This is a genomic window from Cupriavidus lacunae, from assembly GCF_003353055.1.
GTDB classification, from domain to species: Bacteria; Pseudomonadota; Gammaproteobacteria; order Burkholderiales; family Burkholderiaceae; genus Cupriavidus; species Cupriavidus lacunae.
In genome coordinates this window covers 230687-288357 of record NZ_QKWJ01000002.1, presented here as the reverse complement: position 1 = coordinate 288357, position 57671 = coordinate 230687, and the positions used below count along the sequence as shown (strand labels likewise).

The 57671-nt window shown below is 58.7% G+C and carries 56 protein-coding genes and 2 pseudogenes (2 of these 58 running past the window's edge); 28 read left to right on the top strand and 30 right to left on the bottom strand.

Annotated features, from left to right (window positions below; genetic code table 11):
* From DN412_RS03295 to DN412_RS03280, 4 genes are all read right to left on the bottom strand, one after another.
* Positions 1-410, bottom strand: partial view of an enoyl-CoA hydratase/isomerase family protein gene (locus DN412_RS03295; protein WP_279635116.1) — the 5' portion only. Its footprint begins 88 nt before the window's first position; the window shows 410 of its 498 coding nt (coding positions 1-410); the start codon lies at positions 408-410; the stop codon falls past the left edge of the window.
* Positions 411-522: 112 nt separating this feature from the next.
* Entirely contained in the window at positions 523-1764 is a 1242-nt protein-coding gene (locus tag DN412_RS03290; RefSeq protein WP_115013201.1) for an MFS transporter, read from the bottom strand.
* A gap of 98 nt (positions 1765-1862) precedes the next feature.
* Positions 1863-3005 (bottom strand): iron-containing alcohol dehydrogenase, encoded by a 1143-nt coding sequence (locus DN412_RS03285; RefSeq protein ID WP_161563964.1) that lies wholly within the window; start codon positions 3003-3005, stop codon positions 1863-1865.
* Between the two features lie 115 nt (positions 3006-3120).
* The gene (locus DN412_RS03280; protein ID WP_161563963.1) at positions 3121-3573 is read right to left on the bottom strand and encodes a MaoC/PaaZ C-terminal domain-containing protein; all 453 of its coding nucleotides are present in this window, start codon (positions 3571-3573) and stop codon (positions 3121-3123) included.
* A 209-nt stretch (positions 3574-3782) separates the two neighbouring features.
* On the opposite strand from DN412_RS03280, the gene gcvA reads away from it, so the two are divergent.
* Entirely contained in the window at positions 3783-4664 is an 882-nt protein-coding gene (gene gcvA / locus DN412_RS03275) for a transcriptional regulator GcvA (protein ID WP_115013198.1), read from the top strand.
* Position 4665: 1 nt separating this feature from the next.
* On the opposite strand, the gene DN412_RS03270 is transcribed toward gcvA, so the two are convergent.
* Both DN412_RS03270 and DN412_RS03265 read right to left on the bottom strand, forming a co-directional pair.
* Positions 4666-6198, bottom strand: a complete 1533-nt coding sequence (locus DN412_RS03270; protein ID WP_115013197.1) for a class I adenylate-forming enzyme family protein — start codon at positions 6196-6198, stop codon at positions 4666-4668.
* Positions 6199-6251: 53 nt separating this feature from the next.
* Entirely contained in the window at positions 6252-7046 is a 795-nt protein-coding gene (locus tag DN412_RS03265) for an IclR family transcriptional regulator (RefSeq protein WP_115013196.1), read from the bottom strand.
* A gap of 185 nt (positions 7047-7231) precedes the next feature.
* Here DN412_RS03265 and DN412_RS03260 point away from each other — a divergent pair, with 185 nt between their 5' ends.
* Complete coding sequence (locus tag DN412_RS03260; protein ID WP_115013195.1) at positions 7232-8215, top strand: NAD(P)H-dependent flavin oxidoreductase; 984 nt, start codon at positions 7232-7234, stop codon at positions 8213-8215.
* A gap of 64 nt (positions 8216-8279) precedes the next feature.
* Positions 8280-8720: a winged helix-turn-helix transcriptional regulator gene (locus tag DN412_RS03255; protein WP_341868061.1), complete on the top strand. Its 441-nt coding sequence runs from the start codon at positions 8280-8282 to the stop codon at positions 8718-8720.
* Between the two features lie 17 nt (positions 8721-8737).
* On the opposite strand, the gene DN412_RS03250 is transcribed toward DN412_RS03255, so the two are convergent.
* Positions 8738-9694 (bottom strand): LysR family transcriptional regulator, encoded by a 957-nt coding sequence (locus DN412_RS03250; RefSeq protein WP_115013193.1) that lies wholly within the window; start codon positions 9692-9694, stop codon positions 8738-8740.
* Between the two features lie 233 nt (positions 9695-9927).
* Between DN412_RS03250 and DN412_RS03245 the strand changes: the two genes are divergently transcribed.
* The 12 genes from DN412_RS03245 (at position 9928) to DN412_RS03190 (ending at position 24979) form a co-directional block, all read left to right on the top strand.
* Positions 9928-11217, top strand: coding sequence for an epoxide hydrolase family protein (locus DN412_RS03245; protein ID WP_115013192.1), 1290 nt, complete (start codon positions 9928-9930; stop codon positions 11215-11217).
* Positions 11214-11753, top strand: a complete 540-nt coding sequence (locus DN412_RS03240) for a cytochrome P460 family protein (RefSeq protein ID WP_115013191.1) — start codon at positions 11214-11216, stop codon at positions 11751-11753. Before DN412_RS03245 ends, DN412_RS03240 begins: the two co-directional genes overlap by 4 nt.
* The gene (locus DN412_RS03235; protein WP_161563962.1) at positions 11750-12568 is read left to right on the top strand and encodes an enoyl-CoA hydratase/isomerase family protein; all 819 of its coding nucleotides are present in this window, start codon (positions 11750-11752) and stop codon (positions 12566-12568) included. Before DN412_RS03240 ends, DN412_RS03235 begins: the two co-directional genes overlap by 4 nt.
* Positions 12569-12584: 16 nt before the next feature.
* The gene (locus DN412_RS03230; protein WP_115013189.1) at positions 12585-13478 is read left to right on the top strand and encodes an alpha/beta hydrolase; all 894 of its coding nucleotides are present in this window, start codon (positions 12585-12587) and stop codon (positions 13476-13478) included.
* 277 nt (positions 13479-13755) lie between these two features.
* Positions 13756-14382, top strand: coding sequence for a cysteine hydrolase family protein (locus DN412_RS03225; RefSeq protein WP_115013188.1), 627 nt, complete (start codon positions 13756-13758; stop codon positions 14380-14382).
* 803 nt (positions 14383-15185) lie between these two features.
* Entirely contained in the window at positions 15186-18683 is a 3498-nt protein-coding gene (locus DN412_RS03220) for an indolepyruvate ferredoxin oxidoreductase family protein (protein ID WP_115013187.1), read from the top strand.
* A 210-nt stretch (positions 18684-18893) separates the two neighbouring features.
* The gene (locus tag DN412_RS03215; RefSeq protein WP_115013186.1) at positions 18894-19835 is read left to right on the top strand and encodes a LysR family transcriptional regulator; all 942 of its coding nucleotides are present in this window, start codon (positions 18894-18896) and stop codon (positions 19833-19835) included.
* A gap of 697 nt (positions 19836-20532) precedes the next feature.
* On the top strand, positions 20533-20883 hold the full coding sequence (locus tag DN412_RS03210; protein ID WP_115013185.1) for a hydroxyquinol 1,2-dioxygenase: 351 nt from the start codon (positions 20533-20535) through the stop codon (positions 20881-20883).
* A gap of 230 nt (positions 20884-21113) precedes the next feature.
* On the top strand, positions 21114-21668 hold the full coding sequence (locus DN412_RS03205) for a thioredoxin family protein (protein ID WP_115013184.1): 555 nt from the start codon (positions 21114-21116) through the stop codon (positions 21666-21668).
* A 476-nt stretch (positions 21669-22144) separates the two neighbouring features.
* A complete protein-coding gene (locus DN412_RS03200) occupies positions 22145-23176 on the top strand; it encodes a dihydrodipicolinate synthase family protein (RefSeq protein WP_161563961.1) in 1032 nt (343 codons plus the stop codon).
* A 152-nt stretch (positions 23177-23328) separates the two neighbouring features.
* Positions 23329-24495 carry an alpha-hydroxy-acid oxidizing protein gene (locus DN412_RS03195; protein WP_115013182.1) on the top strand — a complete coding sequence of 389 codons (1167 nt, stop codon included), beginning with the start codon at positions 23329-23331 and terminating at the stop codon, positions 24493-24495.
* Positions 24496-24631: 136 nt separating this feature from the next.
* Positions 24632-24979, top strand: coding sequence for a hypothetical protein (locus DN412_RS03190; protein ID WP_115013181.1), 348 nt, complete (start codon positions 24632-24634; stop codon positions 24977-24979).
* A 301-nt stretch (positions 24980-25280) separates the two neighbouring features.
* On the opposite strand, the gene DN412_RS03185 is transcribed toward DN412_RS03190, so the two are convergent.
* Positions 25281-25961, bottom strand: a complete 681-nt coding sequence (locus DN412_RS03185) for a TetR/AcrR family transcriptional regulator (RefSeq protein WP_133303021.1) — start codon at positions 25959-25961, stop codon at positions 25281-25283.
* 631 nt (positions 25962-26592) lie between these two features.
* Between DN412_RS03185 and DN412_RS03180 the strand changes: the two genes are divergently transcribed.
* The 4 genes and pseudogenes from DN412_RS03180 to DN412_RS03165 form a co-directional block, all read left to right on the top strand.
* On the top strand, positions 26593-27906 hold the full coding sequence (locus DN412_RS03180) for an MFS transporter (RefSeq protein ID WP_208647555.1): 1314 nt from the start codon (positions 26593-26595) through the stop codon (positions 27904-27906).
* Positions 27907-28553: 647 nt separating this feature from the next.
* Positions 28554-29582, top strand: coding sequence for a porin (locus tag DN412_RS03175; protein WP_115013179.1), 1029 nt, complete (start codon positions 28554-28556; stop codon positions 29580-29582).
* 269 nt (positions 29583-29851) lie between these two features.
* Complete coding sequence (locus DN412_RS03170) at positions 29852-30406, top strand: copper resistance protein CopQ (protein ID WP_425267391.1); 555 nt, start codon at positions 29852-29854, stop codon at positions 30404-30406.
* Between the two features lie 207 nt (positions 30407-30613).
* Positions 30614-30703, top strand: a pseudogene (locus tag DN412_RS03165) (TetR/AcrR family transcriptional regulator); the annotation flags it as partial.
* Between the two features lie 354 nt (positions 30704-31057).
* Here the strand turns inward: DN412_RS03165 and DN412_RS03160 are convergent.
* Entirely contained in the window at positions 31058-31591 is a 534-nt protein-coding gene (locus DN412_RS03160; protein WP_115013177.1) for a winged helix-turn-helix transcriptional regulator, read from the bottom strand.
* A gap of 176 nt (positions 31592-31767) precedes the next feature.
* Here DN412_RS03160 and DN412_RS03155 point away from each other — a divergent pair, with 176 nt between their 5' ends.
* From DN412_RS03155 to DN412_RS03135, 5 genes are all read left to right on the top strand, one after another.
* A complete protein-coding gene (locus DN412_RS03155; protein WP_133303020.1) occupies positions 31768-32058 on the top strand; it encodes a hypothetical protein in 291 nt (96 codons plus the stop codon).
* Between the two features lie 38 nt (positions 32059-32096).
* A complete protein-coding gene (locus DN412_RS03150; protein WP_115013175.1) occupies positions 32097-32498 on the top strand; it encodes a cupin domain-containing protein in 402 nt (133 codons plus the stop codon).
* 144 nt (positions 32499-32642) lie between these two features.
* Positions 32643-33269 (top strand): cysteine hydrolase family protein, encoded by a 627-nt coding sequence (locus DN412_RS03145; protein WP_115013174.1) that lies wholly within the window; start codon positions 32643-32645, stop codon positions 33267-33269.
* Between the two features lie 6 nt (positions 33270-33275).
* Positions 33276-34484: an MFS transporter gene (locus tag DN412_RS03140; RefSeq protein WP_115013173.1), complete on the top strand. Its 1209-nt coding sequence runs from the start codon at positions 33276-33278 to the stop codon at positions 34482-34484.
* A gap of 94 nt (positions 34485-34578) precedes the next feature.
* Entirely contained in the window at positions 34579-35046 is a 468-nt protein-coding gene (locus DN412_RS03135; protein WP_115013172.1) for a MaoC family dehydratase, read from the top strand.
* Positions 35047-35812: 766 nt separating this feature from the next.
* Here the strand turns inward: DN412_RS03135 and DN412_RS44355 are convergent.
* The 5 genes and pseudogenes from DN412_RS44355 to DN412_RS03105 all read right to left on the bottom strand — a co-directional run.
* Positions 35813-35905: pseudogene (locus DN412_RS44355) on the bottom strand (alpha/beta hydrolase); the annotation flags it as partial.
* A gap of 91 nt (positions 35906-35996) precedes the next feature.
* Complete coding sequence (locus DN412_RS03120; protein ID WP_115013245.1) at positions 35997-36911, bottom strand: alpha/beta hydrolase; 915 nt, start codon at positions 36909-36911, stop codon at positions 35997-35999.
* 254 nt (positions 36912-37165) lie between these two features.
* Positions 37166-38155 (bottom strand): MBL fold metallo-hydrolase, encoded by a 990-nt coding sequence (locus DN412_RS03115; RefSeq protein WP_208647554.1) that lies wholly within the window; start codon positions 38153-38155, stop codon positions 37166-37168.
* A gap of 64 nt (positions 38156-38219) precedes the next feature.
* A complete protein-coding gene (locus DN412_RS03110) occupies positions 38220-38696 on the bottom strand; it encodes an Rrf2 family transcriptional regulator (protein WP_115013171.1) in 477 nt (158 codons plus the stop codon).
* Between the two features lie 162 nt (positions 38697-38858).
* Positions 38859-39467: a group II intron maturase-specific domain-containing protein gene (locus DN412_RS03105; RefSeq protein WP_279635118.1), complete on the bottom strand. Its 609-nt coding sequence runs from the start codon at positions 39465-39467 to the stop codon at positions 38859-38861.
* A 626-nt stretch (positions 39468-40093) separates the two neighbouring features.
* Here DN412_RS03105 and DN412_RS03100 point away from each other — a divergent pair.
* Both DN412_RS03100 and DN412_RS03095 read left to right on the top strand, forming a co-directional pair.
* Entirely contained in the window at positions 40094-41344 is a 1251-nt protein-coding gene (locus DN412_RS03100) for an SIR2 family protein (RefSeq protein ID WP_115013169.1), read from the top strand.
* Positions 41341-43101 (top strand): ATP-binding protein, encoded by a 1761-nt coding sequence (locus DN412_RS03095; protein ID WP_115013168.1) that lies wholly within the window; start codon positions 41341-41343, stop codon positions 43099-43101. Before DN412_RS03100 ends, DN412_RS03095 begins: the two co-directional genes overlap by 4 nt.
* 625 nt (positions 43102-43726) lie before the next feature.
* Here DN412_RS03095 and DN412_RS03085 read toward each other — a convergent pair.
* The 10 genes from DN412_RS03085 to DN412_RS03040 all read right to left on the bottom strand — a co-directional run bounded on the left by DN412_RS03085 (position 43727) and on the right by DN412_RS03040 (position 48857).
* Positions 43727-44401 carry a nuclease-related domain-containing protein gene (locus tag DN412_RS03085; RefSeq protein WP_115013243.1) on the bottom strand — a complete coding sequence of 225 codons (675 nt, stop codon included), beginning with the start codon at positions 44399-44401 and terminating at the stop codon, positions 43727-43729.
* A 279-nt stretch (positions 44402-44680) separates the two neighbouring features.
* Positions 44681-45064 (bottom strand): transposase, encoded by a 384-nt coding sequence (locus DN412_RS45785; protein ID WP_208647552.1) that lies wholly within the window; start codon positions 45062-45064, stop codon positions 44681-44683.
* 66 nt (positions 45065-45130) lie between these two features.
* Entirely contained in the window at positions 45131-45568 is a 438-nt protein-coding gene (locus DN412_RS03075; RefSeq protein ID WP_244222547.1) for a hypothetical protein, read from the bottom strand.
* Between the two features lie 448 nt (positions 45569-46016).
* Positions 46017-46262, bottom strand: coding sequence for a hypothetical protein (locus DN412_RS03070; protein ID WP_115013165.1), 246 nt, complete (start codon positions 46260-46262; stop codon positions 46017-46019).
* Positions 46259-46693 carry a hypothetical protein gene (locus DN412_RS03065; protein ID WP_115013242.1) on the bottom strand — a complete coding sequence of 145 codons (435 nt, stop codon included), beginning with the start codon at positions 46691-46693 and terminating at the stop codon, positions 46259-46261. Before DN412_RS03065 ends, DN412_RS03070 begins: the two co-directional genes overlap by 4 nt.
* A 21-nt stretch (positions 46694-46714) precedes the next feature.
* The gene (locus DN412_RS03060) at positions 46715-47062 is read right to left on the bottom strand and encodes a hypothetical protein (RefSeq protein ID WP_115013164.1); all 348 of its coding nucleotides are present in this window, start codon (positions 47060-47062) and stop codon (positions 46715-46717) included.
* Positions 47062-47397 (bottom strand): hypothetical protein, encoded by a 336-nt coding sequence (locus DN412_RS03055; RefSeq protein ID WP_115013163.1) that lies wholly within the window; start codon positions 47395-47397, stop codon positions 47062-47064. Before DN412_RS03055 ends, DN412_RS03060 begins: the two co-directional genes overlap by 1 nt.
* A 12-nt stretch (positions 47398-47409) precedes the next feature.
* Positions 47410-47862, bottom strand: coding sequence for a hypothetical protein (locus DN412_RS03050; RefSeq protein ID WP_115013162.1), 453 nt, complete (start codon positions 47860-47862; stop codon positions 47410-47412).
* A gap of 20 nt (positions 47863-47882) precedes the next feature.
* On the bottom strand, positions 47883-48242 hold the full coding sequence (locus DN412_RS03045) for a hypothetical protein (RefSeq protein ID WP_115013161.1): 360 nt from the start codon (positions 48240-48242) through the stop codon (positions 47883-47885).
* A 57-nt stretch (positions 48243-48299) separates the two neighbouring features.
* Positions 48300-48857 (bottom strand): hypothetical protein, encoded by a 558-nt coding sequence (locus DN412_RS03040; protein WP_133303019.1) that lies wholly within the window; start codon positions 48855-48857, stop codon positions 48300-48302.
* A 447-nt stretch (positions 48858-49304) separates the two neighbouring features.
* On the opposite strand from DN412_RS03040, the gene DN412_RS03035 reads away from it, so the two are divergent.
* Positions 49305-49607: a helix-turn-helix domain-containing protein gene (locus tag DN412_RS03035; protein WP_115013159.1), complete on the top strand. Its 303-nt coding sequence runs from the start codon at positions 49305-49307 to the stop codon at positions 49605-49607.
* A 1038-nt stretch (positions 49608-50645) separates the two neighbouring features.
* On the opposite strand, the gene DN412_RS03030 is transcribed toward DN412_RS03035, so the two are convergent.
* From DN412_RS03030 to DN412_RS03015, 4 genes are all read right to left on the bottom strand, one after another.
* Positions 50646-51881 carry an MFS transporter gene (locus DN412_RS03030; RefSeq protein WP_244222546.1) on the bottom strand — a complete coding sequence of 412 codons (1236 nt, stop codon included), beginning with the start codon at positions 51879-51881 and terminating at the stop codon, positions 50646-50648.
* 159 nt (positions 51882-52040) lie between these two features.
* A complete protein-coding gene (locus DN412_RS03025) occupies positions 52041-53000 on the bottom strand; it encodes a PDR/VanB family oxidoreductase (protein WP_115013157.1) in 960 nt (319 codons plus the stop codon).
* Positions 53001-53009: 9 nt separating this feature from the next.
* The gene (locus DN412_RS03020) at positions 53010-53792 is read right to left on the bottom strand and encodes an SDR family NAD(P)-dependent oxidoreductase (RefSeq protein WP_115013241.1); all 783 of its coding nucleotides are present in this window, start codon (positions 53790-53792) and stop codon (positions 53010-53012) included.
* A 10-nt stretch (positions 53793-53802) separates the two neighbouring features.
* On the bottom strand, positions 53803-55074 hold the full coding sequence (locus DN412_RS03015) for an aromatic ring-hydroxylating dioxygenase subunit alpha (protein WP_115013156.1): 1272 nt from the start codon (positions 55072-55074) through the stop codon (positions 53803-53805).
* Positions 55075-55205: 131 nt separating this feature from the next.
* Between DN412_RS03015 and DN412_RS03010 the strand changes: the two genes are divergently transcribed.
* Positions 55206-55931: an IclR family transcriptional regulator gene (locus tag DN412_RS03010; protein WP_115013155.1), complete on the top strand. Its 726-nt coding sequence runs from the start codon at positions 55206-55208 to the stop codon at positions 55929-55931.
* Positions 55932-56035: 104 nt separating this feature from the next.
* On the opposite strand, the gene DN412_RS03005 is transcribed toward DN412_RS03010, so the two are convergent.
* Together DN412_RS03005 and DN412_RS03000 are read right to left on the bottom strand one after the other, a co-directional pair.
* Positions 56036-57361 carry an MFS transporter gene (locus DN412_RS03005; protein WP_115013154.1) on the bottom strand — a complete coding sequence of 442 codons (1326 nt, stop codon included), beginning with the start codon at positions 57359-57361 and terminating at the stop codon, positions 56036-56038.
* A gap of 52 nt (positions 57362-57413) precedes the next feature.
* Positions 57414-57671: the final stretch of an isochorismatase family protein gene (locus tag DN412_RS03000; protein ID WP_115013153.1), read on the bottom strand. 306 nt of this gene lie beyond the right edge of the window; 258 of the gene's 564 nt are visible here — the last part of the coding sequence; the start codon falls outside the window, past its right edge; it ends in the stop codon at positions 57414-57416.

Sequence of the window (57671 nt, the reverse complement as noted above, 5' to 3'; positions counted from 1 at the left end):
GGGAACGCTCGCTGAAAATCGGCACGCAGTCCCGCAAACAGTTCCTGGACGTGCACGCTGTCAACCTTCACGGGCAGGTCTCTTGTCCGACGTGTCGGAGTCCCCTGTTCAATCAGGCACCGTGCAAACTTTCGCGCGCCATCAACCACATCGCCTTGTACCACTTCATCGACAAGGCCCAACTCACAGGCCTCATGCCCCGTGACAGCGGCTTCGGTAAGCATCATGCGAGCAGCCTTTTCCAATCCAATCAATCGTGGCAGACGCTGTGTACCCTCCGCCCCTGGCATGAAGCCGAAGTTCACGTCGGGAAGTGCCAACCGGGCGCCCGGTGACGCAACCGGTAGTGCATTGCAAGCGCCAACTCCAGCCCTGCACCAAAGGCGAGCGTAGTCGACCTTCAGAGTCATTCCAATCCTCAGACACGTTGATCGAACGACCATCGCGATTGAAGGGCTATCGCCGTCAACCCTTCTTCAAGGTGCTTTCCCAACCTTCCGGCAACGGGGCCGAGGAATGTTGTCAGGAGTACACTTGAAGCTCTTTTCCACGTGTCTCCGGCAAGCCGACTGTGACGATGACTACCATCGCGTAGGCGCCGGCAGCCAAGATCGCAATGGCTTCGCCAAGACCGAGCTGAGTCGACAGGAGACCTGCCAACGCCGGGCACAAGCCGCCGATTCCCCGACCTACGTTGTACTTGAACCCTTGGGCAGTTCCGCGAATGCGCGATGGGGATAGTTCTGTGAAGAATGCACCCATGCCGCCTAAGCACCCTGATTGACTGAACCCGAGAACTGCACCGAGTGCCATCAGGCTGAATGACTCAAGCGGCAGATACATGTAGGCAAGCACAGTGATCGTCGACAGCATCGCGAAAACTACGAATGTCGGTCTTCTACCAAACTTGTCACTTAGATTCGAACTCACCATGTATCCCAGGAATGATCCGCATATATTTATGAACAGATAGATTCCGGTGTTTGAAACGGAAAGCCCACGCGTCAACTTGAGATAGGTCGGCAACCACGTCAAGATCGTATAGTTGCCGCCGAGTACGCCCGTAGCCAACAGTGACGCAAGCACAGTCGTTTTCAGTTGTTGCGTTGAGAACAACTCACGCGCTCGTGCGGGTGCCGCTCCTGCCTCAATGGCCTTGCGGGTTGCAATGTATACATCGGGCTCTTCGACATAACGGCGCACTGCAAAGACCAGGAAGGCCGGAAGCACGCCGATAAAGAACAGCACGCGCCATCCAACGGCGGCAGGAACAAATGAGAAGATGATGCTGTAGAGGAGCACTGCAGCACCATAGCCGACAGACCATCCGCCCTGAACCAAGCCGACAGCCTTGCCTCTGTACTTCGCTTGAATCACCTCACCCATCAGTACCGCGCCGGCTGCCCATTCGCCACCGAACCCGAAGCCTTGCAGGGTACGTACAACCAGGAGTTGCTCGTACGAGTTCGTCAAACCGCTGAGCAATGTGAAGAAGGAGAACCAGAGGATCGTTGCCTGTAGCACCCGTACGCGTCCGTAGCGATCGGATAGCAATCCTGCCAGCCAGCCACCGCATGCTGAGCTAATCAGCGCGACGGTCGAGAGAATTCCAGCCTCACCGGTGGTCAATCCCCAAATGCCAATCAGCGTGGGAATTGCTACGGCGTACAACTGCCCATCCATTGCGTCTAGCGCCCAACCAGCAAAGCACGCCCAGAAGGTACGCTGCTCCCGCTGGCTGACCTTTTGATACCAGCCAAACATTCTGTCTCCTTGCGTGGCAGCCAACGCGACTGGTTAGCTCTGCCTTGGCAATAGTGTCCAGTTGGACCGACTGTGTTCGGTCCGCTCTCCCACCGTTATCAGGCGATTGCGTTCAGGATCTCCAGGACTTCCTCCGACCCCGTCAGCTTGCGCGGATTGCTATGCACCCATCGGTCGAGCATGGCGTTCTTCGCGATTTGCTCGAACTTGTCCGGCGTTACCCCGACCTTGTGCAGACGATCCGGCATCTCAAGGAAACTAATCAGGTCTGCTACCAGATCTGCTGCTTCGCGCGTGGGGTCACCAAGCGCCTCGCTGATGAGCTTCTGCTTCGCTTGCGTCACCGGCTTGTTAAAGCGCAGGATTTCCGGAAGCGTCACGCAAGTGCAATGTCCGTGCGGAACGCCTGCGGTTCCTGCCAGTACATGACCGATGCCGTGGCTGGCACCCATCGGGACGAGCGACCACATGCCCATCTGAGACAACCACATGCCCGCCTGCGCCTGTGCGCGCGCCTCGAGGTCATCCGGGTTCGTCTTGGTCCGTTTCAGGGCTTCCGGCAGGATACGCAGGGCTTGCAGGGCCGTGCCATCAACAAAAGGACTTCCAAATGGGGAGTAGAACGACTCGACGGCATGATCGACGGAACGCATGCCCGTGGACAACCAAAGCCCAAGCGGGGTATGCAATGTCAACGCGGGGTCGAAAATCACTGTGCGCGGAATCATCAGCGGATTGCGGATGCTCTGTTTCAGGTGCTTCACGGGATCGTTTGAACCCCCGCTTTGATGAAACTCACCACCAGACAGCGTTGTGGGCACAGCGATCTGACGCACGGAGGGACCGCGGAAAACCGGCGCCTCGACGATACCAGTCAGCGGGTCGGTTTTGAGCCGGAACGGTTCGAACTGATCAAGCTCGGTGATGTTGTGCTCCAGGCAGAGCGCGATGTTCTTGCCGGCGTCTGTTACAGAGCCGCCCCCAACGGATACAATCAAGTCCGCATCCGCAGCACGCGCAACGGCGGCTCCCCGCAACACCGCATCACGTGGGATATGGGCGGGGATATCGTCATAGATTGCCGCGAACTTCTCTCCCAGAGCATCCCGCAACTTGTTGATCTCGTCAGTCTTGTTGTTCAGCGTGTTGCTGACCAGCAGGAATACTCGCTGGGCGCCCAACCGCTCGACCTCCTCAAGTACGACCTCAACATATGGGCGCCCGAAGTAGACGCGTTCCATGGGAGGAATGGTGAAATGACCTTGTCTCATACTTACTCCGTTTTACGTAAATCGTTTAGGGAATTTGCTTTGCCGCTCGGATGCACATTCGTGTTTAGCAAACGTCAGATAGAGATCAAGCGCGTACTGGCACTCGCGTCAAGACTTTCATTTCCAAGACGATGTCGCCGAATTGGTCCTCCGCCAATAGTTTGGTCGTCACGACCCCACGATCTGGCTTAGACGAAGAGCGTCGTATGTCTATGATTTCCCGTCGAAACGTTAGGCTCGCACCCGGATGCACAGGCTTTAGCCACCGGATCTCGTCAGCACCCATGCCTATGATTGGTGTGCTCCCCATCGTTCGCGCGCATACAAATTCACGCATGGCAATGGCAATCAGATGCCAGCCGCTGGCGACAATCTCTTCCTTGGCTTCTTGACTCGCCTTGGCTACGTTGACGAGCGTTTGTTGCAATGTTCCGCGAGCGAGGTCGAAGGCTAAGATGTCATCCGCGGAAATAACGATAGGTTTCGAGCACCAGACTTCACCAATGGCGAGGTCGTCGAGGTAGCGGTTCGTTGACATCTGGCCTGGACTCATCAGCATGCTCCAATGATTGTTCGCACCTGACGCATTCATTCGACGCGCCTTCAGCGGACCTACTTCGCGAGCCCGCCTTTAAGCACCGAAAACTAAGGACTCGAACTCTTTCGATAAGTATCCATGCGTCTATCTGCATCGAGCCAGCGATATTTTTTGACGGGAGGCGTTAGCCTGACTAACATGTAGGCACCATGCGTCTACCTCCGCTAAACACGTTTCGCTTCTTTGAAGTTGCTGCTCGCCATCGGAACTTCACGCGGGCAGCCGAGGAACTCCATGTCACGCACGGCGCCGTTAGTCAACAGATCAAAGCGCTGGAAGAAGCCGTTGGTAAGCAGCTTTTTTTTAGGCGGTCTGGAGAGATGCGTTTGACTCCTGAGGGAGCCGAGCTTTTGAGGTATGTGTCGGAGGCCTTCTCAAAACTGAATGAAGGAATCGAGAGCACACAAGGCCACAGTTCGCCAAGGCGGCTGACGATCAACTCGCATCCGGCGTTTGCCGCCCGCTGGCTGGCACCTCGCCTGCACTCATTTAGTGACCTTTATCCTGAGATGGAAATCCGTGTCCGGACATCGCTGACGCTGACCAACTTCAAAACTGGAGGCATCGATCTAGCCATCCGTTTCGGAGACGGCGAATGGCCGGGCCTAATCACCCACAAGCTGATGGATGAGGCGCTTTTGCCTGTTTGTAGTCCGACTTTTAATCGAGGAAAGGTACCGCGAAATTCGGAGGAGATTGCTACCTCAAGGCTTCTCCATGATGAGCGATTTTCGTGGGCCTTGTGGTTCAAGTCGATCGGCAAGGCATGCTATGTCCCGCGCCGCGAAGGGATAGCATTCACTGACGCCAACCTCCTTCTGCAAAGCACATTGGCAGGCCACGGGATTGCCTTGGGGCGAATGCGACTTTGCGAAGACGAGTTGATCCGGGGAACACTGCTGAGGTTGAGCGCAGACGTCCTGCCAATAAGTGACGCGTACTACGTGGTGTACCCGGAGCAGCATGCCAGCCGATCGCAGGTGCGGGATTTCATGGCCTGGCTAGCTCTTCAACTACCAGGCCGGGTCTAGATCAGCTCGCCATCCCTGCTGCACGCTCCTTCAGTTCTGCCTTACGGATTTTTCCACTAGTCAGCAACGGCAGCGAAGGCAGGAAGACAATCTCGGCGGGGCGCTTATAGGGTGACAGTCTCGGCTTCAGCCATTCCAGCAACTCCCTGGCAGTCGCTTGCATGTTCTTGCGCAGTTCTACGAATGCCACCACCTCCTCATTGAGCGTTACGTTTCGACCGACGACGGCCGACCGAGCGACCGACGGATGCATGTTCAAAGCTGTTTCAACCTCGAGCGGATAGACGTTGAAGCCCGAACGGATGATTACGTCCTTCAGACGCCCGACCAAGTGGACGTTCCCGTCTAAATCGACACTAGCCAAGTCGCCGGACTTGAGCCATCCATCTTGAAGTACCTCACTTGATGCGGCCGCATTGCGAAAATAGCCCTGCATGACGTTTGGGCCCTTCACCCACAATTCTCCGGATTCGCCCTGCGCAACGTCTCTTCCTGCATGATCGACTATACGGATGCTGATTCCCGGGATCGCGGGTCCGACGGACGCGTCCTTGCGGCGGTCCTCGAGGCGAGTATGGCAAATCGTGGGCGATGTCTCCGTCATCCCGTAGCCATTATTTAATGGAAGTCCAAAGATGTCCTCTACGGAAGCCTTCAGCGTTGGATCGAGCGGTGATCCCCCTGCATAGAGATAGCGAAGCCGATGCTTCAACCCGCTGCGCCCTTCAGTCTTGAGGAAGCCGAGCAGGCCCGTGTACATTGCCTGCACTCCCTGAAACAAGGTAACCGAGAATGATTCCAGCGCATCGACCAGGTGAGCAACTTCAAATCGAGGTACCACCAGCACCGAGCCACCGGCAATTAGTGTACTGAGCATAACGCTGGTCAGCCCCATGGTATGCGACATGGGCAGCGCAGCGTAGCTTCGATCGTATTCGGTCAGCCCTCTATAGCGCGCCATGGTGGATGCACTGAATATCAGGTTTGAATGGCTGAGCATGACTCCCTTGGGCGCCCCAGTGGTACCCGACGTATAGATCATCGCCGCAATCTCGTCCATGCCCTCATCACGAGAGGCTCCTTGCGGAGACCGCCAAAAATGAAGGCACCCGAGCTCCGGCAGGTCCCACGAGCGCGCGTTATGGGTCCTAGCATGCTCTACCGCGGCGTTCAACCCTGCAGGCAGGAAAGCGATGACCTGGGGATCGCAATGCTCACGTATTCCTTCAATCTCCCCAGGAGAAAGTCGCGCATTGACTACCACTGGACACGCACCAATCGCGGCCACCGCGAAGAGGAAGGTCACAAGTGCGAGGCTATTCTCGCCCACCAACATCACCCGGTGTGCCGGCAAAACCCCGTGTTCCGTAAGCAGCGTCCTAACCCCATCGATGTGCTCCTGCAGCGCCGAGTAAGTCAACTCGAGATTGTCGTCGAGCAGCGCTATCGCTTCAGGCGACCTTTTTGCCCAGTACGCCGGCACATCATGAATCCTTGAGAAGGGAGAATCAAAAGACTGATGAACTGTATTCATTGAACACCTCTCGGTAACACCACTACTGCAACTGCACTCGGCTTGCACCGGCATCAAATCGGTCGCATAGCAGCATCAACATTCCGCACCAGATTCACCAGCCGCGGACCCCACACTTCAGAAAGTTGGCCTTCAGGCAACTGATATGCCGGGCCGCAGATGTTGAATGCCAGAACAGCGGTGCCGTCAGGGGATCGATACGGTATGCCTACAGCGTTGACATCGCTCTGCCAGTCACCAACGGAGATGCAAAAACCTGTTCGCTCGTAATACTTCAGTCCCTCTTCGAGCGATTGCCGGTCCGAGCGACAATCGACAGACTGACGGTCGGCCAGAGAAATCAGCAAGTCCTCTCTCGCCTGCTCACCCAGGCCACAAAAATACGCTCGACCAAGAGCGGACGTCGCCAACGGCACCCGTGAGCCCGTCGAAAGGCGGAAATTCTGATTGGCGGCGCTTGCACAGTTTTCGACATAGACCATGGTGTGCCGGTCTCGTGCAGCAATGCCGACAGACGCGGAGCACTGCTCAGCGAGTTCTCGCATAAAGGGCCTTGCAATCTGACGCAGACCCATCGAACCGAGAGCTGAAAAGCCGAGACAAAGCAATCCAGTCCCAAGGTAGTAACGCTCCTGGACCGAGGAATGTTCCAAATACCCCTGCGCGACCAATGTATGCAGTAAGCGCGACACCGTAGCCTTCGGCAGCCCGGTGCGATCTACGAGATCCTGCATGCTGAGAAAGCGTTGCGATGACCGGAAGCACTCAAGCAACTGCAAGCCTCGCACAAGTGCAGATACCTGCTCCTTGCCACCCGAATCCCTATCAAGACTGCTCGCCGTGCTCATTCACCCCCCTAGCAAAAACGGTACATAAGTTCCGCAATAGTAGCAGTTTACTGAACAACCCGCACACAAATATCCATACAATAACGTTGACATACGCCACATCTCTGCAGTACGCTGCATTCACGCCATTGCAATGGAACCACTGTTCCATTTTTAAATGTTTACATCAACATACGGAAAAGTGCATGGAAGCGCAGTTCAGGACAGCAATTACCGACCTATTCGGAACGCGGCTGCCGATCGTCGCCGGCGGCTTGCATTGGCTCGCCGACGCGAACTATGTCGCCGCCGCCGCACGAGCCGGCATCATTGGCTTCATCACCGCCTCCAGTTTCGAAAACGGAGCCCGACTGCGGGCGGAGATCGATAGATGCCGGGATCTCGCTGAGGGTAGGCCCTTTGGGGTCAATATCTCGATGCTTCCCAAGCCAACACCCGATGAAAAAGTCAACGAGTACATCGATGAAATCATCGGGGGCGGCGTCCGGTTCGTAGAGACCTCCGGCCGGAGTCCAGAGGCATTTCTTCCCCGCCTTCACGCAGCCGGCATCAAAGTGCTGCACAAGGCACCATCGTTACGGCACGCCAAGAAAGCGGAATCACTCGGTGTCGATGCAGTGTCGATAGTCGGCGCGGAATGCGGAGGACATCCTGGCGTTGACTTGATCGGAAGCATGATTCAAGGTGCTCTCGCTGGGGCCGCTATCAACATTCCCATGTTGCTTGGTGGTGGTATCGGCACCGGAAGGCAAGTAATGGCCGCATTGGCTCTTGGGGTTGATGGTGTGACTATCGGGACTCGCTTCCTTGTAGCGGATGAGATCTGGGCGCACGACGACTACAAGGAACTGCTCATTACACTGAAGGAAACAGATACCGCACTTATGATGCAAAGTGTTCGCAATACGGTACGCGCGCTGCGCAATAGCACAACAGAAATTGTCAACGATCTGGAGCGCACCCAAGCAGGCGACTTCAGCGTCCTACGTCCCCATGTCGCTGGGGCCCTAGGAAGGCAAGCCTACCTGTCAGGAGATGCCTCCTCTGGCGCGCTATCTCTCGGTCAGGCAGTGGCCTTTGCCGACCGCAGAGAACCTCTGGCAAGAATCATTGAACGCATTGAAGCTGAGATGATCTCGACAACAAATGCACTGTCTAGATTCCATTGAGCCCTTCAATGAGTCCAAGCACGGTTCCTGATACGACGTACCGACTGGGGCAGAGGTGCGCAGAATGGTTCAGTCAACCATCCGCCCTGCGGACGCCGGAGCAATGGAAAACCACTCATCACCACACGCGCCGGATGTCCGATTGGCTGCCTCTTCCCGACACGCGATCGTACGGGCAACGCTTGTTCTCGGCGAACGATGGTCAATTCTGATCGTTCGCGAGGCCTTCAATGGCAGTACTCGCTTTGATGAATTTGCAAGGAGCCTCGGTATCGCACCAAACATCCTTAGCGCTCGATTAAAGTCACTGGTGGCCAGAGGTGTGCTTACAAGAAAGTGCATTACTTGCGGCTGTCGGCCCGCCTACTTGCTAACCGACAGAGGCCGCGCGCTTCAACCCACCCTCGCAGCGCTAGAGTCCTGGGCCGATATATGGCTGCCAATGGACCAAGGGGCTGCCGCCCCCTCTTGTACAGAACTCAAAGCGCCCAATGACCACGTGTAGTAGTTCGCCCTCCACTTTCATACTGCCTTGGATCGACGCCGCCCTGGCGGCTCCCTCTCACCAGTCACGCTAGGCTGCTCATAGCCGAGCTTCTTTCGGAGCCGCGGGATTGCGAAATCAAGAAAGGCGCGTAGCTTCAGCGGTATCTGGCCTTGGCCGACATACATGATATTGACTGGCAAAGGAGGCGGCTCGAATCCATCAAGCAGCTTTACCAGTGTGCGCGACTTCACCAGATCATCGATTTGATACGACGCGACCTTAGCAATTCCCGCGCCCTCCACCGCAGCAATCACCGCGCCTTCCACAGAGTTCACAGCGAGCCGAGACGGGACCTGAACAGTATGCAAGACCCCTTTGGAGCGAAACTTCCAATTGTTTCCAATCGCGTAACCGGCGTATCCCACACAATCGTGCAGCGGAAGATCCTCGGGCCTCTTGGGTACGCCACGTCTACTTAAGTACTCCGGGCTGGCACAGACCACTTCGCGTAGCACTCCAACTGGCGTGCCTATGAGACTACTGCTCGGCTGCTCTCCGACTCGTATTACCAGATCGACGCGCTCTTCCAATAGATTCACGAACCTGTCGGTCAGTTGTGCCTGCATGCGGATCTGTGGAAACGCGCCTAGGAACTCCACGATTATCGGCAATACATGCATGCGACCCATCACCGGCGGCATGCTGATGACGACTTCCCCTTGCGGCGTGTGATATTCGCCGGAGGCAGTGCGCTCTACTTCTGCGATCTCGTCAAGGATTCGCCGGCACGACGCCACATAGCCACGCCCAGCCTCAGTTAATGTCAACTTGCGATTGCCGCGCACAAGCAACCGGATACTGAGATGCTCTTCAAGATCCAGCACCCGTCGACTGACGGTAGCCAGAGGAATTCGGAGCTTGCGGCTGGCAGCCGACAGACTTCCAGTGTCGATCGCCGCCAACAAGATGGTCATCGCCTCGAATCGGTCCACAGCCTATCACCAGTGAGAGGGTACTTCCCGATTCTACCGGCTATTCAGATGGTCGAGAGAAGCCTAGATTGTGCGTGCCTGCAGTGGCGCATACACGTGATCAACACAACATATCAGGGCCTTCATGTCTTCCAGAGCACAGCATACCCCTCGACGTACTGGCTATCAGGCGTTTTCTCACGTCATCTTGACCACAAGTGAAGTGGTTGCTTCCCCGAATTGAGGAACCCAACATGAAGCGACTTCCTGCCGCGCTAATGATAGCGCTCGTACTCTCCACATCCGCGCTTGCCGATACGGCGTCTCAAGGCGACCCAAAGCTCATCCGACCCTTTCAAGCGCATGTCTCCGAAGCGGCCATTGCGAACCTGCGTCATCGGATTGCAGACACGCGCTGGCCGGATCAAGAAACGGTACCGGATGCCGCCCAAGGCGCGAATCTGGTGCAGCTAAGGGAACTGGTTCGGTATTGGGGAACCACCTATAACTGGCGAAAGGCGGAGGCCAAGCTCAATGCCTTGCCTCAGTATGTCACCAACATCGATGGGGTAGACATCCACTTCATCTGGGTACGATCCAAACAGCCGAATGCACTGCCGGTGATCGTGACACACGGATGGCCAGGATCCGTCTTCGAGTTCGCCAAAGTCATCGGCCCGCTCACGGACCCGACAGCATACGGTGGGAGCGCCGCCGATGCATTCGATGTCGTCATTCCATCCATTCCCGGGTACGGCTTCTCGGGCAAGCCCACAGGCACCGGTTGGGATCCAGACCATATCGCTCGTGTCTGGGCGGAACTGATGCATCGCCTCGGTTACAAGAGCTACGTTGCTCAGGGGGGCGACTGGGGCGCTCTCATCACCAGTGCCATGGCTCGGCAGGCACAGCCGGGACTGGCAGGTATCCACCTCAATCTTCCGGCGACGATACCGCCAGAGGTGGCGGCTGCACTCGCCACCGGCGGACCCGCGCCGGCGGGCCTTTCTGAAGCGGAGCTCGCCACGTTCAATGCCGTGCTTGCTTTCAGCAAGCAGGGCAACTCTGCCTACATCTCGATGCTGGGTGCGCGACCGCAGACGATCGGATACGGCGTGACGGATTCACCGGCCTTCCTTGCCGCCTTTATGCTTGGACACCCTGGTTTCGCCGGATGGTCGTACGGCGCGAATTCAAAGCAGACGCCAACCAAAGACGAAGTGCTGGACGACTTCTCCTTGTACTGGCTGACAAATAGCGCAGCGTCCTCCGGCCGACTCTATTGGGAAAACATGGGAAAAAGTCCGTTGTTTGCAGCCGCGCAGCGAACCAACGAGATCGCCATCCCTGTGGCAGTCACAGTTTTTCCTGAGGACGTCTATCGCCCTCCCGAGACCTGGGCACGGCGTGCCTACCGAAACCTGATTTACTTCCATGAAGCAGATAAGGGCGGACACTTCGCGGCTTGGGAGCAGCCTCAGCTTTTTTCTGAAGAGCTTCGCGCCGCATTCCGCTCGTTGCGCCAAGGAGGCAAAGGGCTATGAATCCTTTCGTCCTGACATTGGTCGCCACCGCGGCCATAGCCGGTGGCCTCTGTCTAGCTCATGCAGCCACGGACGCCAATGTGAAGGCGTCCACCGATATCACCATCCCGGCTGGCTTCAGAAACTGGACGCTGGTCTCCGTGGCACGCGAAGAAGGCCAACTCGATGATCTCCGCGCCATCCTAGGCAACGAGACAGCGATCCAAGCTCTGCAGGTAAGCAAATATCCGGTACCCGACGGCGCAATTATCGCGCGGCTAGCATGGAGTTATGACATGCTGGATGAGAGCGCCAAGGCCTTTGGAAAGCCCCAGACCCATGTCGCCGGGCATCCGAAGAATGGCGTCCAATTTATGGTCAAAGACTCTAAGAAATATGCCTCCACGGGGGGATGGGGGTTCGCGCAGTTTGACCAGGGAAAGTCATACACCACCGCTGACCCACAAGTCTGCTTTGCATGTCACTCCGCGGCGAAGAGTCGAGACTTTGTTTTCAATCGCTTTGCGCCGGACCTTCCGATTGGGAGCCATCCATGAACTTCGAAACGCTTAAAATTGACCGCGATGGGCCGGTTCTGTTCGTCAAAATTTCTGGACCGCCAATGAACTTGCTCGGGCCAGAGATGGTTCGAGACCTCGTTACCCTTCTCAGTACAGCCGAAGCCGACGATAGCATCAAGGTTCTCGTGTTTAAGAGTGCCGACCGCGACTATTTCATTTCCCACGTCGACGTAAAGCAGGTCAAAGAGTATCGCGAAGAGGCGGAAAAACTGACTGGCGAAGCATCGATCGCCGTGCTGTTCCGCCATCTAAGCAACAGTCGACTCGTCTCCATTGCGCAGATTGAAGGACGCGTGCGCGGCGCAGGTAGCGAGTTCGTCCTGGCATGCGACATGCGCTTCGCTGCGCGTGAATCAGCGATCTTTAGCCAAATGGAGGTCGCCTTCGGCCTTATCCCTGGAGGCGGTGCCGTGCAGTACCTCACGCGAATGATGGGGCGCGGACGGGCGCTTGAGGTGATGCTGGGCGCATTGGACTACGATGCGGATCTCGCGGAAAGGTATGGATGGGTCAATCGTGCACTGCCTGCGGCGGAACTGGATGCTTTTGTCTCTTTTCTTGCACGACGAATAGCGAAATTCCCCTCGTCCGGCCACACAGTCGTGAAGAATCGTGTAAATGACGCCACGCTGGCACCCATCGAAGACTTTCGGCACGACTCCAACCTTTTCGGCGAGAACGTACGGCGTCCGGAAATACAACATCGCATTGGCGCAGCGATGGCGCGCGGGTTTCAGTCACAGGACGGGGAACTCGAACTGGCCAGGATGCTTGGTACGTTGGACGGTTGACGAACAGAGAACACAGATGACTATAAAGCAAGAAGTCCGCTTCGCTGCCGAAGGAGGCATCGAGTTGTCGGCCTGGCTGTTCTTGCCTGAGCGGTCTAACTCCCCGCTGCCGGCTATTACCATGGCGCATGGCTTTGCTGGCACAAAGTACCACGGCATCGAACCAATGGCCGAAGCCTTTGCCGCAGCGGGCTTCGTGGTACTCCTTCATGATCATCGAAACTTTGGTGATAGTGGCGGCGAGATCAGGCATGACATTAACCCCTGGCAGCAGATCTCCGATTGGCGACGTGCGATCACCTATTTGCAGCAACGACCCGAGGTAGACGAAAATCGCATTGGACTCTGGGGCACAAGCTTCGCCGGTGGGCATGCAATCGTACTGGGTGCTACGGACCGCCGCTTGAAGGCGGTGGTCGCGCAGGTGCCGACAATCGATGGTCACGCCGCAGGCCTGCGTCGCGTCGCTCCGGAATTGGTCACTGAACTCGAGGAAAAATTTTCGACGGATGAGCATGCTCAACTCAAGGGTGAACCGCCGGCGACGCAGCCAATTGTCAGTGCCGATGCCACCCGGTATTCCTCGTACAAGGCTACCGATGCTGTGAGCTTCTACCTTCGCCCCGTGCCGGACGGTGTTTGGGAGAACAAGGTCACGCTGCGTTCGACCCGGTGGGCCCGCATGTACTCGCCAGGCGAATACGTCAAACGCGTATCCCCCACACCGCTGCTGATGTTGGTCGCAGAGCGCGACCACATTGCGGTAACCGATCTCGCGCTTGAGGCATACGAACGGGCATTGGAACCGAAGCGGCTCGTGATTCTAATGGGAGGCCACTTTGACCCATATCTGGGTGAGTTCCTCAATGCATCGCGCGCTGCCATTGACTGGTTTAACACGCATCTCTAACGTTGGGCGGATCAGTCACCGTCCGGTCCGCGTCATGAGCCAGGCACTTTGCAACTGAAAGGAGGCGCCCAGGCCTTCCTTGTCGGTGAGTGAAGGAGTATGGCCGCCACGCCGCACTGGCTTAGGAATGTCAGCGGTGATCGCCGGCGTCTCAGCCACAACGAACGCGCCCACCAACTGGCACGTATTTGGTGATGGATCTACGCAAGATTCCGGCATCCATGCCGCGTCCTGACGAAGAGGATGCGCGGCTGCAACGCATCGGGAGGAGTACAACATGAGTCATCTATCCTATCGCGCCGAATCAACAGCGCTCCTCATGGTCGATCCCTATAACGACTTCTTGTCAGAAGGTGGAAAGGTATGGCCGTTCATCAAGGATATCGCCGAGGAAGTCGGGCTACTGGACAATCTCCGCACTATCACGCAGGCAGTGCGGGCTGCCGGTATCAAAGTGGTCATCGTTCCCCACCGCCGCTGGCATCCCGGCGATTACGAGTGTTGGTGCCACCCGAGCCCAAGCCAGCAAAAGATCATGCAAGGTCGTCACTTCGCTGCCGGCGAATGGGGCGGCGAATGGCATCCCGATTTTGCGCCACAACCAGGCGACATCGTGGCGGACGAGCACTGGGGATCCAGCGGCTTCGCCAATACCGACCTGGACCTACAGTTGAAGCAACATGGCATTACGCATGTCGCAGTGGTGGGCCTGCTGGCCAACACCTGTATCGAGGCCACCGCACGATATGCTCAGGAACTCGGCTACTACGTTACGTTGATCAAGGACGCCACGGCGGCGTACCGGCAAGAGATGATGCGTTCCGCACACGAACTGAACGGACCTACCTTTGCCCACAGCATCATCGACACAAGGGAGTTCATCGCGTTGCTGCCGCAGGGATAACTCGTCACTTCTTTCTGGGCCTTGTCCTGTGCCCTGGCGGTCTCGGCCATCTACTATCAACAGCCGCTTCTCCCGCAGACTGTAACCGCTTTCGGCGTTCCACCTACATAGGGCAATCTGATTGCACAATCACTCAGTTCGGCTGTGCATCTGTGCTTTTGCGGTTCATACCCTTGGCCCACAGCCTGCTATTGCTGAACCAGGGTAACCGGGTCGCCTTCGCTGCCAAGCAGGCGCGGATCCACACGCTGTACCGCGAAGGCCACGGGCAGGCTTAACACGGCATTCGTGACTTCGTATGTCGGGGGTTGCTGCAAGGGGATGGGACCCAGCACTGCTGCTGGGCCGGCCCCGAAAGCCGTGAGCACCGCTGGTCCTGCTGCCAGTGGGTAGTTGGCATCCTCGGCTTCCGCATGGCTTTCGCGACAGCGCCCACAGGCGAAATTTGAGGGAGCCGTTTAGCCCGCTCTTGGACGCCAGAGAATCCAGCCAATCTTCCGCCAAGGAGCTAGGCTGCTGCTTGGTATGCATGCCATCGATGCCGAGTCTTCTGAGTGCCATTGCATCGCGTCTTGCCATCCAACCGGCTATTGACGACACACCACTTATCCCGCAGACCGTCGCGGCCGCCGCACATCGATCTTTACATAAAACGTAAAGATCATTTACTACTGCGGCCATTGTTGCAGTCTTAATTTAAGAAAATAATCTGTCGACCGAGTCGGCTCTTGAGCCCAGACGTCCTTCCTTGCGCAGCCTCTCGACGAGATGACCGCGCGGGCAACTAGAAAGTTGGAGACAGCATGAAATCTGCAGCAATATCCTTGCAGTCGACAGCGACGGTGAAAGATGCATCGCTGAATGACAAGTACGTCAGTGACCAAGGCAGTGCCTACATGACGGGGATCCAGGCCCTGGTGCGCCTGGCCCTCTCACAGAAACGACGAGATGCACTGATCGGCCATCAAACCGCTGGATTTATTTCCGGATATAGGGGCTCGCCACTCGGTAACTTCGATACTGCCCTCTGGCAGGCCGACGAACTCCTCGGCGCGCAAAATGTTGTTTTTCAACCGGGCGTCAATGAGGATCTAGCGGCCACCGCGGTTTGGGGTACACAACAAGCCAATCTTGCGGGACAAGGAAAGTATGACGGCGTCGTCGGATGGTGGTACGGAAAAGGTCCCGGCGTCGATCGCTCTGGCGATGTGCTACGCCATGCGAATCTCGCGGGAACAGCAGAGCGAGGCGGAGTGGTCGCGCTCTATGGCGACGACCACTCTTGCAAATCTTCCAGCATCCCACATCAGTCCGAGCATGTGATGATGGGGTGTGGAATTCCAATCCTTTATCCCACCTCGGTCCAGCAGATTCTCGACTATGGTGCACATGCGGTGGCGATGTCCCGCTGCGCAGGCGTCTGGACCTCAATGAAGTTGGTGAGTGAGATCGTAGAGACGTCAGCGTCTGTCAGTGTGCAGTTGGGCCGTGCGCAATCCATCCTTCCGCAAGACTTATCGTCCATTTCAGGTGGCCTGAATATTCGTTGGCCAGATCGTTCGCTCGCGCAGGAAGAGCGCCTTTACCTTCACAAGCTGCCTGCAGCCTTGGCGTATGCACGCGCTAATCCGTTCAATCGCGTGACGTGGGACAGCCAGCAAGCGAGAATCGGCATTGCCGCGAGCGGAAAGGGCTATCTCGATACGGTCGAAGCGCTACGAATCCTTGGCCTAGAAGGGGAACCTGCACGCCGGCTCGGGCTACGCCTCTACCAAGTCGGTATGATCTGGCCCCTTGAGCCTCACGGACTTCGACACTTTGCCCACGGCCTCCAAGAGATCATCGTCGTGGAGGAAAAGCGTCCGATCCTCGAAGCCCAAATCAAGGACGAACTTTACTCTCTTCCCGATTATGCACGCCCCCGCGTGATCGGCAAATCGTCCGATGGCCATGGTGAATGGAGCACGCCGGCCAATGATGCCCCCCTAATTAGTCACTATGAGCTTCAACCCGAGCCGATTGCAAGGATGCTTGCCGCACGGTTCCTGCGCGTGGACCTCCCGGCGGACATCCGAGAGATGATCGGACAGCGCTTGAAAGTTCTGCAACTTGCGGAGCAGGAGTCTCGCCGTGTCATCGACATTGCGGAGCGGAAGGCCTACTTTTGCAGCGGATGTCCGCACAATTCCTCGACCGTTCTGCCGGAGGGAAGCCGTGCGCTCGGCGGTATCGGTTGCCATTTCCTCACGCTGACGATGGACCGCGGAACCGAGACGTTCTCGCAAATGGGTGGGGAAGGCGTTAGCTGGGTCGGCGCATCGCCATTCACCAAGGAGAGGCATGTATTTGCCAACCTTGGAGACGGGACCTACTTCCACTCCGGCTATCTTGCGATTCGCCAGTCTGTTGCCGCCAAGGTCAACATTACATACAAGATTCTCTACAATGACGCGGTCGGCATGACCGGCGGACAGCACGTCGATGGACAACTCAGTGTTGCACAACTTACGCGACAACTGGCTGCAGAGGGGGTGGGGCAGCAGATTATCGTCACGGACGAACCCCGACTGCTTAGTGAGGACGCGGGTATCGCCCCAGGCGTCACAATACGCCATCGCAATGAGCTTGACGCCGTGCAGCGCGAACTGCGCAATGTGTCAGGTGTCACGGCACTAATCTACGCGCAGACTTGCGCCAGCGAAAAGCGACGCCGGCGCAAGCGTAATGAGTACCCTGATCCTCCGCAACGCGCTTTCATCAACACGGAAATCTGTGAAAGTTGCGGAGACTGTTCGAAGAAGTCCAATTGCCTCTCCGTCGAACCGGTTGAAACGCCGCTTGGTACCAAGCGGAAAATCAATCAGAGCAGTTGCAACAAGGACTTCTCGTGCGTCGAAGGATTCTGCCCCAGCTTCGTCACGGTCCACACCCGCGATTCGAAGCCAGCAACAAAGCCCCATGCCTTGATCAAGGGCTGGCCCAAAGCGCCGAAGAGTGTAGACCTTCGGTCGCCCGTCCGTATCATCGTTGGCGGCGTCGGTGGAACCGGGGTCGTGACTATTGGAGCGCTGTTGGGAATGGCGGCCCACTTGGAAGGCAAAGCTGCTCGTGTGATGGACATGGCAGGCATGGCACAAAAAGGCGGCACGGTATACTCATATGTTCAGATTGCGCAGAATGATGACACGATAGCAGCGACTAAAGTAGCTACCGGCCAGTGCGACCTTCTGATCGGGGCGGACACCGTCGTGGCAGGAAGCAGCGCCACTCTCTCACGGCTGCGCGCGGAAGGACTGGCGGTTGTGAACGAAGACGGCTCACCGACCTCGGACTTTATTCGTTCCCGCGACTGGTCGATACCGGTAAATGATCTGCTGACACGTCTGCGATCCCGAGTGAAGAATGGTCGCGTGATTGCTCTGCCAGCGGCCCGCATTGCCACGGCGGTTTTTGGCGATGCCATCTTTGCGAATCTCCTGTTGCTTGGCTTGGCCTGGCAGTCTGGACGTATTCCGCTTTCCCGAGAAAGCATCGAGAGGGCTATTTCGCTAAACGGTACCGCCGTGGCGAAGAACCTTGAAGCGTTCCGGATTGGATGCCACCTAGCCGATGATCCGCGATGCGTCGACAATTTGTTGCCATCAAAGCAAAGCTCCGACACACCGACACACCGCTCCTTACGTGAGTTGATTGACGACCGTTCTCACCGTCTGCGGGCGTACTGGAATGTCGCGTATGCTGGGAAGTACCACACCCTTGCAACAGCGGCTGGAAATAGTTTGCCGGAGGACTTGGCAACTGTAATTGCAACGCAGCTTTACCGGGTTATGGCTTACAAGGACGAGTACGAAGTAGCCAGACTATTGACTTCCGATCACTTCCAGAAATCCGTCGAGTCTGAATTTGGAAAAGGCGCGCGACTGACATACCACTTGGCCCCGCCTACGCTTGGCACAGGACCGGGCGTGCGCAAGCGTTCGTACAGATCCTGGATTCGCTGGCCAATGTTAGCACTCGCGCGCATGCAAGGGCTGCGCGAAACGCCGCTCGACCCGTTTGGGCGAAACGATGAGCGGCGAAAGGAACGCGCCTGGCGCGACCGGTATATTTCCTTCGTCGAATCGTTGATTCGCTCCGCAGGAGATTTCGATTTATCCCTCGCAAACCAAATTGCTCGAATCCCCTCTGATGTGCGCGGCTTTGGACATGTGAAGATGTTGGCAATGCAAACCGCGTCGGCGCGCTGGGATGAACTTTCAGCGAAGCTATACAAGGCCAAAATCCAAGCGAGTATGACTTGAGCATCTGGCGTTCACGGGCCTCCTAGCAATGTTTCGGCGAACTGACTCGGTTCGCCGAAACTCTTTCGCGCAAGGCTTCAACGCCGGAGCCCAGCTAGCTCACCACCGGTCCTCTTCAAGATGCCAGTCGTCAGGAGGTCGAGCACAAGAGACTACTGCGCAATCCACGGTTGGCGCAAAAATGGAGCAGTCGATAGGCCATAACTACCCATGCGTAAAACACTGGAATCGGGTCTCATTCACGCACTACGCGCATTCTTGCGAGTAGTTGACAGCGGAAGTTTCACGGCTGCCGCAAACCAGATGGACCTCACCACGGCCCAGGTTTCACGGCTAGTGACCGATTTGGAAAAGCGTCTAGGAGTCAAGCTTTTGCAACGCACGACCCGCCGTCGCGTGCTGACCGACGCGGGTGCAGATTACGCGAATCGATGCCGCGAGATACTGGGCCTAATCGAAGAAGCCGAGGTCAATGCATCCAGGACGACTTCAAAGCCAAAAGGTAGGCTACGTGTCCAATGCATGGCCAACTTCGGCCAGCATTACGTCGCTCCCATACTCGCTGACTTCTGCAAAGCCTACCCTGAACTGACGGTCGACTACAGTACGTCTCAGTACTTCCCCGATTTGCTCGCCCGGGGCGTAGATGTCAGCCTGTATCTGGCAGAGTCGCTGTCGGACTCAGGACTCGTAGCTCGGCGTCTGGGTACCACTTTTGCGGTTGTGTGCGCCTCGCCAGCCTACCTGGACCGGTACGGCACGCCAGCGACCCCTGCCGAACTGAATAGCCACGCCTGCTTGCGACTGGTGAATCCCTCCATTACGCCGGAATGGCGACTGACAACTGGCGACGGTACGATTCTCGATTTGTCCCCGAAGGGTCCCCTGGTGGCGGACACGCCTGAGTTGCTTCTTGACGTGACCTTGCAGGGTGCCGGCATTACCTTGCTGCCACTGTTCTCCGTGATCGATGCAATCCGAGACGGACGATTGCAAAGGGTGCTTCCCGCCTGGCGTTCGCCGGATATCGGCGTCTTCGCATTGCTCCCCTCTCGACACTTCATGGATGCAAAGACCCGCGCTTGGCTCGAGTGGGCGGACAAGAGAGTCTCCCCCCAACTCTGTAAGGATGCAGCGTTCTTTACCCATTGATGGACGCACCTCGTGCGTGGCAATTGCACAGCACTCGCCACGAACTGCAAGCCTGGAGGAGATTTTCTCCGGTTGCAGGGCATTCGAAGAAGGGGCACCTCAAAGCCTCTCATAAGTACTGGCGACGTACCTTCAAATGCCGACACACAGGTTTGATCTGTCGACCACTTTGCCCCATGCACCCGGGTCACGCTCTTACTGCCTGACAACTATGGGGTTTTGCCGCGCAGGACAAATGGATGAATGCCGCCTCCGGCGGTAACGCGCCGCTGCAAGGAATTCTTCCCCGCGGCTGCACGCGCGCACGTTGATATTCTGCATATTCGTGCGGGAAGCAACTCTGAATAGAGTATCCGCTGCGTTTTGGCGTTGCTGAGACAAAGTTGGGGAACTTGCTACATGTCCTCGAACCAGCCTTGACGCTCCGCCCCTTTCTTGCCCACGCTTCAGCCAACGCGGTCAACTATGGCGCAGCGCAGAGTGCAGAGCCTTTTTGTATTCCTAAGTATCAGGCCGCCGTGCCAATACGTATCCAAACAAAGAGCCCTCAAACGCCCTACGGTCGCGATACATGGAACGGCTTAAATGCGTTCTGTGGCAGCGCCACACATAACAGGCAAAGCACGAGCGCTGTCTGACTTTCCGGAAATAGAAGCCTCAATCCACCCGACCTCATTCAACGCCAAGGAGAACGATCATGACCAAGAATTTCGTCAAACACTGCGTCCTCGCCATCGCCCTAGCAGCGGCGGCTGCCGGCGCACAGGCTTCCGTCCTCGACTCCCGTTCCCAATATACGGATGGCGCACGCTCCGTCCAGGATGCTCGCGACACATTCAGCGAAGGCGCCCGCCCCGTGACCGATCCCCACGACCCGTACACGGACGGTAGCCGCGCCGTGCAGGATCAACGTACCCCCTACTTCGATGGCTCACGCGGTCTGGATCTCACTTTCGGTGCACACACCGTTGCTGGATTGGATCGTACTGGCGTGTCGGCCAAACCGGCCCGCTCGGTCGAGCCATACCTCGATGGTCCCCGTACATGAGCGCTTGACCTTGGCACGGCAGGTATCGACTACTACTTGCACGCACGTCGGCGCGTGCAATCCACGGCATCGACCGAGACATCGCCTAGGCGTTGGTGAACAAAGCACGTCCTACTTCTGCATTACAACATCCGCGTCGAAACCTTCCTGCGCTGATCCACATGCCCCTCATCCGCCGTCTGGACGAGGGACATAGTTCCTGATCCCTATTTCCTGTGAACATCTGAATTATGCGCTACCTCATTCGCGGCATCTTGGCTGCCGCCGGCATCGCCGCCATTCATATCTTCGGCTCAGGTGCCGTTGCCGAGAGCCAGAAGGTCAGCGATCAACGCTATGCACCGGAGTTCAAGTACATTGACCACTGGCTGAACTCCGAACCGCTGACGATGCAGCAACTGCGCGGGAAGGTCGTGCTGGTGGACTTCTGGACGTACTCATGCATCAACTGTGTGAACACGCTGCCGTATGTAACGCAATGGCACGACAAATACAAAGATCAGGGCCTTGTAGTGGTAGGCGTGCACACACCAGAGTTTCCATTTGAGAAATCGACTGCCAACGTGCAGGCTGCGATCAGGAAATTTGGCATCCGCTATCCAGTGGCACAGGACAATCAGTACGGTACATGGTCGGCGTATCATAACCAGTACTGGCCCGCCATGTACCTGATCGACGCCGACGGCCGCATCGTTTATGAGCACTATGGCGAGGGACAGTACAAAGAAACCGAAGCTAATATTCAGAAGCTCCTGGCAGCGCGCAAGTCGCCACCGGCGCGGTAGCCCCGTTCGGAAGCACCTTTCAGATCACTAGGTTCACTATTCCCGAGCCGTGCCAAATCAACTCGTCGATCAAGAGGCCGATGCCAACCGCGTCGCACAAATGATACGGATTACCGCCGGGAACTGACTGGCCCAAGCCGCGATAACCTCGTCGCGCATGTCCTGCAGATCGCGCCACGGAAAACTGAAAGAAGGCCGCCAGAGACGTGCGGTCCTCATCTCCGGGGAGATGATGGTGCACTGAGATCGCGATTAATCATGCCCTCCTTCGTGGATCTCCTGCTTCTCGCTTACCGCGCAAATTCCTCTTCGTAGGAATTGACAATTCCTTCTGGGAGGAATAAATTGAAGCGGTAGTTCAGTGCTTGAGTATGAAGACGACGAAAGATGGGCTGCACCGGTCACCCGACGAACGTTGGGCAAGCTGCAGTTCCAGATTCAGTTCCAATAGGCGCAAATTTCCCGGAGGCAGACTGATGGAAACGATTACAAGCGTGACAACGAACAAGTGGGGCAAAGCGGCCGGCAAAGGCCCGCTAGGGCTGGACTGGTCTGGGTGCTACCCGGCCACTGTGATTCCGTTCACCGACCGTACTTGCCGAGAGATTGACGAGGACGCCTTCCGAATTTTGGTCAGGGACCTATTGGAATCGGACATCGCCGGCATCGACCCCAATGAGGTTGAGGGTCTTTCCCGCCAAGAGACCATCCGATTGATGCAGATTGCCAAGGAGGAGGTGCGAGGCAGGGTTCCGGTGACCGGAAAGGTCGAGGCCAGGAACGGTCAGTGGACGTGGGACCTGATTCAGGAAGCCGAGAAGGTCATCGAAGCCGGCGCAGACGTTCTTTACTTACATCCATGGCCCGAAGGGGACAACATGGAGGACTTCGTCAATCTTTACAAGACGTTCGACAAGGCTTTTGACGTGCCCATCATCGCCCTGATGGTTGGCGTCCCCGTGCCCGTAATTAAGGAGATCTCGCTGGCGTGCAAGAACATCGCCGCTTGGAAATTTTATGCGGGCGAAGACCTCAGGCTCATGAAGCAGCTTGTCTGGAGCCTGCAAGAGGCCGAAGCGGTGACGGGCAGACATATTAGCCCGTTGCGCGGAGGTGATGAGTCCTTGGTCGAGTGCCTGATGAATGGCGCCGAGGGCAATTTCAACGGAGCTGCGTCGTGGAGGGGCCGCGAGGATGTAGCCATCTACCAGGCCGTCAACCGTGGCGACCTGAATGAAGCATTCGCCATTCAGAAGAAAATCGAGGCTGCCACTGAGGCCGTTCGCGGAAGGCACGGCAGCAAGACCCTGCCGTTCTGGCGCTTCCCCCATCGGTACAAATTGGCGGCCTGGCTGTTGGGCAAGGTGCCCAACCCCTACGCGCGATTGCCGCGCATCGCATTTTCCGATGAGGAAGTGTTGCTGGTACGGGACGCGTTGATCAGGTCCGGCTTTGAGGTCGTGCGGGAGCCTGGCGAGTGTCGGAACCTGGGCTCATCTTCCTACTGACGGCCCTGCAGTATAGCGGAGCGCGAGGGCGATACGCCCTCGCGCTCCGCACTCGACAAAGCGGCAAGAGTTGCGGAATCCCCACGGGCGTCATGAGTTCTCGTTCCCGGTCAAAGCGCCAGCAGACAACCTCACATCCAGCAAGGACGACCATGAGTCAATTCGGTGACTTCCAGAACGAGATCTACTTCAATGGGCTGCAGGGCATCAAGCCAGCCCTTCCCGTCGATTTCAAACGACTTGAAGAGCGCGCCGGGGCAGCATTATCGCCCTCCCTCCTTAGCTATGTCCAGGGAGGCTGCGGCGACGAGTTCACCCAGCGCCGCAATGCGGAAGCCTTCCATGACTGGGGAATCGTTCCGCGTATGCTTGTAGATACCCGCGTCCGCGACATGTCCGTCAATGTCTTCGGAAAGAAGCTCGCGTCGCCCCTGATGTTGGCCCCGATCGGCGTGATCGGCGCCTGCGCACAGGATGGCCATGGCGATATCGCAACGGCCAAGGCGGCGGCAGCGGCCGGGGTACCGATGATCGCCTCCACGCTCATGAACGATCCGCTCGAAACCGTCGCCGAGGCGCTCGGTGAAGGCGACGCCTTCTTCCAACTCTACACCCCCCGGGACCGCGATCTCGCCGAGAGCTTCGTACAGCGGGCCGAGACCGCCGGCTACAAAGGCATCGTGGTGACCCTGGACACCTGGTTGACCGGCTGGCGTCCGCGCGATCTCAACGACAGCAACTTCCCTCAGTTACGTGGCGTGGCGCTGGCAAACTACTTCTCGGATCTGCATTTCCGTTCAAAGCTAACGACCACACCGGATGACGACGTTGCCGCCGCCGTGAGGCATTGGACCTCGGTCTTTGGCAAGGTCGTTACGTGGGAAGACCTTTCTTGGCTGCGCTCCCTTACTCGCCTGCCGCTAATCGTCAAAGGCATCCAGCATCCCGACGACGCGAAGCGCGCCATCGATGCTGGGGTCGATGCCATCTACTGCTCCAACCATGGCGGCCGGCAGGCCAATGGCGGCATCGCGTCGATCGACCTTCTACCTGCGCTAATCGCCGCGTGTGGCAATGTGCCGGTCTGGTTCGATTCGGGTATCCGCTCTGGATCAGATGTCATCAAGGCGCTGGCGATGGGCGCGAGCATGGTCGGCATCGGCCGCCCCTACGCCTACGGCCTGGCGTTGGGCGGCACGGCCGGCATCGTCCACGTGGTGCGAGCCATTCTCGCAGAGGCGGACCTTCTCATGGCGGTCAACGGATTACCCGATCTGGCGGCGCTGCGGGAGGCCGGCGTACGTCGTACTCGCGTGTAGTCCAGCCAAGCATCCCAAAGGACAGGCCATGCGAATTGCCCCTGCATGGCCGCCCCGCGCTCATCGGCGCAAACCGTCACCGGCGTCGCCCGCTGACAATCATGTTCCGCGTTTCAATGCATACAAGGAGGCTAGCATGGCAAAGTTCACCTTTTTGGTACTGACGAATCCCGTCCCCGGGCGAGAGGATACGTTCAACCGTTGGTACACCGAACAGCATCTTGCTGACGTCCTCCGTGTACCGGGGATTGTGAGCGCCCAGCGATTCCGGCGCATGGCGCAGCAGAGAATCTCGGTCCCTCAACCATGGGAGTATATGGCGCTGTACGATTGCGACGCCCCCGGGCCACAGGACGTCATCGACGGCCTACAAGCTCGCATCGGCACGACTGAAATGCCAGTGACCGACTCATTGGCCGAGGTTCGCTACGCATGCCTTTTTGAACCAATTACAGAGGTTATCCATAGCCAACTCAAGGCATAGGGTTGCGATACGACAAGACATAAGCGTTATCGCCTTGAGGTGGACTCAGGCCACAGATCGACGCGGTTCGGACGGCTGGCGGCGTCAACGGCACAAATCAAAAGATCATAGAGTGCAGGAGTCAAGACCGACACTTGCGGGCAAACCATCGACGCGCATAGTCACTCATGGATACGTCGCCTACCGAGTAAGTACGGTCTCGGCAGCACAGGTTTATCGTTTTGCAGTCAATGTCGGGCCCGGTACTTCTCGTACTGCCGCACGATGGCGTGGCTAGAGGCAAGTATTGTGGAATCAGATGCTAAGGCCTCTTAGCGATACCACGCAGCACGAGGTCAATAATGAAGTCTGCGTAGAGATTCTCGGTCGATGTTCGCCGGCCAGGCATCAGTTCGTCGACGATTGACCGCGCCGTCACGAAAATCTCGCTCAGTCCGATAAGTGCGATATAGAGGAATCGCGTATCTATATTTTCGGCAAACTCACCATTTCGTTGCCCATCCTCGATGACAGTTTGTAAACGGCTATAGGCTGAACTAGTCAACTCGGCTCTCACATTCTTGGCCCAGTCCGTTTTGGACGCGTATACACGGTCTGAAATCATCTCCCATAGGTTCGGGTTCGCGACTACGTAATTTGTTAGCGCCCGGATACGCCTGCGGATGCGTTCCGTTGCAGTCCCGCCCGTCGTGCTGGCCTTCGACATGACCATGCCAAGTCCGTCGATCAGCCGTTCAAGGACAGTGGTCATCAGCCCCTCAAGGTCGCCGAAGTAATAGCGGACCAGCTTTGGGTCCACTCCTGCATTGCTTGCGACGAGATTTTGCGTGATCTCTCCGGGCTTGTGATTCCTCAGTAGCGCGATTGCAGTGGCGATGATCTTTTCACGTCCCACGTTTTCGTCCAAAGTGGACGGACGCCCCTTTCGTCGCTTTTTGGGTGTGTGCTGCTCTGCGATGGCAGATGGTTCGGTGCTTTTCACGATCAGACGAATGAAAGGGATGAAGTGGATATGACTCGCGCGGTCCGATGTTTCTCAAGATCGGCCAAGATGCCATGGTATCCGCTCTGCCACCGGCGAACAACTTCAACCCCAGGACTTTGCCCCGAATCCTAATTCGGAATGTGCCTCGGTGGACAACTGGCCGAGCTTGAGCAGCTTAGCTCGGGCGCCCGCATCGTACGAGAGGCCAGGCGGCGGCTTACTACTATGGGCGCCAGTTGTTGTGCGTTCAGTTCCCGAGTCGCTTTCGTTGCCTTCGCGACCACAATCTAGTCCGACTCGTACGGGTTTATTCCTATATGTAGGAATTTAATCAACGACGAAACTGGCATCACCTGATGTATGACTTCGTACCCGGACGAGCAGAGTCCCGCGCGCTAGGGAACGCGTGCAATTCTCGGCGCCTAGATCGCTAGTGGTGTCGCTGGAGTTGATTAGGAACCGTGGTAGCAGCCAAGGTTGTCAAAGCACCCGACGCGAGACAGGCTCCTATTCGACATATCGGCCTCTCTATCGGGATGACCATCGTGGTTGTCGACACACAATGAATCTAAAAAAAGAAATGTAATTTCTATCAGTTCAGTAACAAGCAACTTAACTGGAGCGCATCTTGGATAGCTATGTTGAAATCGATGCTCGAGCAACTCGGACGACGTCGCGCGAATACGCTTTATGGATCACGATTGCAGGAAATTTACTGGAGTGGTTTGATTGGACAATCTATGCGACTTTCGCGCCGTATATCGCGAAGACTATGTTTGCTCCGTCGGATGAGATTTCCGCAATGCTGCAGACGTTGGCAGTCTTTGCTGTCGGGTTCGTCGCCAGACCAATTGGCGGACTCATGTTTGGCAAATTTGCTGACACTCACGGGCGCCGAGGGGCGCTCGTCACCTCAATGCTACTGATGGCAACCGGCAGCCTGTTGATCGCCGTGGCGCCTTCGTTCGCGCAAGTCGGCGTTATGGCCTCGGCTTTACTTCTTGTCGCTCGCCTCGTGCAAGGCTTTGCTCATGGCGGAGAGAGCGGAGCATCGTACGTTTACATAGCTGAGTTAGCACCGGCTCGTTCTCGAGGGTTATGGTGCAGCAGCGCCTTTGCTAGCGTGACGGGAGGAGTGGTGCTTGGAAGCCTTCTTGGCGTCGTATTGACACAAACACTTGACTCGGCCTTACTGCAATCTTGGGGCTGGCGCATTCCGTTTGTAGTGGGTGGCGGGCTTGCCATTTTTACCTTCTACCTGCGGCGATCGGCCATAGAGTCGGAAGCCTTTCAGGACAACAAAAGAGAGGCATTGGTGTCACCGGAACGGGCACGCAGTTCTCGGTCTGCGGGCGTTACCCGCCTACGGTTATTTATTCTAATAAGTGCCACCGTAGTTGTCTATTATACCTGGCTCGGATTTGCGACATCATACGCGGTGGTCAATAAGGGTATATCAGAGAAACTTGCGTTCTCTGCCAGCCTCGCTGCTCAACTCATCTGCTTGCTGGCAATGCCGTTTTTCGGATGGCTTTCAGATCTAGTAGGGAGAAAGCCCCTTGCGCTTTTCACAACCATTGGTTTTACACTGCTTTCGTTTCCGCTTGATTTCCTGTTTCAAAGCAGTGCGTGGTCGCTTTTCATTTGTCAGACCATCGCATTGCTAATGTTCGCAGCCACTGGAGCAATATATCCGGCCCTCCTTTCTGAGCAGCTTGCGACTTCCCATCGAGGCGCCAGTATCGGCCTAGTTTCGTCACTTTCGGCGGCAATTTTCGGAGGTACGGGCCCATACCTAAATACCTGGCTGACTTCGATTGGAGCACACTGGTTGTTTACGTCGTACACCGTCATCCTTTGTATCTTGGCGACTATTGCAGTGGCTACGATGCCTGAAACTAAAGGGATCGACTTGCGCGTAGCAGGGACCGAAACGGATTAGCACACGGGAGTGGGAAATGGGGGACGAACGTGCCGACTTGGGAACAGAAAGTCGCCCGAGGTCAATCGACGAATCTTGATCCAAGCTTCAACACTTTCTCGAATCGGCTTCGCCATCCTTCACAGGTTGCAGAGGCTCCTGCTGTGGCACGCCACTTGAATCAAATCATGAAGCTGGCTCAGTTGCTCAAAGCCCGATCATGTTATGCCCAAAACAAAACCTGGTTCGGATCCACTCTTCTGGGTCACCTTGCGCTCGGCGTCGTGTTTGGAGTCTCTGACAAAGACGGCGTCCTCACGATCCATGCTCCGGGAGCATGGCGCGAAAAAATCAATGATGGCCAACCTCCAAGCATAGAGCAAAGCGAGTTCTCCCGCCAATTGCCCACGTAGCCCGGCTGGAGACAAACCATGCGGCCCCCCTTCGCCCGAATAGGTATCCCGGCTGTCGGCCTCTCGCCCCGGGCCGACCTCTTTAGCAGGATGCAGTACCCGCTACGCGCTGACTCCGAGCGCCCCCCCCTTACGAGAATGGTACCCCTAGTCAAAAGCCCGAATTTCCGAGATTCACAACATTGAAGTGGCAGAGGGAGACACCTCGCCGCTCGGCAGATTTCGTTCAAAACAATCACTCAACACGGAGAAGCCATGCATCTTCGATTAAAGCGGCGGCGCACAATCGTCCACGCAGCTTTAGCGACATGCCTGACAGCAAGCGCCTGCTCGGCAAATGCCGTGGAACTTTACGGCATCGTAGATGCCTACCTCGCCTCGTCCAAGGCGAGCGGCGAAGCTAGTAGTGTGGTCGGTGTCCAGAACGGGGGTATGTCGACCTCGTTTTGGGGCATGACCGGGACGGAAGATCTCGCCAATGGACTGAAAGCGAGCTTTCGCCTGGAGGGCTACTTTCTCACCGACACAGGAAGTGCAGGACGATCCCCAACTGACGCACTTCTCTCACGCAACGCCTATGTAGGCCTCGAAGGAAGACTTGGTGAAATGCGACTGGGACGATTGGCCAATCCAATGTTCCTAGCCACGGTGCAGTTCGATGCGTTCGGAGGGTCCACCAAGTTCTCACCCTTACTCAATCCTCTTTGGCAACCCCGGTATGGCGGTTATATCTCCGGCGATACGGGTTGGAACAATGCCATCGGTTACTACACTCCTGACTTCAGCGGGCTCTCAGGGCGCTTTGTCTATGCGCTCGGCGAGGCAGCGGGGACGAATTCGAGTAACAACGCCGTTGCCATGCTCTACTTGGATAAAGGCCCATTCACTGCGACGTTGGTATACCAGCGCACTCGCGTGGGGCCGGGCCTGCCAACTGGCAGTTGGGCGCAGAGCGTTTTCGTTGCTGCCGCCGCCTATGACTTTCGTTGGGCAAAAGCGATCTTAGAATATGCAGGAACACGGACAAGCGGCTTCAGCCTTCGCACTGACACGTTTCAGCTAGGAGCGAATATTCCTTTCTTGAACGGACAACTCATGGCAGCAGCGGTACAGACGAACATCCGAGCGGACAACCAACCCGATACGTGGCGTCGAGACTTCGGCCTCGGATATCTCTACGCTTTCTCCAAGCGCACGGATGCCTACGTCAACGTCCTGTACGACAAGCTTAGCAACAAGGGCAGCGGAACAACCACCGGGATCGGCATTCGACACAAGTTCTGATTCCATTTATGGCTGGCCGCTGGTCCCGGTCAGCCACGAGGTCAGGATTTCAAGAACTCCGCCCCCATCCGTCATCATCCTTCCCACGGCCGCGCCAGATTCCGACGCGACCATGTTGCGTTGGCGACACCTCTCGTGTGTTCCCCCTCCCCCCCCAGGCGTCCGCCGGCTGCTGCTGGCCCCCTCCCTTTTTGTACGCCTTTGTATCAGGCCGCGGCGCCGATACGTACCCCGACAGAAACGCCCCCGGCGCGCTACGGGTGAGATACGTGGAGCGCGTTAAATACATTCCATGGCAGCGCGACGCAACTACAGACAAAGCGAAAACGCTGCTTTGGCTTACCAGCAACGCCAACATTGCGACCTCAATCAACGTAAAGGAACTGATCATGTCCAACACCTTCGCCAAGCGCCTTGTCCTCGCCGTCGCGCTCGTTGCCGCCGCCGGCGCTCAAGCTTCCGTCATTGGTAGCCGTGACCCTTACTCGGACGGCGCCCGATCCGTCCAGGATGCTCATGATGTGTTCAGCGAAGGCGCCCGTTCGGTGCCAGACGCCCGCGACCCATTCACCGAAGGTGCCCGTTCCGTGCAGGATCCGCGCAGCCCCTATTTTGAAGGCGCCCACACGATTGCCGGAATGGACCGCGTCGGCGTGTCAGCTTTGCCGGCCCGCAGCGCCGACCCGTACACGGACGGTGCCAAGACCGGCAAGTTTGACCCGTACACCGACGGCACCCACATGGTGGCCGGCCTGGACCGCAGCGGCATGTCGCCCTCGCCGGCGCGCAGCGCCGGCCCGTACACCGACGGCGCCGTTGCCTGAATCCGTGGCCGGCATGACGCCGGCCGTTCCTGACGCCTGCCGTGCGCACCCGCCTCAGGCGCGTTGCGCCCGGCCTTGGAGTTGATCATGAACCTGCGAGAGAGCGTCTTGATACTAGCGGGATGGGTGGGACTGTGCCTGTTGAGCGGTTCCCTCGCCACGCTGGTGGCGCAAGCCCTGCCGGCCTGATCGGGATGTCATGAAGCCATGAAAACCCATTCCGTTCGCGAACAACTACTCGAGCACGCGCTGGTGCTGATTCGCCGGCGTGGATTCAACAGCTTCAGCGATAGTGACGGTCAGATCAGGCTTGACATTATTAATAACCCCTGGCAGCAGGTCACCGACTGGCGACGTGCGATCTCCTATTTGCAGCAACGGCCCGAAGGAGACGAGAATCGAATCGGACTCTAGGGGCACAAGCTTCGCAAAGTCGGCCCAGCCAGGCTTATCACAATCTGGTCTACTACAACCGCCCAGATTAAGGTGGCCATTTTGCATCCTGGAAACAACCACAACTCCTCGTGCAGGAGATCTGCGCAGGTCTGAGACCACTGCGCGCCTAGAGGGGACAACCGACATCGAGGGCAAGGGACAGCGCCAGTCCGCGCGGATGTCGCAACCGTGCTCCCAACGACGGGATCCGTCTATTCAATTTCTTCTGGGAGCTGCTACGTTGGCGCCACGCCGTGCGCTTGTAAAGGCATCGGCCCTCACGGCACGTTCAGCCGAGAAGCGCTTGCTAACAGCGGCGTCGAGGTCCTTGCGATCGACCGGCACCCCGCAATGCTTGCAAAAGCTTGCGGTGCCCACGTCATGACCGCAGGCTCGATGCACGAAGCGCACAGCCAGCCCTTCACCCTTCTGCTTGCACCAAGTCTCACCCCAGGCACGCAGCGCGTAAATGACTGGATAAAAGGCCTGGCCCTTTTTCGTCAGGTGGTACTCATAGCGCAGCGGCCGTTGATTGTACGCACGCCGCTCCACCATCCCATCGGCCTCGAGCGCCTTGAGTCGAGACGCCAGCATCTGCGGGTTGGCCTCCGTCTGAATCTGGATTTCCTCGAAACGGGTGGCGCCCATGTAGAGCTCGCGCAAGACAAGGATCGTCCATTTGTCGCCAACGATTTCCACGGAGCGCGCAACCGGGCATGCGGTTTGGGAATCTTCCTGCGTCTGCGTCATAGCGCGCCTCCAAGTACCTATTTATTTCATAGTAACACACGGCACAAGTCATGGATAGGTTGGTTTGATTCTCATCGCCCAACGCTTCTTGACACTATGATTTTCATAGCTATACTTCGATGCAAATTCGTTGCAACTGGATGGCCGCGATGGCCCTTTCGAACCTGGAGACAACCATGCAATTTCTCGTTCAAGTTTCACGCAACCCCCAGGGGCCCGAGACGCCGCCGACGCCCGCCGAACGCGAAGTCGAGTCGGAGACGATCCGTCATCTCTATCGAGACGGCGTGGTCAGGCAGATCTGGCTGCGGGATGGCGGCGCGGTCATTTTGGCCGAGGGCAGCGATGCCCAAGCTGTTGGGCAAATCTTCACCACCCTGCCCCTGGTGCAGTCGGGGTTCCTTGACTCGCCAACAGTCATCGCACTGAAGCCCTATACGGGCTTTGGCCCAAGAGGCGGCTTCTGATCACCTGCCCTGAAGCAGCCTAACTAGAGACCTTCACCATGACCGCTCCCTACCGCATTGCCACAACACTTCTCCTCGCGGCCGCCGGGCTGACGTTGGCGCCCGCCAATGCCCAGACCGCAGGCATTCACCGGACGGATCTTGTCCAGCACGATCTGAGCGCGCCCGATCGGGAAGGCATCCAGGTCCGCGTCGATTTCGAGCCAGGAGCGATTGCGCCCAAGCATTCCCATCCAGGCGAAGAGATCGCCCATGTGCTACAGGGAACGCTTGAGTATCAACTTGGAGATCAAGTGCCAGCCACCCTCAAGGCTGGAGACTCCTTGTTCATCCCAGCCGGCACGCCGCATTCGGCAAGAAATGTCGGAACAGGCAAGGCCTCGGAACTGGCTACCTATGTTGTCAAGAAAGGACTGCCCCTCGTGGTGCCCGCCAAATAAGCTAGCAACGGATATCCGTCCAGCCCACCACGAACGTGCCGCTCTCACCGCGCGTTCAAGGCAACGGGTCCGCCAATCATCGAAAACCCACGCTGCGCGAGAGCGAAGAAGCCAGCGGCATTCCCTACCAAAGGAGTACGCAATATGAGCAATACAACCTACCGCGCCGCGTCGACGGCGCTGCTGCTGGTCGATCCCTACAACGATTTCCTGTCGGACGGCGGCAAGGTATGGCCGTTCATTAAGGACGTCGCCGAGGAAGTGGGACTGCTGGACAATCTCCGCGCCATCACGAAGGCGGTGCGGGCTGCCGGCATCCGGGTGGTCATCGTGCCGCACCGCCGCTGGCGGCCGGGCGATTACGAGTGCTGGTGCCACCCGAGTCCCAGTCAGCAGAAGGTCATGCAAGGCCATCACTTCGCGGCTGGCGATTGGGGTGGCGAATGGCATCCGGATTTCGCACCTCAACCGGGCGACATCGTTGCACACGAGCACTGGGGATCGAGCGGCTTTGCCAATACCGACCTAGATTTCCAGTTGAAGCAGCAGGGCATTACGCACGTGGCAGTGGTGGGTCTTCTGGCCAATACCTGTATCGAGGCCACCGCGCGATACGCGCAGGAACTTGGCTATCACGTAACGTTGATCAAGGATGCCACAGCCGCCTTCCGCAGAGAGATGATGCATTCGGCCCACGAACTGAACGGGCCGACCTTCGCGCATAGCATCGTCAATACGCGCGAGTTCATTGCCGCCCTCCCGCAGGGGTGATTCGTCATGTCTGACCGACAGCATGGCGCGGCCTCTGGCCTCACGTCGCGCCAGGTGTTCCTGATGGCCCTGGCTTGCGCCCTGGCCGTCTCGGCGATCTACTACCACCAGCCACTTCTGCCGCAGATTGCCGCATCGTTCGGCGTCTCGCCGACGCAGGGAAATTTGATAGCCACGGTTACTCAGCTCGGCTATGCATCAGGCCTGTTGCTATTTGTGCCGCTGGCCGACAGCGTGCAGCCACGCAAGCTGGCCACCGTAGCGATCGTTGGCAATGCCATCGCGCTCCTTGCGTGCGCGATGGCACCGTCGTTTTCACTGTTGGTGGTCAGCAGCTTTGTCGCTGGCGCCACGGCGATCACCGCTCAGATCATCATTCCGTCGGCGTCGGGCATGGCATCGCCAGAACAGCGCGGGCGTACCGTCGGCATGCTCCTGGGCGGACTATCGTCCGGCGTACTGCTGGCCCGGGCATTGAGTGGATTTGTCGGCGCTAATTTCGGGTGGCGAGCCATGTTCGCGTCAGCCGCAGCGTTAGATCTCGCGCTCTTTGCCGTCGTCGCCCGGCTTCCCCACGCGGCCAGCCTGGCAGAAATGCGTTATCGGGATCTGATACGGTCGCTTGTATCGCTGATTCGCATCGAGCCTGCATTGCGCATATCCATTGCGACCGGCTTCCTCGCATTCGGTGCCTTCAGCGCATTCTGGGCCACGCTCGCAGCGCTGCTGGCGCAGCCGCCGTATCATTTTGGGCCTGCCACGGTAGGCGCGTTTGGACTGGTCGGCCTGATCGGCCTCGTGGCGTCGCCGTACATCGGCTCCCTAGTCGACCGCATTCATCCCAGCCTGGTATCCGCCGCGGGCGCAGTCACTGTCCTCCTGGCCTTCGCATCGCTTTCGGTAGGCGCGCTGCACCTCTCGTGGTTGGTCGCCAGCATGGTACTGCTGGACCTCGGCAATCGGGCGGCGTTCATTGCCAATCAGGCACGAATCTACTCGCTGCGTCCCGAAGCCCGCAGCCGGCTCAACACGGCATTCATGGTCTCGTACTTCCTTGGAGGTGCCGCAGGTGCCGCAATAGGGGGCTTTGCCGCAAAGCATAACGGCTGGACGGGACTTGCTCTCGTTGGCGCCGTGCTGGCACTGCTGGCCCTTGTGGCGAGCGGGGTCGGCTACCGCAAGGCCTCCCTGGCGGTGGCACCAGACGGGGCATAGCTTGTAATTTATTCGAGGTAGGCGACACACTGATTTGCAAGCCTCGATGCGTAGCAACGCCGAGAAGAGAACACTTGGACGCAGGAGCAATGAGATGGCTGATAGCAATGGCATGGCGACCGAAAAGGTCTATCTGGAGGATCTTTCCGAGGGCATGGTGTACGAAAGCGCGCAACTTACGCTGGAAGCCGCGCAGATCCAGGCGTTTGCAAGTGAATTCGATCCACAGCCGTTCCACCTGGACGACGCGGCGGCGCGCGGTACCTTGTTTTGCGGGCTCGCGGCAAGCGGCTGGCATACGGCAGCCATCACAATGAAGCTGCTGGTGCAAAGCCTGCCCCTGGCGAACGGCATCATCGGCGCCGGCGGGGAGATTTCCTGGCCGCGCCCCACTCGACCGGGCGACATCCTGCGCGTGATCAGCACAATCCTCACGGTCGCACCATCTAGGTCCAAGCCCGACCGGGGCATCGTGACCGTACAAAGCGAAACGCAGAACCAGCACGGTGATGTATGCCAGCGACTGGTCTCTCGGCTTGTCGTGTTCCGACGTGCGACGTAGGGGATTCGTCCATAAGACCTTCGAATCGTAAGCTGGCAGACGAGAACCGCTTACGCATACTCGAGCACGCAGATGCAGCGCTACGAAGCACGGCGGCGTGTCTGCCGCCAACATCGCCGACGTCATGACGCATGCTGGCATAACACAACGGGCTTCTACAACCAATTCGCCTCGAAGCAAGAATTGAATGTCGAAGCTTGTGCATCAGGCTTCGGAATCCGAGCGGAGTTGATCCGCTCTTCAACGCGGCAGCCATGGCTTCCAGTACCAAGGCGTCACGAGAGCCGGAGTCCGGCCTCGTAGCCGCTGATTGTGGGGTTTGCTCAAATAGGCTTTAACGTGAAAAGCGACTTCGTTTCTTTATCGGCCCGGCCAACGTCGCTCATCAGTGCAGTGACTGCACATCCCGAGCCGACTTTATCGCGATGACGTGAGGCAACTGAAGCCTGCGGGTGCGCCATCGACGCGGGCCAGCGAGATCTCCAGCGGTGCCGCGGCACCCCAAGTGGAAACGGAAGCGGCGCACCCAAGGGCGCCTTCACATTCCAAAGTATCGCTTGAGGGCATCGGTGCACTCCAAGCAGGCTGCTGAAATACACCGTAGTGCCCGCAGAAAACTCGTCGCCCCGCGTAGGCGGCGGCCAGCCCCCGAAAAGCGACTGGGTCCGGTAGTGGCAGCAGCTAGCCCTGCGTCTGGCGCGAGGCCAGTCGTGCCATTAGCGCCGGCACATCCGTCCACGTCACGCGTCGCGCCGGCAGAATGACGCTGCGCTACGACCGCACGCAGGCGCCGGTCTGTTGCGCCGAGTACGAGCGCGTGTCCGCCGGAGTAGCTCGTCCCCCACAGGCCGATACGCTTGGGTCCACGCAATTCGACCGCGCGACGGACATGTCGGTTTCGTGCTAATCGGCAGGAACAGGAATCGGTGCGCCCGCGGGCCAATTAGCAGTTACAGGTGTTCCTTGAACCAAGCAAGTTCGGCAGCAATCGCGCCATCGCGGTATTTCTGGTAGATCTCGTAATGCACGCCGGGCAGGACAACCAGTCTCTTGGGCTGCAACGCTCGCTCGTATGCTGCGAGGGCGAGGTCCGTTGGTGTGGCGGAGTCATCGCGAGCTACGACCAACAGCAGTGGCGTCGGTGACACCCGGGCAATCCATGCGCCGGGTTCATACATGCGCGCCAATCGCGTAGAGCGGAGCGTGACCTTGTTCTCCCAGACCCCGGGTGGCAACGGCCGCCCGTTCGGCTCCAGGGAAAAGCTGACAGCGTCCGGAGTGCGATACGCTGCCGGCACTTTCGGATCCGCGCTCACGACGGCCAAATACCGTGGTTGCTCTCCTTTGAGTTGCGCGCGCTCATCGTCATCGAACGACTGTTCCAGCGCGACGAGCGCGTCGCCGTTGGCGCGCCGGAGTCCGGCCTCGTAGCCGCTGATTGTGGGAACCTGCGCTACGACCGCACGCAGGCGCCGGTCTGTTGCGCCGAGTACGAGCGCGTGCCCGCCGGAGTAGCTCGTCCCCCACAGGCCGATGCGCTTGGGATCCACTTCTGGGCGAGTCTCAAGATAGGAAATGGCTCGACGCCAGTCGACCACCTGCTGCCACGGATTGATGTCTTGGCGAGGTTGTCCGCCACTGCCGCCGAAGCTTCGGTGGTCGTGCACCAAGACGACAAATCCGGCCTGCGCGAACGCACGGGCGAAAGGTTCTAAGCCGTGGTGAATCGTTCCGGCATATCCGTGCGACATCGTGATCGCCGGACGTGGTCCGGTTTCCTTGGGAAGAAATAGCCAGCCGGCGAGTTCGATCCCGCCGTCGCTGGGAAAGGACACGTCGATGCGTTGGATTTCACCTGTGTTCATGGTAGGCCCCGAATTGGTTCCCGCGCCCTGAGCCGGGGCGATAGAGGTACCAGTCAACGTCAGTGCCGACACGCCGGCACTCGAAAGGAAGTTACGTCTATTCACTTATGTCTCCAGTTATTAAGGCATCCAGCCTTAGGCGGCCGAATTGCCGGATGCACATCGCGATTGGCAAGGATCTGATCTGCAGTCACGGAGCACATGGACTTCGTCTTCCCTTGCCAAGCCCCCGGGCTCTCCTCTGTAAAAGCGGACTATTTGCTGACCGACGCGGACTTGTTTGCGTCCTGTCCACCAATCAAACTCACACCACTCAGGAGCCCCACACCGCTGTACCACAAGGGGCCGGGGTTTATGCGCGTGGGATGGAGGGCCAACATTTGCTTGTAGTAGTCGAGCGGCGTCAGCTTGGCGCTCAACAATCGCTTGGCGTCGAGAATGTACTGCCGCGTTTCTCCGATCGTTCGTGGATCATCCGGCAGCGCCTTGTTCTTGTGTCCAGCGATGACGATGCTGGGCTTCAGGGCTTCGATCTTGTCGAGCGCGAGGAGCCATGCATCCAGCCCCCCCTTGCCGCCCTCCAGCAGATACTGATGCGCTCCGTTGTAGACTGAGTCACCAGCCGCAACCAATTGCATCGATGGTACGTACAACACCGTTGTAGCGTCGGTATCGGTATGGCCGATGTCGATCGCTAAGATCGAGTTCCCTTCGAGGTCAAGGCCACCCGCTGGCATTGGACGAGCAAGCACCGGCGTGTCGCCGATTTGGCCGGGGAAGTCCTTGTCGAAGATCTTCTGTCTTCCCTCCGTGGCCTGCTGACGCATCATGGCGATGCTGTCCGGCATGGCATACGGGATGGCTTCAGGGAAGCGGTCAAGGATTTGCTTTGTGCCGAACCAATGGTCACCGTGCCCATGCGTACTGTAGATGTACTTCAGATGCTTACCTGAGCGCGAGATCCAATCGATCACCTGTCGCGTCTGTTCGATGCTGAATGGCGGATCGACCAACAGCGCATCTGTGCTACCAAAAATCAGTACAGACGTAATAGGCGAAGAGACGATGCCCTCGCCAGTTGGAAGCTTCGCTCCACTCGCACGTGGCAAGCCATCAGTCACCAATGTCTCGTAACTGAGTTTTGATGGGGTCGACGCGATGGGTTTCTGTTGGGCGCCTGCACTGATGCAGGCCGTCATTACCCCAAGGCATAAGACCCATTTAGCTAGTGGATTGAACATCATTGCCCCCTCAATAGATTGTGTGTAACTCACACAGTTTCACAACGAAAAAAAAAAACGCCTAAGTTCACGTCGCAATCTTCTTGCTCGCGACATAACGAAAGTCGCCATCAAATTGGTAGCCAGCCTGCCCTTCAATGCGATCGGCAATGTCAGCAAGGGTGGTGTTGGACAGCGCGGTTTCGGCAATCGCCTCGACACGCCGAAATTCCTCTTCCAGCACCGGCAAAATGTTGTGTCCAACGTAGCAGGTGGGACTCGGAGTTGAGCGAGGCAAAGCAAATACGCCTCCATCTTCCACGGCATGGTAGACGTCCAGCAAAGAAATCTGCTTTGGGTTTTTCGCCAGCACTGCTCCTCCCCCCAGCCCAAGTCGTGTGCGAACCAAACCGGCGTTCACGAGCAGTCCCAGTATTCGGCGCACGACTGCTGGGTTGGTCCCCACGCTTCGCGCGATATCCTCCGATCGCTCCGCGCCATCTGCTTTGAACGCCAGGACACTAAGGGCATGAACGGCAACAGCGAAGCGGGTCGAAGTGGGCACAAGCGTCTCGGATATCTCATCAAGATTGTGTGTGACTATGATACGCACACAGAGCGATGTCAAGAGGCCCCACGTCGCGCGCCGGGAAAGGACACGGTGTTACCACCGTGCCCTCCCCTAAGAACCGTGCTTGCGACTTTCACCGCACACGGCTCAAGCCTTTCAAAGCCCCGTTAAGGGAACCGGTTTCACAACCTTGAACCTGCGTCCCCGCGCGATCTGATGACAGTCCGGATGCAGCATGACCAGATTTGCGTTGGTATCCCGCCCGCCGTCAACCGTTCGTTCCACATGGTAGAGACGCCACCAGGTAGATTTCGTGATCAACTGCTGGCAGACAGGACATTTGCGCACCTGATCAAGCCACATCCGAATCAGCCGAGTGCGACCCTTAATCGAGTCCCGCATGGCGAGACCCAACCGATCCTCGAAGTAGGATTCACTCTTTGGATCATACGGATTGGCATCGACCCGAATTTTCCGGTGCCGCTTAATCGGCGTGCTGGCAATGTCGTATAGCGCCAGAAGCTGGGAAGCCCCTGTACTGAGCGTCCTGTCCGGCTCCGTGGCAAAGACCCAGTGCCGGAATCCGACGGTACGGAAGTATTTCCGTCGCATCCAGTTTGCGCTTTTGTTGGGATGCCGACGCTTCGCCCAGCGCCACAGACTTTGCCACATTGCACAACTGACCTTGTTGAACGTGTGCTTTGACACGACATGCCGATAATAGTTAGCCAACCCGCGAAGCAGTGGATTGAGCCTTCGTGTCAACGCCAATCGAAACTTGCGCAGTTGGGGCGGCCGAAAATTGCACGAACCGAATCTAGGTTACATGTTCGCCAGGCGTGTTTTGTGCGGTGCAGCGTTGATGGGGCCCGTAGGGCGGTGGTGCTGGCCTGAAGTGGCAGAGTTGGAATCAGAGCCAGTGCCCGGCAAACTCCGCAACGGTCAGACCTGGCGCCATCGCCCGAGTCCGCCGATCAGAGACAGCCGCGGTCCTGGCGTTGGGGGGGACGGCAGAGACCGGCCCAAGAGCGGACAGCCATAGTGGACATCGGAACGACAGCTTCAGGCTGGTTGCTGACCTTGAGCGTTTTTGCCTGAGTGACCGCCGCTTGCAATAACCCGCCATTTCACGTCCGACAAGCGCGGTGGTCCGCTGTACACCTGAAACCGGTCAATTATGAGAGCGGTTCATAACTTTTCGTAAAGCGTCAAGCCCAGGCCTCAGCCCATGGGGCGGACAGTCGTATTCAAGAATATCCAAGGCTGCCTGAACCTACGCACGCTTGCCAATGTGGCTTACCATGCGGATATCTGGCGTTTATCGGCAGCAGCTCGCGTTGTGCCCTCAGGGCCCGGCGGAAACCTTGAATACTCCTAACGCTTACTGAGATATGCAGGTATTGACCTACCGGAATGGGGGAGCGTGGCGCGAAGTTAAAGACGCCCAAGAGGATGGCAATGGACGCACCATCCCTGACCCCGCACTTGCAGAAATCAACCGCAACCTTTCCGACTGCTTCAGGTGCACCAACCTTGTCGTTCTCACAGGGCTCGGTACATCCCTGCATGTGAACGTGCAGCCGAAAGCTCCAGAGGAGTCTGGTCCACGGGCGCCACAAGCGGGGAAGCGCATCGCCCCCACGATGGCTGACCTGTGGCGGGAGTGCAAGGCCAATTGCGGGGACCGCTTCAACAAGGTCATTATGCTCACGCATTTCCCGACGGCCAAGGGTGAAAATATCGAAGCGCTGCTCTCGCATTGCAAGATTGCGGAAGAGTTCCTTGGTGACGGGGAAGAGAAAACGCAGGTCAAGGAGTTCATTGCCATCGTCGAACAGACAGTTCGCGATTGCGTGCGCTTCTTGGATGTGGAAGATGAAGTCGGCCTTCATGCCGACTTTCTTCGCCGGCTTGTTCGTCGGTCCACGCGAAAGCTGCGCACAAAAGTCTTTACAACCAACTATGACTTGTGCTTCGAGTACGCCGCGCGCAAAGGACGCTACGTCATCGTTGACGGTTTTTCGCATACAACGCCACAGGTCTTCGACTCGCTCTACTTCTCCTACGACATCGTGAAACGGGAAAGCAGCCCAGACAGTCACGATTTCATTCCGAATGTCTTCCATCTCTACAAACTTCACGGCTCTGTAGATTGGACAAAGAACAAGAACTCCGGAGAGATTGAGAAAGACCCCACCTCTGAATCACCGCTGCTTATCTATCCTCGAAATACGAAATACGAGTTGTCATTCGAACAACCGTATCTCGAGATGATGTCGGCATTCCAAACTGCATTGCGGCAGCCGGATACCGGTCTTCTCGTTTTGGGATTTGGATTCAATGACAACCACTTGGCTGAGCCAATACTATCGGCCATAAACTCCAATCTGCACCTAAAGGTTGTGGTCTGTGACCCTGGCCTTGGTCCATGGGAAAGCAAGGACAAAGGCGTCCAGGATGGCAACGATGCAAAGCACCCGTACCTTTCAAAGCTCAGGTACTTGATTGAGCACGGCGATGCGCGCCTGGCGCTTATTTCCGCCACCTTTGAGCAAGCCGTGCCGCTGATGCCGGACATCGCGGCTGAAACCGACCTCGAGCAGCACTACGAGCGCATCCGACTGATGCGGGAGGCAGGATGACCGGCAGGCTCGCAACAAGCCCGTTTGACCCCAGCCGCTATATTGGTGCGGTCACCTTCGTGGGGCCGGACAGTGCTCGCATCAATCTGCCGAAAGCTGCGAGTGTCGCTCCCCGGCAGTATTCGGGATATGCAGTGCTCGGCGGCCAAGTCGGCGAGTTCATCTTCATCGAGGGCGAAGGCGTTGCAGTGTTGGGGCGCGTCACCGAGGTGAAGCTGCCTGACAACGAGCGGCTCAAGGCCGAACCCTCCCTGGGCGCTCCACCAGACGCCAACCCCATCGGGTTTGTCCAGCTCTTGACGACCCTCGAGCTTGCGACCGCCAAGGTCATTTCCGGAATTCCATTTCACCCCCGTATCGGACAGCACGTTTTCTCTGCGCACCCACTTCTGGTGAAGCACATTGTCGAGGGGCAGGCAGTATCGAGCGCAGGAGCCGTCGAGCTCGCCACGATTCCGCATGACCCGAGCACAATGGTCAACGTGAGTCCCGCCCACTTGTTTGGGCGTCACTGCGCGGTGCTGGGAGCTACCGGGGGCGGCAAAAGCTGGACCGTCGCTCGAATCATTCAGGAAGTCGCCAGGCTCGGAGGCAAGGTTCTCCTCGTGGACCCCAGTGGCGAGTTCCACACGTTTACCAAAGGCGTGCGTTCTGTTCATCTCGGCGGCGCGCCTGCGGGTGGGGCAGACACAAGGAAGTTTGTTGCCTTCCCGTACTGGGACCTCAACGAAGCGGACCTGTTCGCCATCTTCCAGCCGTCACCTGGCGCCCAGGTCCCGAAACTGCGAGAAGCGTTGCGCAGCCTGAAGCTGAACTACATCCTGAACGGTGACAAGGAACCTCATCACTACGTGAAGGCGAACGCGGAGAAGAAGACCTTCAACTATGAAGTGAACAAAAACGAGGCCAAGGTCGAGGCGCAGGGTGCTAGGTATGTAATTAAGGCACTGGCGAGGCAGGTGTACGAAGAGTGTGTCTACGAGAGTGGCGGCACATCGCGCGAACCTAACTATCAAATATGGGGCGGTCCCGACGAGCGGATTCGGGGCTACTGCGACACGCTGGTGTCCAAGATTTACAGCATCACCCGTTCGCCAGCGCTCCGATGTCTCTTCGCGCCGGAGCAGTTCGCTCCGTTGACGGAAGAGATTCAATCGTTCTTTGCGTCCGACGATTCCGTGCTGAGGGTCAGCTTGGCCGACTTGCCATTCGAGCATCACGCGCGTGAACTGCTCATCAACGCCATCGGGCGGCATCTTCTAGGCCTGGCTCGGAATGGAGCGTTCCAACAGATGCCCACGGTGGTGGTTCTCGATGAAGCGCACCAGTTCTTGAGCAAGGCCATCGGTGACGAGAACAACCGCGTATCGCTCGACGCGTTTGGCCTGATTGCGAAAGAGGGTCGAAAGTACGGTCTGACGACTTTGCTTGCGACGCAGCGCCCGCGGGACATCCCTGAGGATGTGTTGAGCCAGATGGGCATGTTCATCGTGCACCGCCTGATAAACGAGCGGGACCGCGACATCGTCGAGAAGGCCTGTGGCAATCTGGACGGTAGCGCAGCCGCCTTCCTGCCTACCTTGGGTCAAGGGGAGGCAATACTGGTCGGTGTCGACTTCCCAATGCCCACGCCTATCAAGGTGACTGAGCCGGAGTATCCGCCTAAGTCGGAAGGCCCCTCTTACGCAAAGTTCTGGAAGAAGAAGCCTCCAGCAGAAGCAGCCGCGGCCGCCGCGGCGGGTGGCTCGGCGCAGTAACGGGGGCCACGTCATCCATGGCACAAGAGACGGCATGGGAGAAGGCGGCCTCCGCAGACGGTACGACCGCCTCAGAGCGTGCGCTAGCGGGCCTGACACGCAAGGCCTTCCTGAGCCTCTGGAGCTATCCCAACGTACTCACCGACGAGGGGCGGGCCAATGGGGGACATCGCCGGTCAGGCAGTGGCGCCGCAGCTCGTGTTTGACGGCAATGTTCCCGAGCCGGAATCCGCAGTGATTGCGCAGGTTGAGGCCACGCGCAGCAGAAACAGACCAGCGAGGTAGAAGGGAATGCAATGGTCGATTTGCGACGGTCGCACAACGGCCAGAGGCCTTCACCGTGAACACGACGCGCGGCGTCGAAGGACCGAGATCGCCGCTCAGCAGTCGCAGGTCGATGCGGCTTGAACGGCTGCAATGGGTCGGTCAGAGACTGCCGTGGCCTGGCGATTGGGGAGCCTACACAGGACGGCCAGAGGCGGTCGGTTATTCTGACGCGCTGAAGGCGGTCGTCTGTTCTGGACACGCGACGACTACTCGTGGGCCTTCGTAGCACAAAGGGATGAGCGGTCTGGCGTGCCGGATTTCGTGAGTGCTTCGATGATTACTGTCAGGGGCTTACGGGTTAGACCCCAATCCCATGCTTGCGCTTCAGATTCTCAACGTGCTCAACATCTGTCTCATTGGTTATTGCGAGGCGCGCTGCCTCCAGACGACCAACGCAAAACTGCATGCGATTGAGAGACATGGACTCGGGGGTCTGTTGGCGGATGTGATCGACACACCCCGAGAGACTAAAAACACCAGGAGGGACTGCAGTTTTGAACTGGGTATCTCCTGTGAAAACCACAACTGACTTGATGCAATCGGCAGGAAGAAAGTCGAGCAATTCTTGAACCGCTCGAACGTGCCGATAATTCTGAGAGATCGGGTTCTGGAACTGAAACTTCCGCTTGAACAGGACTTGAGTCCACCTTGCGTGTTTGCCATTGGCGAAAATCCAGCCCTTGTAGTTCTTGGTCTCTATGACGAATACACCGAACCTTGAAACTAGGATGTGGTCAACCTGGGTCGTGCCATCTTGCACCTGTAAGGTGATGTGATTCATCAGGTGATAGTTTGGCGCAGCGAAATGCCTTCGTATCTCGCGAGAAAGTCGTGCCTCTCCGCGATTCTGAAACGAGAGCGTATGAGAGCGGCCGCGGCCGAACGCAAAGCCAATGGCAAGACCAACTAGAGCGCAGAAGAGCGGCGCCGTAAGAATGCCGGTTCCTAGGATAGCCGCGATGGTCTTGCTCATGATGGGTGCTTCGTTACCAAGATTGAGATTCGTGCCGCCTACTTCCAGCCGGGCGAGCTGTGAACTAATCGCCGCGCGGATTGGAGCGTTTGGTGACCCATTCGTCCGATAGAATCCGGCGAACTCGATACCAAAGTACGCGTAACGCGGAGGCATGGCTTTGCCCGAGCCGCCCATAAGTTTGCATTTGGTGCCATGTGGCGATGAGTGCGTCTGGTATCTGATCTGGTCCAATACGCAGGCACGACAAATCCTCATACTCCCAAATCCGGAGAACTTTCAAATTTCCACGAGACTCCTGGTGCACCGACGCCTAGTTGCTCCCGCGCCTTCTCCATCATGGCTTTCCCGTGTCCAGCGCCGACGAGAAGCACTCCATGAGAGAGTGCCGTGCACCTTGTTGCCACTCATCACGTAGCGCTCCACGGCCGCCACCAGCGGGCTGAGCAATGCCGAGCAGCCGCCGACCCAGTCACCCAGCGTCGATTCGGGAAGGTCGATCCCCTCTGCCGGCCGGCGCCGGTGTAGCGAATCTCGGGCCTGATTCCGGGTCGTGAACTGCAGCGCGCGCGCATCGAACTGCTCGATCGCACTGCCGACGCGGCCGAGCCCGTTGGCGACGTTGCATCCGACCAGATGGCGCTCACCGATCTCCGTTTCCATGTCGGCCCAGCCGGCCAGTTAAATACAAGGATTGTCATTGACGGCAGGAACTGCCCAGAACATGCTTCACCGTCTGCAGACTGCTTGCGCCGCCCCGTCTTTGGATAGACTCTCTTTTTCTAATTGCGCCCAGAACCACTGTATGGCGGCAGGTACCCGAAAGCGAAAGCCATATGGGGAAAGCTCATCTGTAATCACGACCTGGGCCGAATAGTAAAAATCCATACCACGCTCAATCTCGATGAGCGTGGATTGCAAACTGCGCACAGCCGCGGCAACCGCCTCTTCGCCCTCCCCATGGCGAAATAGCGACAGGAGTTCGTGATATGACACTGAACTTGCCTCTGCTGAGTGCCTGTCCCGATAGGCAAGCAAATACAGGTAGTCGCAGATTTCCCACGCCAACGGCGAAAGGTTCTCCTCTAGCTTGAGCCGCCCTTCACTCCTCCCGACCACCTCGGCAAGCAAATAATTTGTACCGATTCGCGGTGTCCCGTCTTTCACTGAATCCGATCTCATAGCAACTCTTTCACACCTTTCGCTTCCATCCGAATGACGACAAATCCATTGCGAGTGCCGCGCGATGAGTCACTGGCCACCATTTCCCGCACCGCTCACACGGGGAAGACTGGTGGGCCACCATCCATCTACCACCATTCTTGCGATGTCAACCACCTCCCTTCTTGGCAGTCGGTGCCGCCGTTGTCCGCGGGTGGCACCCAGCGAGCGCGGTGGGCGTGGGCGGGACCTACGGCGTCGCCCGCCAAGCCTTGCAGGGCTTGGCGCGTCCTCGATGCCTCGAACCACTGATCGCTCGTAGAAGTCACGCCCCGCGCCCCCCAGCGTCATAAGCGGTACGTCAAAGCTCCATCCCTCGTCCGACGTCGGGTACGGTCTGCTACTTCATTAGCTCCCCATGGCATGAGCCGTGACGAAAGGTGCATGAGATGCTTTAGTCCATGCGCAGGATCAGTTGCGCAACAAAAGCGACCTCGGCGGGATTGGCGTTGTCCACAATGCGCTGGGCGGTCCGCGGCCGCTCCGCCTTGAGCGCGAGCCACGCTGAGTGGGCGTTTCGATCGCGGGCGAATGCGGCGCCTTTGTACTGCCAGACCGCCCGCTGCTCATCGGTGAGGCAGTGGTACCAGGCAAGACCGGCAACCATTTCGCGCGCTGCGGCTTCCAGGCTATCGTTCATCGTTGGCCAGCCAGGAAGTCGTCCCAATCCCAAGCAAACGCCATCCCGGCGCCAGGAGTGCCTGAGCCACGCAGGTTTCGCGCGAAGAAGGTCCGGGTCGGTTCGGGGATTTCATCCAGGTGAACAACCGGCATTCCGCCATCGAGGGTATGAACCGGCACCTGCGGTAGCTGCGGCCGCGGGGGCAGTTCTTCCCTTCCCGTAAGCGCGACCGCAATGCTGCGGGCGACGAGGTCCCACACGCTGGCGGACCAGCGGGGATAGTCCTGCAGCGTGCCGCTCCAGATTTGATCAGGCAACAGCCCTTCTTCCATCTCGACCTGGTAGTCCGCCAGAGCGTCGGAACGAATCCGACCAATGTCGGTCGTGGCCAGCGTCTGGCGGCCCTGCACGCGGCCACCTGGAAGCAATTCGACGGTTACACGCAGCATGTGCATCCCCTCCCGTGTGGGTTACTGCAGGTAATCGGATCCGGACAAGTATGCCCGCATCGCCGGCTCGTACTCTTCCGTGACATCGCGCCATCCCAGCACAGCATTGCCGCGACACCAGAGTCCCCACGCCAGGCGAGCTTCCGTGGCGACATTGCCAATTCCTCGAAGCGAGTAGACACGGCCGCTTCGAGTGGTGACCTGCATGGTGCTCGCCTCCAGCGTCTCGATGGCGCTGCTGACCCGAGGCGTTCCTCTGGACACGTTGATACCCGCCAGATGTCGCTCGCCACGCTCTGTTTCCATCACCAGCCAGCCGGCGAGTTCAATCGAAGGCTCGGTTGGCACGTCAGGGGCTGGTCGGAACATCAATGGCTCCTCAGATACGCTTCCATGGCTGGCTTGTACTCGGTGGTCACGTCCCGCCATGATTGCACCCCGTTAAAGGTCGCCCAGCGATCCCATGCATAACGAGCATCGTCCGCCAAGTGGCTGGCGTCGCGCATCCGATAGAGCCGGCCACTGACCGTTCTGAACTCCATGGCGCTCGCATCGAAGACCGCAATGGCACTGCTGACCTGCCCCGCCCCCGTCGCCAGATCGATCCCGACCAGGTGCCGTTCCCCCTTGTCGGTCTCGACTACCGCCCAGCAAGCCAGATCGATCTCGGGCTTTACCGCCACGTCAGGTGTTTGCCAAAACATCAATTCCTCCTCTCATCTCAGGCCCGCGAGAAAGTCGTTCCAGTCCCAGGAATAGGCACATCCGAGTGGATCCGGCGCTTCGTCGATAATGGGTCGTGTGGAGGCTCGAATGTTGTGCGCGAAGTAGCTGCGTGTCGGTTCAGGAATCTCATCCAGTCTGACATAGGAAGTCCGGTCCATCGAAAGGTGAACTGGCACCTGCGGCAGAACCGGCCGCGGGGGCAACTCTTCTTTTCCGGTAAGTGCTACGGCAATGCTGCGCGCCACCAGATCCCACACGCTGGCAGACCAGCGGGGATAGTCCTGGAGCGTTGCGTTCCAAGGGTTCGGCAACAGATCCTCTTCCATATCGATCTGATAGTCCGCCAGAGCGCCGGAGCGAATTCGACCGATATCGGCCGTCGCCAGGGTGCGTCGACCCTGGCCTCCGCCGCCGGGCATCAGTTCAACGGTTACGCGTAGCATGGCTTCGCTTCGCCCCCCTTTCAAGTTTCCGAATCATCGATGTCATCGGATGCCAGTTCGTAAGACCTACGCATTTGAGCCACGATCCAGTCGACCTCCGGCCCACCGAGTTGCCAGACGGCCTGCTTGTTGCGCACGCCACGTTCCACCCAGTCGAGCAGTTCGGTCGGGCTCCGGGTCGGTTGGTCAAGGGCTTTGCGTCGGCAGTACGCGACGAGCTGCTCGACCAGGTCCAGGCATATTGCATAGCGCTCGGCGCGCTCGTCGTCGGTCAGTCCGACGACGAATCGGCCGTTGATCCTCCGGGCAGCAAACTTGGCCTGTGTGCCGGCAAGGCTCGCCGGGAATGGGTTGCGCGGAAAATCGTCGGGGACTTGCATCGTAGATACTAGAAATAGGATTTAGCCCGTGGCGAGATGGCAGTCTGCTTCGGCAACTCACGCGCCTTGCGCGCACAGATCGCCATCAATAGCAGCGTGTGTACCGAGTGTGTACAGGCGCCGAAGCCGTGTCATGTAGCGTGGTTGCTCACGATTGCATGGTTCCAAGCGGCCGTCCCGACCCATGTAGGCGTAGTACAGGGTAGGCTCCTGCTCACTTTCATAGCTCCAAAGCTCACAGACCGGCTGAGCGCCCCGGGTCGGGGAAAGAATATCGACCGCAACTTGCTCATCGGGCTGTTCAGACTGCAGGCACGCGAGTTCCTCGATCAATCCGTCGATGGAATCAATGAGAACCATCCCACCCTCCGCCTCGGAATTGGCAAGCTGGTGGTACAGCAGAAAGGCAGGCTGGGAAATAACGACACCCTTCCATGTGCCGACCGGGGCGTTGTCTGAATCCGTTAAGACGCCCAACTGCCATTCATACTTCGTTAGTAGCATCGTGGAAAAGAGTCTTGATGGGGTTCTGTAATGAGTGGCACATGGAGTTTCAGTATCCGGCCTTGAAAGCTCACCGGTACGCGCTGGTTCGGGAATCTCCCAGTCGGACATAGGACGTACCATCACAGGTTGATGAATTAGCACCAAGGCATGCGACGGGCCTGTGGGCGGACGGAGCGACGAGATCCCCCTAGTCAGGTGCGGACCAACACGGATAACTCTTAACCTCGGCTTTGGGCATGCTGCGGATCTGCGGCGACAAGGTCTTGAGGCTCGTGCCGTCGAGCACCCCGTTCCGTCTTGAAGACCATGCAGTCATTCCGAGGCTTTCTCACCGCAGGAAGAATTGTTCGTGGATGGCCTTGATCACCGGGAAGGGCCTAAACCCGGCTTTAGGATTCAATGCATAGACTGGAATATCTCCACGCCACCCAACGCGGCCAGCATGCCCTCAACAAAGCACGCAGTTTAGCCCTCGCATGTAAAGACTGTGGATTTATTATATGTAGATTTATATGCTGTAGATTCATTTTGTGCTCTAGGTGATGCTCTCGCTCCATGGATGAGACTGAGAACATCAACTCCGCACAACTGGCGGCGAGACAGCGTTTGTCCGCCAACATGAAGGTGCTCCGGGGTAAACGAGAACTGTCGCAGGATGCACTGGCCGATCGCGCCGGTCTGCATCGCACTTACATCAGCCAAGTCGAGCGGCAACTGGTCAATGTCTCTCTCGACAATTTGGTTTTGCTGGCTGTGGCGCTCGGCGTATCAGTGACCGAACTCCTGGTGGAACCGAGCGAGGCTGCCATTCCAGTCAAGCCTGGGCGCAAACGCACTTCAACAAGGGCGGAACGCTGAGCACGTTTACGCCTTTGATGCCCGCGCACTACATGGAAGAGTTTCAGGGAAGCGGCGTTTAGGAGAGGCGGTTTTTCGTAGCCGGCACTGGCCGCACTCAACCGAGAGAAACTAGACGATGCAGCATATGTTCCAAAACCAGCAGTCAGCGATGAGGATCGCCGCAGCGTGAGCACGCCCTCGTCGGCATTACTGCGGCCTGCCCTTCCGCACCGCACCACATGTTTGAACCGACGAGTCAGCCGGTCCTGTCTCGCCCCGCGCCCCAGTTCTCCCGAACACGTGCAGCAGAGCCTCCTGGCAAGCGGAACCCGCTTGCCCCCCAACAGAGATGACAGATCGCTGATGTAAGCGTAGAGGTCCACGCCCCGCGCACGTTGCCAGCGAGCGCAGAGCCAGCAGGTGTCCAGACATAATCCGTCTATTGTCTAAACGTGCACAAATAAACACATTTTGAGACTAGGGCTGCTCTACTGTCCCGCCAAAGTTGACGTGTGCTGTCCAGTCGAGTCGCAGGCCTACAGCAGAGTGGTGATGTGCATAGCGGCGTGTGGTCTGCTGAGTAGACGGCTTGAACTTCCCATTAGAAGGCGGAAAGGCGTGCCCCTTTGACTCAAGGATGGCCTTCATCAACTGCGTCGAACCCAAGAACACAAGAGATCAATTAATCACATATGTTGTTTGCGCGACATCTAGTGCCTTGCCATGGGACGACAGGTGCAAAAAAATATACATAAAAAACAATGGCTTAGTCTCACAGAAAAAACGACATCTCATGCCTTGTCGAAAAAAAATTACGACATGTTTTGGCTCTTTGGCCAACTCAGCACGAGGCGTATGAATCATTTTTTTGGTGAGAAATGCGACATCTAGTGCCTTGTCGCACGACATCTTCTGCCTATGTTTCTCACTGAAGGAATTCGATAACGAACAATCGGACTGAAAAAGGAGCGGCCTTGCCGTTGCCGAGGTTTGCTCCTTGTCAAGTTTGAATGCAGTCTTTCAACCCGTACCCGAAATAACCAGCCACGTCACTTCCTACTTTTGCGACCGGCCCGGCAAGAGCAAGAGCGCTGCCACCGCCACCACCGGCCCGACGGCCAGCGTCAGCAGCGCAACTGAGAACGAATGCGTCTGCCCGTAGAAGTAGCCCACCACAAGCGGTGACATGGCACTGCCGGACTGCCAGATGGCATTGGTCAGGCCGGCACCGGCACCGGCGGAATTGCGGCCGCACGCGTCGCTGACCTGGGCCATGAGCACGGGTGTATAGCCAAATCCCACTGCGCCCAGCAGGGGGGCAAGCAAGTAAAACTGGGTGACCGTAGAGCTCTGCCCGAAGATCATCAACATCACGGCAAATGCAGCCAGGCACAGGATCGAGATCCGCTTGCGCGCATGGCGATGCATGTCAGAGATCCATCCCAGCAACGGCTTGGCGATGACGGCGCCAATGCCGAAGGTAGCGGCAATCGAACCCGCCGTCACCGGAGAAATGCCGTACTGCCTGGTCATCAGCGCATTGCCCCACGCCCCAAATCCCACGGTGGCCCACAAGCCGCCGCAACCGGCAATCGCAAGCAGGATGAGGTTGCGGCTCTTGAGCAGCGCCAGGATGTCGGCGCCCTTGATGCGCGCGAGCGGCGGCTCTCCGTCGGGAGCGTCGCGCAAGACGAACCAGGCGACAGCCGCGCACGCCAGCGTAATGCCGCCAAGCAGGCGGAAGGCGGTTTGCCAGCCATACCACAGCGAGATGGTTGGCACGGTGGCATTCGTGAGCACCACGGCCAGCGACGTGGCCGTTGTGTACAGCCCCATCGCGCGGCCGCGGTCATTGCGAAACCATGCCGCGATGATCTTCATGCCGGCTGAATAGTCCGCACCGGCGGCCAGGCCCATCGCGAACTGGATGGCAATGCCCGTCCACAAGGTATGCGCAAAGCCAAAGCAGAACGTGAGCACGCCCAGCGGCACCAGCGCCAGGGTCAACGTGGTGCGGCCGCCGAGCACATCGGTCAGGATGCCCCCCACGATATTGGCGAGCACATAGCCGATGTAGAACGCCGTGACGAACGCGCCCAACATCGACACAGTCAAACCAAGTGAATGACCGACCGGCGCGGCGACGCTGCTCCACGCCACGCGATCCACATAGCTCAGCAGGAACGCTGCCCACACGACCGCCAGCACCACCCAGCGGTATCGTGACGCGGCGGCCTGGGCGGGCGACGCGGCGTCGACCGCCTTCTCCGCCATCGAAAGGCTTGTCTTCATGGTCTCCTCCGTCGCGGGCATCTGAGTTGGGGCGCTCCGCGTAGTGTCAGGGGTGTCCCGGTACAGGTGTCCGGGGACATTGGTTGTAGGCGGCTTTCCGCTCTTCTTGCTGCGTGGTTTCAGCCGGTGGTGGCGGTTGCCGTTGTCACCGGATACAAGTCAAAGATCGAGCACCAGCGTACGCGATCTGGCGCGTGAGCAGCATGGCGTGAACTGATCGTTCCTGGCCTGCTCCTCGGGGGAGAGGTACAGATCACGATGGTCGGGTTCGCCCTCGAGCACGCGCACCAGGCAGGTCCCGCAAATGCCCTGGCCACAGGACACCGGCACCTCCACGCCGGCATTGGCAAGCGCTTGCGCCACGGTCTGCTCCGCCGGCACGGCAATGGTCTTGCCGGAGCTGGCGAGCTTTACTTCGAATGCGCCGCCGGTGGTATCGACGCTGGCTGCAAAGAACTCATAATGCAGACGATCCTCCGCCCAGCCCAGACGGCGTGCCGTCTCGAGCACGGCGTCCATGAAGCCTTTGGGGCCGCAGACATACAGATGCGCATCCGCGCTGGCCGCGCCCAGCAGGGCCGGGATGTCGAGCTTTTGCGCCGGGTCCTCGTCATCGAAATGGCATTGCACCCGGTCAGCATACGGCGCGCGGCCAAGATGGTCGATAAAGGCGGCGCGCCCTCGCGAGCGGGCACAGTAGTGCATGGCAAATGCGTGCCCGTCGCTTGCCAGGCTCTCCGCCATGCACAGCATTGGCGTGACACCGATGCCGCCGGCCAGCAGCAGATGCCGCGGCGCGCCCGGCTCGAGCGGGAAGTGATTGCGCGGTGTGCTGATTTCCAGCGTGCTGCCTTCCTGCACGACCTCGTGCATGGCGCGTGAGCCACCGCGCGACTGTGCGTCATGCAACACGGCGATCACGTACCGGTGCCGCGCGTCAGGGTGGTTGCACAGCGAATACTGCCGTGTAAAGCCGCCCGGAATGTGCACGTCGATGTGCGAGCCGGCGGAGAACGGCGGCAGCGGCGCACCGCCCAGGTCGGCCAGTTCGAAACTGCAGATGCCATCCGCCTCGACCTGCTTGCGCACGACGCGCACGGTGAGTTGGGATTCGCCCATGATGACCTCCTACATCACGTGCAAGCCACCATCCACCATCAGCGTGGTGCCGGTGATGAACGAGGCCTCGTCACTGGCCAACCACAGGATCGGCCAGGCAATCTCGTCGGGCGAGGCCCAGCGCCCGAGCAGCGAGGTGTCCTGGCGCTGCTCCTTGAGCACGTCCAGGCTCTTGCCGGCAGCCTGGGCGCGGCCGATATGGAAGTCCGTCAGCGTCGAGCCCGGGCACACCGCGTTGGCCCGCACGCCGTGCGCCGCTTCTTCAAAGGCGAGGGTGCGCGTCATGGCCAGCATGCCGGCCTTGGTGGCGTCGTACAGGCCCATGCCCTTGCGCCCCGTCACGGCGTAGCAAGATGAGACGTTGATGATGCTGCCTTGCCCCGAAGCCCGCAGCAGCGGCAGTGCGGCTCCGCAATAGTTCGAGGTGCCCACCAGGTTGACGTCGACCATGGCGTGCCACTCTTGCGGCGTGGCGTCTGCCACCGCCGAATAGTTGCGCGTGGCTGCGTTGTTCACCAGCACGTCCAGGCCGCCGAAGTTGTCCGCCGCTTGCTGCGCGGCGCGCTTGGCCTGCGCAGGGTCATTCACGTTGGCAGCCAGCGTCTGCAGCCGGGCACCCGGAACCTGATCGACGATGGCCGCGGCCGTGCGTTCCAGCGCCTCGGCATTGGCATCGACCAGCATGACCGAAGCACCTGCCGCACAGAACAGGCGGGCCGTGGCGGCGCCAATGCCGCCTCCGCCGCCCGTGATCAGGGCGCGTTTGCCCTGGAGTCGTTGTCGTTGTTCCATGGTCGCCATCTCACACCGAGTAGACCGGCTGGTCCTTGCCGTCGTCCAGGTGCACGCGCGCCCAGTCCTGCGGCTTCTGGTCCTTGGGCAGCAGCACGCCAGCGGCGCGCACGCGTTGGGCGCTGGCGTCGAGCGCTGGCGGCTCGACATCGCTCTGCATGTTCGTCGCGGCCTCATACAGCATGCGGCGGCACATCACGATCGCGCGGTCGGTGGGCAACAGCTTTTCGGCCTCGTGGTTCTGGATCGGGCCCATGCTTTCCTGCAGCGACGAATCCTGCGCCGCAAAGCCAAACACACCGCTGTAGGCACGCTTTTCCTTCTGCGCCTGGCGGTCGATCAGGTAGTCGTTGTCCTTGTTGGCCCTGGTGCGCCACGTGCCTTCTTCGTATTCGTTGTGGATGCCCTTGCCCGCCTTCATGTCGGCCAGCTCCTGCTCGGTGAGCGGGCGGTCGGGGCGGAAGTTGATACTCCAGGCCCAGCAGCTGTGGTCGTCGATGGGCACCCACACGTGGCCGCCGAGCGCGTGCTCGCCAAACGGCGGAATCAGCGTGTACCAGGGGAACAGCCACTGCGTGATGCGGTAGTAGTAGGTGTCTGCGTCGCCGTTGCGGCGGCCGAACAGCGTGAGGCCGACCGGCGTCTTCTCGGTCTCGAAGATCACGTTGCCGTCGGCCTTGATGTACTTCAGCGCCTCGGTGCCCTGATGCATGGGGTCGTCGTCGACCTCGTAGCGGTGCACGTATGACACGTGGCTGGTGTCGATGCCGCCTTCCATGGCCTGCAGGTAGTTGCTCTCCTGCAGCCGCTTGGAGACGTACACGTGGCTCTCCGGGAGGCTGCACCACTCCACGTCAGGCGGGGCGGGTTGCTTGTCCTTCGGGCCCAGGTAGGCCCAGACGATGCCCGCGCGTTCGATGCACGGATAGGCCTTGATGCCCATGTGCTTGCAGGCCTGGGGCGCCGAGGGCACGTCCACGCACTTGCCGTCGCGGTCGAACTTGAGGCCGTGATAAGCGCAGCGGATGCCGCTCTCTTCATTGCGCCCGAAATACAGCGACACGCCGCGGTGCGAGCAGAACTCGTCAACCAGCGCCGCCTTGCCATCGGTATCGCGAAACGCCAGCAGCTTTTCGCCCAGGATCTGCACGCGCACCGGCGGGCAGTCCGGCTCCGCAATCTCGCTGACCAACAGCGCCGGCACCCAGTACCGGCGCATCAGGTCGCCCATCGCCGTGCCGGGGCCCGTGCGCACCAATGTTTCCGACATCTGCTTGTCCATCTCCACTTCCTCCTTGCCATGTCCATCTGGTGAGATTGAAATCCATTCTACGGACAATCTGACAAAGGTCAAGCTCGACTTTGAATACAATGGCGAATATGAAAAGCTCAAAGATGACGGGAACAGATCACATGGAAGTCGAAAAGAACCAGGACAGCGTGCGCGCCGTGGACCGCGCGCTGGACATCCTTCTCGCATTCCGCCCGGGTGACGACGCCCTGACGGTGGCGGACCTGCTCAAGCGGGTCGATCTGAGCCGGCCGACCCTGTACCGCCTGCTCAATACGCTCGAGCACAACGGCTTTCTGGTGTCGTTCGGGGAGCCGCAGCGCTTCCGGCTGGGGAGTTCCGTGGCGCGATTGACCTACGTGTGGGCGGCGAGCCACCGGATTGCCGATATCGCACAGGCCCCGCTGCGTCGCCTGTGGGAGGCGACGGGAGAAACCGTGGCCCTGTTCGTACCGGAGGGCGCGTACCGCGTGTGCGTGGCAGAGATCGAGAGCGTGCAGCCCCTGAGCTTCCGTCGCGGCCTGGGGTATCGCGAGAAGCTGGCCCTGGGCGCCAGCGGACGCGCAATCCTCGCGCATATGGATCGTGATTCCGCGGATGCGCTCGATGTCCCGGTCGATCCGGCGGAACTGGCCGCCATTCGCCAGCGTGGCTACGCAGTCAGTCGCAACGAACTGATCGAAGGTGCGGTTGCATTGGCGGCGCCGTTCTTCAATGGCGCGGATCGCGTCGCGGGCTCAATATGCATCTTCGGCCCCGGAGTGCGCATGTCGGAAGACAGGGTGTCCGAGTTCACCCGATTGCTGGTGGCAGAGGCGGCGACGCTTTCCAGGGCGCTCGGGCAGTGATTATGTATATCTTCAACAGGACGCCAGGATGATATGAGGGGCGACCTGTAGTCGAAGGATTGGCACCTTCGAACCCGAGCGACTCAAGATCCAGCTCTTCAATGTCACTCGTCTTCGGCTTCGTTCAATACCACATTGCGCACAGCGGTGGCGGGGGCGCCCGTGAACGCCGCCTGGCGCGGCTTGTCGATGCTGTAGCGCAGCCGGCCCACCTCGATATACATGCGTAGCCGGCGATATTTGACCAGATAGAGCAAGCCGACCAGGGCTGCGGCAAAGCCCGAGGCGGCCCCGACGCCCAGCGCCCAACGCGGACCAAAGCGGTCCGCCACCCACCCGACCACCGGTGCGCCGAGCGGTGTGGTACCAAGCGCAATTGCCAGCAGGATGGCGATCACCCGGCCACGCATCGCCGGTTCTGTGGATATCTGCACGAGGCTGTTGGTGGAGGTGGTGAATGTTTGCGTCGACGCGCCGATCGCCGCAAGCGCCACGCCAAACAGCACAGCATTAGGCATCAGCGCGCCTAGCATACAGCCCGTGCCGAAGATGGCTGCCGCGCCAAGCAGGATCGCCATGCGCGGCTTCGGCCGGCGTGCGGCCAGCAACGTGCCGGTGACGGAACCGATCGCCATGGTTGAACTCAGCAAGCCGTACTGGCCCGCGCCAGCATGAAATGCGCTGACCGACATAGTCGAGATGAAGATCGGAAAATTCAGGCCGAAGGTTCCGATCAGGAAGAGCATGAGCAGGGCGGCCTTCAGGTCGGGACGCTTCCACACATACCTGAAACCTTCCACGAAGCTGCCGCGCGTGCGCAGCGCGAGCGGCTTCAGGTGCAATTCCTTCTGACGCAGCATGCGCAGCGCCCCGAGCACGGGGACGAACGAAAGCGCGTTGATCAGGAACACCCAGCCCGTGCCCACCGAAGCGATGAGCAAGCCCGTGATCGCGGGACCGACCATCCGCGCCGCGTTGAATGAGGTGGAGTTCAGCGCGACCGCATTGGGGAGGTCTTCCTCGCCGACGAGGTCGGAGACGAAGGTCTGGCGCGCGGGGGCGTCAAACGCGGTGATACAACCGAGCAGCAACGCGAACACATAAACGTGCCACAACCGCACCAGGCCCGTGACGGTCATCAGTCCCAGTCCGAGTGCCAGCATGCCCATGGCCGCCTGCGTGGCGAACAGCAGCTTGCGGCGGTTGAAGTGGTCGGCCGCATAGCCGGTGAGCGGCAGCAGCAGCATCTGAGGACCGAACTGCAGCGACATGACAATCCCGACCGCAGTCGCACTGTGATGCGTGAGTTCCGTGAGAACGAGCCAGTCTTGCGCCGTGCGCTGCATCCACGTACCGACGTTTGACACAATCGCGCCACTCGCCCAAACCCGGTAGTTGAAATTGCGCAGCGAACGGAATGTGCCTGCCACTGGCGTGGTTCCTTGTCAGAGAGGTTGAGCGCGTCGTTGCGCGGGCGTGCCGTTACGCGTGCGCGCGGGTGAGCAGGTCGAGGACTTCCTGCGTCGTGCCGGTTTCGCCGAGTCGCGGGAAGATGCGCGTGACGCTGTTGGTGTGTGCCTCGGGATTCATGTCGGTCATGGCGTCGACGGCCAACGTCACGTTAAGGCCCAACTCGTGCGCGTAACGCGCGGTCGACTCGACGCCGATGCTGGTCGCTACGCCGACGAGCACGATTTGCGTGACCCCCTGCTTGCGCAACCACGCTTCCAGATCGGTGTG

Coding starts and splice junctions, on each gene's coding strand:
- DN412_RS03290 (WP_115013201.1), bottom strand. CDS start 1,764: ATGTTTGGCTGGTATCAAAAGGTCAGCCAGCGGGAGCAGCGTACCTTC.
- DN412_RS03285 (WP_161563964.1), bottom strand. CDS start 3,005: ATGGAACGCGTCTACTTCGGGCGCCCATATGTTGAGGTCGTACTTGAG.
- DN412_RS03280 (WP_161563963.1), bottom strand. CDS start 3,573: ATGTCAACGAACCGCTACCTCGACGACCTCGCCATTGGTGAAGTCTGG.
- gcvA (WP_115013198.1), top strand. CDS start 3,783: ATGCGTCTACCTCCGCTAAACACGTTTCGCTTCTTTGAAGTTGCTGCT.
- DN412_RS03270 (WP_115013197.1), bottom strand. CDS start 6,198: ATGAATACAGTTCATCAGTCTTTTGATTCTCCCTTCTCAAGGATTCAT.
- DN412_RS03265 (WP_115013196.1), bottom strand. CDS start 7,046: ATGAGCACGGCGAGCAGTCTTGATAGGGATTCGGGTGGCAAGGAGCAG.
- DN412_RS03260 (WP_115013195.1), top strand. CDS start 7,232: ATGGAAGCGCAGTTCAGGACAGCAATTACCGACCTATTCGGAACGCGG.
- DN412_RS03255 (WP_341868061.1), top strand. CDS start 8,280: ATGGTTCAGTCAACCATCCGCCCTGCGGACGCCGGAGCAATGGAAAAC.
- DN412_RS03245 (WP_115013192.1), top strand. CDS start 9,928: ATGAAGCGACTTCCTGCCGCGCTAATGATAGCGCTCGTACTCTCCACA.
- DN412_RS03240 (WP_115013191.1), top strand. CDS start 11,214: ATGAATCCTTTCGTCCTGACATTGGTCGCCACCGCGGCCATAGCCGGT.
- DN412_RS03235 (WP_161563962.1), top strand. CDS start 11,750: ATGAACTTCGAAACGCTTAAAATTGACCGCGATGGGCCGGTTCTGTTC.
- DN412_RS03230 (WP_115013189.1), top strand. CDS start 12,585: ATGACTATAAAGCAAGAAGTCCGCTTCGCTGCCGAAGGAGGCATCGAG.
- DN412_RS03225 (WP_115013188.1), top strand. CDS start 13,756: ATGAGTCATCTATCCTATCGCGCCGAATCAACAGCGCTCCTCATGGTC.
- DN412_RS03220 (WP_115013187.1), top strand. CDS start 15,186: ATGAAATCTGCAGCAATATCCTTGCAGTCGACAGCGACGGTGAAAGAT.
- DN412_RS03215 (WP_115013186.1), top strand. CDS start 18,894: ATGCGTAAAACACTGGAATCGGGTCTCATTCACGCACTACGCGCATTC.
- DN412_RS03210 (WP_115013185.1), top strand. CDS start 20,533: ATGACCAAGAATTTCGTCAAACACTGCGTCCTCGCCATCGCCCTAGCA.
- DN412_RS03205 (WP_115013184.1), top strand. CDS start 21,114: ATGCGCTACCTCATTCGCGGCATCTTGGCTGCCGCCGGCATCGCCGCC.
- DN412_RS03200 (WP_161563961.1), top strand. CDS start 22,145: ATGGAAACGATTACAAGCGTGACAACGAACAAGTGGGGCAAAGCGGCC.
- DN412_RS03195 (WP_115013182.1), top strand. CDS start 23,329: ATGAGTCAATTCGGTGACTTCCAGAACGAGATCTACTTCAATGGGCTG.
- DN412_RS03190 (WP_115013181.1), top strand. CDS start 24,632: ATGGCAAAGTTCACCTTTTTGGTACTGACGAATCCCGTCCCCGGGCGA.
- DN412_RS03175 (WP_115013179.1), top strand. CDS start 28,554: ATGCATCTTCGATTAAAGCGGCGGCGCACAATCGTCCACGCAGCTTTA.
- DN412_RS03160 (WP_115013177.1), bottom strand. CDS start 31,591: ATGACGCAGACGCAGGAAGATTCCCAAACCGCATGCCCGGTTGCGCGC.
- DN412_RS03155 (WP_133303020.1), top strand. CDS start 31,768: ATGCAATTTCTCGTTCAAGTTTCACGCAACCCCCAGGGGCCCGAGACG.
- DN412_RS03150 (WP_115013175.1), top strand. CDS start 32,097: ATGACCGCTCCCTACCGCATTGCCACAACACTTCTCCTCGCGGCCGCC.
- DN412_RS03145 (WP_115013174.1), top strand. CDS start 32,643: ATGAGCAATACAACCTACCGCGCCGCGTCGACGGCGCTGCTGCTGGTC.
- DN412_RS03140 (WP_115013173.1), top strand. CDS start 33,276: ATGTCTGACCGACAGCATGGCGCGGCCTCTGGCCTCACGTCGCGCCAG.
- DN412_RS03135 (WP_115013172.1), top strand. CDS start 34,579: ATGGCTGATAGCAATGGCATGGCGACCGAAAAGGTCTATCTGGAGGAT.
- DN412_RS03120 (WP_115013245.1), bottom strand. CDS start 36,911: ATGAACACAGGTGAAATCCAACGCATCGACGTGTCCTTTCCCAGCGAC.
- DN412_RS03115 (WP_208647554.1), bottom strand. CDS start 38,155: ATGATGTTCAATCCACTAGCTAAATGGGTCTTATGCCTTGGGGTAATG.
- DN412_RS03100 (WP_115013169.1), top strand. CDS start 40,094: ATGCAGGTATTGACCTACCGGAATGGGGGAGCGTGGCGCGAAGTTAAA.
- DN412_RS03095 (WP_115013168.1), top strand. CDS start 41,341: ATGACCGGCAGGCTCGCAACAAGCCCGTTTGACCCCAGCCGCTATATT.
- DN412_RS03085 (WP_115013243.1), bottom strand. CDS start 44,401: ATGAGCAAGACCATCGCGGCTATCCTAGGAACCGGCATTCTTACGGCG.
- DN412_RS45785 (WP_208647552.1), bottom strand. CDS start 45,064: ATGGAAACGGAGATCGGTGAGCGCCATCTGGTCGGATGCAACGTCGCC.
- DN412_RS03070 (WP_115013165.1), bottom strand. CDS start 46,262: ATGAACGATAGCCTGGAAGCCGCAGCGCGCGAAATGGTTGCCGGTCTT.
- DN412_RS03065 (WP_115013242.1), bottom strand. CDS start 46,693: ATGCTGCGTGTAACCGTCGAATTGCTTCCAGGTGGCCGCGTGCAGGGC.
- DN412_RS03060 (WP_115013164.1), bottom strand. CDS start 47,062: ATGTTCCGACCAGCCCCTGACGTGCCAACCGAGCCTTCGATTGAACTC.
- DN412_RS03055 (WP_115013163.1), bottom strand. CDS start 47,397: ATGTTTTGGCAAACACCTGACGTGGCGGTAAAGCCCGAGATCGATCTG.
- DN412_RS03050 (WP_115013162.1), bottom strand. CDS start 47,862: ATGCTACGCGTAACCGTTGAACTGATGCCCGGCGGCGGAGGCCAGGGT.
- DN412_RS03045 (WP_115013161.1), bottom strand. CDS start 48,242: ATGCAAGTCCCCGACGATTTTCCGCGCAACCCATTCCCGGCGAGCCTT.
- DN412_RS03040 (WP_133303019.1), bottom strand. CDS start 48,857: ATGTCCGACTGGGAGATTCCCGAACCAGCGCGTACCGGTGAGCTTTCA.
- DN412_RS03035 (WP_115013159.1), top strand. CDS start 49,305: ATGGATGAGACTGAGAACATCAACTCCGCACAACTGGCGGCGAGACAG.
- DN412_RS03030 (WP_244222546.1), bottom strand. CDS start 51,881: ATGAAGACAAGCCTTTCGATGGCGGAGAAGGCGGTCGACGCCGCGTCG.
- DN412_RS03025 (WP_115013157.1), bottom strand. CDS start 53,000: ATGGGCGAATCCCAACTCACCGTGCGCGTCGTGCGCAAGCAGGTCGAG.
- DN412_RS03020 (WP_115013241.1), bottom strand. CDS start 53,792: ATGGAACAACGACAACGACTCCAGGGCAAACGCGCCCTGATCACGGGC.
- DN412_RS03015 (WP_115013156.1), bottom strand. CDS start 55,074: ATGGACAAGCAGATGTCGGAAACATTGGTGCGCACGGGCCCCGGCACG.
- DN412_RS03010 (WP_115013155.1), top strand. CDS start 55,206: ATGGAAGTCGAAAAGAACCAGGACAGCGTGCGCGCCGTGGACCGCGCG.